This is a genomic window from Providencia sp. PROV076 (assembly GCF_028483405.1).
In the GTDB taxonomy this organism is placed as follows: domain Bacteria; phylum Pseudomonadota; class Gammaproteobacteria; order Enterobacterales; family Enterobacteriaceae; genus Providencia; species Providencia huaxiensis.
In genome coordinates, this window is the sequence record NZ_JAMPRR010000038.1 from 1 (window position 1) to 43272 (window position 43272).

Sequence of the window (43272 nt, forward strand, 5' to 3'; positions counted from 1 at the left end):
CATATTTGCAGGGGAAAAGCATATTTGCAGGGGGGAAACTCCAGCCCCTCCCCTACATGTTTGCAGGGGAAATTCACTGCCGTTCCGCTGCATGTTTGCAGGGGAATGCATATTTGCAAGGGGATAAACTCAGCCTACTACTGCATGTTTGCAGGGAAAAGCATATTTGCAGGGGGGATATAACTGCCGTTCCGCTGCATGTTTGCAGGGGAACAGCATATTTGCAAGGGGATATAACTGCCCCTCCGCTGCATGTTTGCAGGGGAACAGCATATTTGCAAGGGGATATAACTGCCCCTTCGCTGCATGTTTGCAAGGGAATAGCATCTTTGCAAGGGGATATAACTGCCCTTCCACGACATGTTTGCAAGGGAACAGCATGTTTGCAGGAGGAAATCACGGTTCCTCAATAACATGTTTGCAGGGGGACGCATACGCCCTGGAATATACTTAATCCAGGTCGGTATTTTTCAACAAATCTGGGTCACGCGAATTGATTGAGAAAAAAACTTGTCGCTTTCCTTTCGACACCCTATAGCCTTCAGTGTACTTGAGGTATTTGACGTCTTCTAATAACTTCATTGCCCTTCTAACCATTTCAAGTTGCTTATAAGGGTCTGAGCGCATATTTAAACGCTTCATCAACCTTTCAAATGAGACTATCTGCACCCTATTCTCACTGTTTGGCAACCCTTCAAGAAAAGCATAGATAGCCTTTGCCACTTCATTTCTTTTGATCGCAGGGAATACCTTCAGCTTCAGAACGCGCTTGTAGTCCATTTTGTACAAGTCACTTAATTTTGGATTGAATTCCAAAATAACTTCGTTTGCAGCTGTATCCACCCTGGAGAAATTCAACAAGTGAGTTGTAGCACTAATCAAATCATCGCCAGTATCTTTGTACACAGATATTGAAGTGGATGTAATTTTTCGAAGTGATTTAGCGACCCTTTCTTTCAGGATTTTGTTAATTTGCCTTGTGTTGTAATCACACATCTTTGCAAAATCACTGAAGGGAAGCACAACTTTATTGTCTACCATTGGATATTCACTGAGTGACTGAATTATTGAAAGCCAGATACGAAAGTCTGTATCCATATCTAATTTAGGCCCAGATATGGTGACTCTGTCATAACCTTCGCTATTAACAATCTCAAGGTTTCTCAGCTCTTCCGAAGCATCCATCACCCTGCTACCAACATTTTTCTTTTCCCTGCTACTAACGGGACTAAAAACACTAAGCCTAAGCAGTGAGATAGGTTGAATCGATCGCGTATCTGTTGATGATATGTAATCAATTTCGCCCGTCGTCTTGTTTTTTACTTCCACAGACAGGCCTAAATCATTAATATCCTTAGCCATAGTTATTCCTAAAATATTATTATTTGTTAACAGGCATTTTGAGCCTTTGCATATTTGCAGGGGGATGTATAACATGTTTGCAGGAGGAAATCAGCATATTTGCAAGGGAAAAATGCATGTTTGTAAGCTGATCTTGCATGTTTGCAAGGGGAAATAACATGTTTGCAAGGGAATTTAACTCTGCAACTGGTTGAAAATAAAATAAAATATCAACCTTAGATCACTTAGTTGTTTTTAGTTATTTAAGATCACAATAGATCCAATTATTAGATCACTCCTGTTAATAACGGGGATAACTTCCTTACCACCCTTCAATTTACTTTAAAAACTCTAAATGTATTTCCATTGGGAAAAATAATTTCAAATCCTACTTTTTCACTCCGCATCTCTATTAAAAACCGATGCCTTTCCGTCCCTAGAAATCAGTGGATTATTCAGTAATAACTCCTTTCCTTCATTCTTGCATAAATCAAAAACCACCTTTAATTGATTGATTTTAAAGATTAACTATAAGGATTTGGTTTCCTTTATTTGTCCACAGCCGGAAGTAACATATACATGTTTGCAGGGGAATGATTTGCATGTTTGCAAGGGAAAATATGCATGTTTGCAGGATGATCTTACATACTTGCAAGGAGAACTTACATATTTGCAGGAGGAAACAGCATGTTTGCGGGGGAAAAATGTTCTATAATACTTTGATAGTATTAATCAATCTCGCCCTTAGATCCCTTAGGTCTTTTTAGATCAGTTATTAGATCAAAAGATCCAATTATTAGATCATCCCTGTGAATAATGGGTATAACTATTTGAAAAGCGGACATCTGGAATGCAATCCGCTTAAAGTTTAAGTAGCCACACGGGATCGAATTTATTTAAAAAGCAATATTTTTTGCCAGACCAAAAACAAAATCATTAGTGAATGTAAAATCACGCCACACCAGGCAACCATCCGCATCACGAATTTCTACCTGAGTTGATGTCTTACTATAACGAATGATCTCAATAGTCTTTCCAGACAAACCACCAGCTCTGATCAATGCTTCTGTAACCTTCAGACCTTCTTGTTGACGAAGGTCATATGCATTGTCATCCGATTCAGTGGAACCCTGTTCAGCACGGGCAATTTGAGCCTCAGCAGAGCGAAACAGGTCAGCCAATTCTTTCCCTTTATTTCGCTCTACACCTGCAAAAACTTCTTCTAAATACGTCATATTTTACCCTTGTGACCAATTTGAAATGATCGTGCTTGTGAAACCAACGATCTCTTTTGAGATCACTTCTTCGGCTTGGAATACTTCGATGCAAATTTCTTTAGAGCCAGAAGCGAGTTCTACCCGACACAATGGAAACGTACCCATAATGTCCCGCTTAAGCTTCGCCAAAAGCTCGCTAAGTGATTTTCCAGGGATCTTTGGAGCTAAGTGAGCAGGAACTGAAACTTGCAGGCAAATCGCCTCAGGGGCGTTACAAGCGCTATCACACATCAAACTCATCGTGCCATAACCGACCAGTGAACGATGATAGAACACCGCTTCACGGGTAGCAGACTCGTGATTGGAGATCAGCGCATAACCATTTTTTTCCAATTCTAGATAGTCGCTATTAGCAATACGCTGAGAGTAGTCCTCACCCCAGGATGCATTATTACGGCCTTCAAAACGGGCATGGTGATAGTGAGACTTTAAAAAAGCATAATGCTCTTCACGGGAAGGCATGGGAATGTGTGAGTAATTCATCAGTGTTTATTCCTTTGCGTATCAGACTTTCAGTATCAAGCCTCCCATGCAGCTGACAAAGGGGTAAACACAACGGAAATCGAAAAACAAAGTTAGTTTGTGGAAATGGGTGGGTAATCCCACCCACTGAAATTACTGGCCGACGTTGGTTAACACTTCACGAATGCGATCAATGGTGGTTTGGGCTTTATCATCCCCCACTCCCGCCCCCCTATTGTGAATTTCGGCCGCAATATGACACACTTGGTCAATGACCATTTCAGGAACTGCCTTCACCACACTTTCCGGACGTGCTAATACGAGATTCATTTCGCAAACAGTGACACCAGCACGACGTGCCATAGCTTCACGTTCACCTGCCGCTACACGCAGATCGTCAATCGATTGCAGCATCGCTTCATTATCTGGCTTACACCCCAGTTCATCGGCAATCTCTTTAATGCATTGCGGAAGCACATCGTCTGAGAAGTGCTGAAGCCGGAACTGGATCAGCGCCAGCTGTTCATCCGGTGTTAAGCTCACGCCTGCCCCCCAGAATGAAAGGCGATTTTTCATGTCCACGAGTCGGGCATGGTTGGTCAGAATATTGGCGTTGCGGGTACCATCAACATCAGGCCCAGCATTCGTTTTTTCAGGTGTCGGATTCATGAAAACCTCATTTTCGGAATGGGTGAATTTCTCAACTACAGTTGCACTTCAACATGAGTTGCTGAAATGTCATGTCGGACATTTTCACTACTTTCTCAGGCACTTCAGCACCGAGACTCTTCAAGTGTGCTCTCAGTTCGTCCCGCTCCTTCATCGTTTCAATCAAGAGCCGAGACACCTGTGCTGACCACTCTGGCCGCATGTGGACTGGCGACTCCGGATAATTGTTCCAGTGCGCCATCATGGTTAAAGCCACGCGCAATGTGTCGCGTTCGAAAACCGAGAGTGACTTAACGCAGATCCCCGGAGGGAATTTTTCCGCCTTAATTAATTTAAGATAGTTAATTTGAGGCCGATTGTTTGCCAGGCTCATGATGCCTCCGTAAAAAAGCAGGTTTTGTGATAATAACGTCCACATCCATGCAACGATTGTCCTGACACATTTGCGCCTGACTTTTGTCGTAGAGCATCAACGCGACACGCTCGCCGGGCAGAGGCAGATCTTTTTCTGCCGGGATCTCACCCACTACATCAATACGGACGGTACTTTTGTTACTGTACAGGCTTAACCCGTCACGTTTTTCAATATCGACTCGGTATTCAGCGATGACAGAATCGGTTTTCTCCTGGCTGGGCATCAATTCGAACCCAGCGATCAGAGCGCCCCCTAACACCATAATCAACGCACCATCTAACAACACATCGGTCATATTCGTTTTCATCATTCATATCCTGTATGAATAGTAAACTTCAATACTGACTCAACTTGTACTGCCGACGAAATTAAGCGTTTCACGCTGCCTCCTGAACGAAGCGCTCCATTGTTCTCACCACGAGACGGAAGTGTTTGCTTAGCGCAACAGGGTCCCGCCCAGCCATTTTGGTGATGGGATCGGAGTCATGCTTCAGCATCAAGCCATCATCCAGTCGCCACAGCATCCGCAGATACTCCAGTTTCAGTTGATTGACGATCACTTCTCTCAGATGCTGAGAGAGCCCCTGGCAGCTTGTAATTGCATTACGACGAGTATGTTGATGGTAACGACGAAAAGCGCGCTCAGTGGACGTGCCGGACTTACTCAGCTTCAACGAGCACCAAGCACTGGTATGCCCGATCACGAAAACCGAAAGTGTGTTTTTGGCCCTATTTTTCTCTTGCTGCATGGATAGTTCATCCTCGCGCGTCAAAGATGCACGGATCCATTGACCGGTTGAGGTCTGATTCGCCAAGTGCCACTGCATGGTGAATGCCAGATTAGCCCACCAGCGTAGACGGATGATACTGGCGTTCACTTTGTTGGCGATCAGAAACTGATAGCGTTCCGTCGTTAGTACACGCAGGTCTTTACGAGACGCAATCCCATCCATTGTCTGATGGCCGTTTAAGCCCAGGCTGCGATAAGTTTGGCCGCGCTGCATCATGCGGTTGTACAGTGCTGACTTTCCTTTGCACAGGGAAACTGCACCGAAGCGCAGATAAAATTGAGCAGCACTGCCGGAGGTGTATTGCCCAGCCAATACCGCTTCACGCAGTCGAGGATATTCCTCCCAAATGATGAACTCAGCAGCATCCGCGTCGATGGTCACTTCACTGTCCTCGCTGAAGCTAACCACGCGACGTTTTCCGTTCGGCGTATTGATAATGCGGCTGGCACGCTCATCGTCGGCACCGTTAAAATAGGCCATTTCAGCGATGGGATCAGCCAGGCCATCCATACCGGAATCATTACCAAACTGCCCGACCTTGACCCACAATGCTTTGGGCATAGGGGTCTTTGGGGTGACAGGCATTTCAGGCTCATCTTCCAGTAAGTCGAGCTCACCTTTTGCCCAGACGCGGCGATAGATTTCCAGAGCATGAAACGGTTTTTCGTTAAAATGGTGGAATGACCACATGAAGTCTATATGGATTAACGCAACCTCACTGACAATGCGAAATTGAGGTGACGCCATGCGGCGGTTGTGGGCGGTGTTTTCCAGTTCGCCCGATCGAAGTTTATCGGCTACATCCTCAGCACGCAGCTGCTCAACGTAGTCCATACTGCAACAAACATGCAGCAGGCGCTCCAGGAAGCGCGGTGAATAGACATCAGGCTGAACCTTGATGAAGCCTCCAGCATACAAGGTGCGACCCACAGGATGCCTATCTTCCCACGCATTGCGACGCTTGGACAAAAATCGCTGAATACGGTTGAGCCCAGCCATGTAACCGTGGCGATCGTCATCAGAACGCAGAAGGTTTTCCATTGATTTATCGAGACCGACCGCCTGGCAAGCCCAACATCCAAACCGGCTCCCACAGGCTTCACTGGATTTTTTCTCAGAACCCGACCAAACACATTCCCCTGTTGCGGCCTTGTAGAGCTCAGCGGTGTCGTTGTTGCTGTCCAGGTAGCTCGGCAGCAGATACTTAGAAGCGCTTCCGGCGCTTAGCAGAAACTCCCACACGTCGCCCTGTAACCAATGCCTGATGGGGTACAATTCGCCGCCTTCTTTTGTGATCTTAACCTGACTCGCATTCCCGCCTTTTAAGGCGATGTTTTTGGCTCGGATAACGCCCTCTGCATCGCGGCTTCCCAGCAGCAAACAGACGCGTTTACCCACGGATTTTGGCAGGCTTTTCACGTATGCCGTTTTGGCGCGTTTGGCCGCAAAAATCTTCAAGTCGTTGGAGCACTGACGCACTGAGCTGTTGGTGAACGTGGGCAAGCCACGCCCCGTCAGTATCCGCCCCGTCCAGCTGGAGGTGAGCCCCGGTTTTGCGAGAACAATAGACAGCGGCAGGTTTTCTTGATCGATGAACTTTTCAAGCGCAGCCAGTTTCTGATCGGCGAGCCAGCGTATCTCAGGGTTTTCAATGCCAGTATCGGTATGCAAAAGGTAATGGTGTTGGCTAATAGGAATTCCCGCGCGAACAGCGCGCACCAACGCCATGAGGAATAAGTGCAGGACAATTTCGGAGTCTTTACCGCTACTCCAGGCGAGGGAGATCGTCCAATTATCAGCAAGGGCTTGGTAGATAGAAGCTGTGCCATTATGGATGAGATCAGCCATGCTGACTCCACGACTGGCATCACGATAGTTCAGGTCGGCATCTTCCTTCAGTGTTTGCCATACGGCCTGCCACTTATCCGCTTTTAAGACTGATATGGAAGGTAGTTCCGGATTTTTAAAGTTGAAGGAATGCTGCATAAATCACCTGTTATTTGTTTTGTTTACAGGATATTTTCTCATGAGGCAGACAGCTGACGAAGTAATGAGCGCTAAAAACAATTCTTTAGCTAGATAATTAAATTTATAATATTCTGTGATAAATTAGACTAAAACCTAAAAGGTTATCTCATGTGGCAAATTGAACTGGAAAGTATAATTAAGAAATTGGATTCAGATTACGAAATTGCGAAGGAGGAAACATTATGCTGTTCAGGGGCAGCTTATTGTGCTTTTGAAGCAAATACAGAAACCTTCAAATATGCAATTGGTTTTATAGAAAGATTTTTTTCGAATAGCAAATTCTTCACCTACATCCTAACATCCTATGAAAATCAAGAAATAATTAATCAGTATATTTCTAATGATGAAAGTAAAGACATTTCATTCGTAATTAAAGGGGCTGACATTTATAATAATTGTAACTGCCTACGCAGCCACCGAAATATTATTAGCCTTAGCTTTATCAATGAGCATAAAGAAAAAACAAAATGGAAATGCCATCATGGCGGCTCTTATGCATCTTGGTTGAGTGGTGCGCACGAAAGAATTGATGTAGCAACATATAACTTGCAACAAATAAAGTTAATTAAAAACAAACTTGAGTTATTTGATTTTATAGAAAAACGATATTACTATCCGAATGAAACATCAAGTGTTAATGATAATAAAATAACACAACATAAAGACAATTATAAGTATTACCATATTTTAGATAGTATTATAAAACAATTCAATAGGGATAAACCGAACGATCTAACAGAAAGAAATGTCGATATCGAATCAATTTCTCAGGAATACAATGCCAATGGAGTGAAGCTAAAACTGGTTGACGCACAGTTTGCCCGGTATAGCTTGTTATCTATTAATGAGTTTACTAACATAGAAAACGACGGTCCGTTTGGTGCTGTGTTTGACAGTCGAATAAATAAGAAATTGCAAATTAATACTTCTCCAAAGTTATTAAATATATTTAAAGAGTTGATCTCCTGTAACTTTTTAAAAAATCTAGCATTAAAGCCAATGGGTATCATTGACGTAGGTTTCGGATTGGAATCTATAGAACGAGGCGCCCCTCTTGGTGCATCAATAAAAATGCTACCTTCATTATCTTGTTTTTATGGTGTGATATATAATGATAAATTAATAGTTTCACACAACAAAGAAAAGCAAGAAATAACATTTGAAGAATTAAGGGATGATTACAATCTATTGGATGACGGCTGCGTTGTTACTCAAGTTATTCACATTAAATATTTTATAGTCAAGAATGTGGAGAATACTTCATTGAGCATCTAGATCATGAGTATATTTTATATGATTCATCTGAATATACATTAAAAGAGGAAAAACCTGAACAAAAAGGCAGTGTAGATAAAATAAAAACATTTAAAATTGACAACTCGAAAATTCCTTTTTTCTATAAGCATAAAGGTAATTACTTGCTACTCATAATTCTTGAGCTATATTTTATGAATAAAGAATTATTGCGAGAGTATTTTGAAGAAGTAAATAAGAACAAATAGATAAGTTTAAAAAAAGCCAGAATACCCTGGCTTTGGTAACATTCAATATTCTTCAAACTGTGGTCCGGTGTAGTTGTCAAATCGCGACCACTGGCCGTTGAAGGCCAAACGAACCGAGCCGATAGGCCCGTTACGCTGCTTACCCAGGATAATTTCGGCTACCCCTTTGTGCTCGCTATTCTCGTTGTAGACCTCGTCACGGTAGATGAACATGATGAGGTCCGCATCTTGCTCTATCGAACCCGACTCGCGCAGATCCGAGTTTACGGGTCGTTTATCTGCTCGTTGCTCCAGTGAGCGGTTAAGCTGCGATAAGGCCACCACGGGTACCTGTAGTTCCTTCGCAAGCGCCTTCAAAGAGCGGGATATTTCTGCTATTTCCTGTGTTCGGTTGTCTTTCAACGCCGGAACCCGCATCAACTGAAGGTAGTCCACCATGATCAGGCTCAAACCACCGTTTTCACGAAACACTCGCCGTGCCCGCGATCGCAATTCAGTCGGAGTTAGGCCGCTGCTGTCGTCGATATAGACGTTTCGTTTTTCCAGCAAAATGCCCATCGTGCTTGAAATACGAGCCCAATCTTCGTCATCCAGTTGGCCCGTCCTGATTTTGGTCTGGTCAACGCGGGACATGGAAGCCAGCATACGCATCATGATTTGTTCACCTGGCATCTCCAGGCTGAAAATCATCACAGGCTTGTCCTGTGTCATCGCTGCGTTCTCACAGATGTTCATCGCAAAGGTGGTTTTACCCATTGAAGGGCGCGCTGCGACGATGATCAGGTCGGACTTTTGGAGTCCGGCTGTCTTTTTGTTCAGATCGGTGTAACCCGTATCGACGCCTGTCACCCCGTCATGCGGTGTTTGGTACAGCTGCTCGATGCGCGTTACAGTTTTCTCCAGAATGGCATCAATGCCCATCGGCCCGCTGTCTTTATTAGTTCGAGCCTCTGCAATCTGGAACACACGGCTTTCGGCCAGGTCCAGTAATTCAGCACTATTCCGACCCTGGGGATCGTAACCCGCATCCGCAATATCATTGGCCGCAGTGATCATTTCCCTCACTACGGCACGCTCACGCACGATGTCGGCGTAGGCTGTGATGTTAGCGGCGCTTGGGGTATTTTTCGACAGTTCGGCCAGATAGGCAAAGCCACCGACCAAGTCAAGCTGGTTGTGTTGCTCCAGTGCTTCAGCAAGTGTGATCAGGTCAATCGGTCGGCTTGATTCCACCAGCCGTTGCATCATGGTAAAAATACTTTTGTGGGCACGGGTAAAGAAATCCCCTTCCACAACACGTTCGCTCACCAAATCCCAGCGTTCATTGTCCAGCATCAGACCGCCAAGAACGGATTGCTCCGCTTCAAGTGAATGGGGAGGCATTCGAAGACCAGCCAGACGCATATCTTGTTCAGTGGCGATCGTGGACGAACGTTGATTTTTCTCTTTCATCACCGGCCTCACAGCGTGTTTCGTTGCGCGATTTGGCGTTCACATTCAGCCGCCAAGGACGGGTAATGCTGTGCAATTGCAGAATACAGTTGCTGGCTCATGCAAGAGGCTTCACGTTCCTGCCCAGAGCTACGATACGCATTTTCTTTATCGTGATCGTAGTTGCTGAGCAGCTGTCGAACGTAATTCACTTTTATGCGAGCCAGAAACGCGTCGGTGTTTTTGCCTTTTCGGCGAATGGAATGGCCTTTCCCCAGCGCGCGCGGCTTACAGCCTCGGCTTTCATAGTGGGAGATAGCTAACGTTTCCAAGGAAGCGTCATCAATGACGCGGATGGTGATTTTAGGCAGGATAGGCAGTGCGTGATCCATAAAACCTCCGAGCTGCCGTGACGTTATTTTTTTATTGAACGGCACGGGCGGTGTAGTGAAGTGAGATAAAAAAGGCCGGAGAACCGGCCTAATCTTGCGAAGACAGCGCGTTGGTTTATGCCTCAGCGTCGCCCTCGCCTTCACCGTCATGAGCCTCAGTGGCTTCTTCATTGCCCTCGCCTTCACCGTCATGAGCCTCAGTGGCTTCTTCATTGCCTTCGTTTTCAGCCTCAGCAGCTTCTTTCGCCGCCTGTTCGGCTTCCTCTTCCAGCTTGGCCGCTTCTACATCGCTCAGCGCTGCCATCAGCTGGCGGGCAACTTCAGGGGACAGACGCAGCACCACTTCTTCCGGCACGGTCTCAGCGATTTCAATCTGGTTTTCGTGCTCAGCCGTTGGTGCGGGAGGGATCTGCGAGCGCAGCTGATCCAACGTCGGCAACAGGCTTTCGAAGGTTTTGCGCACGACTTTTGGTTTCACCTTGGCTTTCTTCGGCGAAGACACATAGCGCGCGGTGACGCGGTTTTTACCTGCTTGCTCGGCTTTAGCCAGAGAAGCCATCAGGATGTCGAAAGCGTCACGGTCGGTGCCTTGGCAATCAGTGATCACGTCAATCGCAACATCACCGGACACTTTATCGTCTCGTACCAATTTTTTAATGCGCTCTTCGGCTTTAGCCAGGATCAGGCTGCGACGAACGGTTACGCCGGACAGACCCAGACGACGAGCGATAGAGTCGATTTCGTGGCCCCAATCAACCAGACGGCGGAAACCTTCAGCGCGCTCAATCATCTTCAGGTGCTTGGTGTTGGCGCTTTCGATCATGTTGAAGACTTCTTCGTCCTTACCGCCTTCGAACTCTTCAATGATCAGCTTTTCAAATACTGCACCTTCAGCGATAGCGGCCATCAGGCCGGTGAAGCGGTGGTGACCGTCGATGATTTTCAGGCGAGTCACACCGTTCACAACAACCACTTTAACGCGGATAGCCGGGACGCTGCTCGGGTGGTTCAGGTAGGCGTTCTTGAACATCTCTGCGCGCTCTACATCAACCTCACGCAGGTTCAGGCCTTCTTCAACGTACAACCATGAGACGCTGACCGCGTACACGTTGTTTCGACCAACGTTCAGCTCTTCAAACAGCGCGCTGTTTGCAGCTGTTTTGCGCTCTTTGGATACGAAGTCGCTCAGACCACGCAGCGTGGATGGGGCCTTGTCCATCTGACGCATGATAGCGCCCAGATTGCCCATCAGCTCGTTGTCACGGGAAGCTTGGAAGATTTGTTGTACGTTGATAGTCATGATAGTTACTCCGCAAATTGTTATTGGTTGTTTACGTGTTTGTGCTTACTTCTGAATCCAGTTAAACACGGCGTGTACCGGTGACGAATAGCAAATGCGGAAAAAAATAGTCTTTTTTCGATTGTTTTTTTATCGATGGGAAATGGGCGTAAAAAAAGCCAGTATTGCTGGCCTTTGGTTGGAGAGTTCCGTTACTGTGAGTTGGCTTTCGCTTCCGTCATGATTTTGTTCATTGCAGCGGCAAGCTGCTCGCTTTCACCTTCGGTGTAATCCGGCCAAGGAACGAAAGGACGATTTGTTTTGTTCAGCAAAGAGAAACCTGTAGGGCACCGCCATTGCATTGGAGTCGTTTGACCTTCAGTGAAGTTAACCAACATCAGTTCTTGCTCGCAAGTGACATCTTTCACACCACCGATCTCAATCAGGCGGGTGCTCATTATCCCAAAATGTTCATCTGCAAACTTCAAGTGGTCATAGGCCGCAAATGTGCTGTAAAGGCCGACCCACAGAAGGATCTGGATATTAAGGATAGTGCCTATCTGTCCGAGAGTTTTTTCTTTCATGGCTTTGCGTAATAAAAGCGCGGCACCAAACAGCAAGTACAGGCCACCAGCCAGGAAAAGCCATACAGGTAAATTGGAGCCTGATTGGTCCACCTGTTCAGAGCCTGCATCCATCAATGATTTGATGAATGGAGCAAGGAGCAAGAAGAAAGCCGGAACATAGAATAGCCAAGTCAATTTTACTTGTCCGATAGCTGCTATACGTTTTTCCTTGTCAAGGCTCGCTTCTTCTAGCACAACTTTCATTGTTTTTGCGAAGGAAAATATCGCTGCGATCATAAATAGGACCGTCATTATTAAATACATTTACTCTCCAAAACTCAGGAATACATACTTTGAAGCAATGGTACAATGTTAATAATTAAAATAGTAATTAATTCAGTCGCAAATTGAGGGGCATTTTCAGGTAACGGTAAATGAACTGCCACCCTTCCCCGTGTGGTGTACGGTAATCCAGGCGCGGTAGATGCTGCTTTGCATCGTGTTGATTATAGTTTTTCGATGCAGTATTGAATTGGAAAAAATGCGCGAGCTCATGCGCTACCAGCGCCCGAAGATGGTCTAGTCGGTTAATGGAATAAAATGAGCCAATTTCCTTATCCTTGCAAACATGCGCGTACTCGTGAAAGTAGCATGCAAACATGCGCAGGCCGTATATTTCGACCAAATCCGTCTCGAAGATGAGTAACCAGTACTGAAAGGTTAGGTGCTAATATAGTACCTAACCTTTATTTTCAATGTGTTATGTGAATATTCGCGTGCTGATGGTAATTCAAGGGGCACCAATGGCACATGTACATTTCATGTATATTTCATGTAATTCTCGTGGTTATTATATTTGGCAAAAGTCATATGTAGGAAAGCTAATTCGATTTGACTTGAGAACTAGAGATCTACAAATCGCTCATAAACGTTCAAAAATTCTACTTAGTACTTTTCATCGATTAAAAAAAGAATGCACTGATTTTGATGAGATCAGAGCACATTTAATTAATGAACGAGATATGTTCATCGAAGAAGGGATTCATTTAGAGGCAAACTACATTTATTGGATTAATAGCGGGAATTTACCTAGTAGACAGCAGAATGATAGCCGCTTTCAAGCTAAAGGGCATAAAATTAGCCAAGTTGCTGATGAGTGGTACAACGAAATGAAATCTGAATGGAGGCCATTAACATTTAAAGGTAACAAGGCTGCGATTGATTATTTAATTAGCCTATATGGTGATAAAGATATTCAATCATTTAACAAACCAAAGGTAGCTAGTTTTAAAAAGGCTTTAAAGAATAAGTATAAGTCTGAATTCTCTAGCCAATCCATGTTTAAGAAAGTATCAGCTCTTTTTAGCTTTGCCGCTGATAAAAGGGATTATATTACTAAAAATCCTTTTAGTAATATGGGATATAAGAAGATTAAAAAAATTAACCCTAGAATCTCAGTATCCACTGAATCACACAAAAAAGTACTTGAACTTATAGAGCACAAATCTCATCTGTGGTGGCTTATACAGGTACTATATTACACAGGTATGAGAGTGACCGAATGTATACAGCTAACAGAGCAGGATTATGTATACATTGCGGATAAAGGACAAAAGATAGCTTGTATAAGTGTTAATGATAGGGATGGTAAGAGGATTAAAAATTCAAGTAGTATAAGAACTATACCAATTCATAAAAATTTACTTCAAAGCGGAATTATGGATGAGAAGCCTGTATTTCCATGGGCTGTTCATAATCCAGTATCTAATGCTGTAGCAAACCTATTTAAAAAAATAGATGAAAAGCATAGCCCACATGACTATCGATACGCTATGAGTGATAGGCTAAGAGATATATCAGACCTTCCCGACCATATAAGGTTTAGCATACTTGGTCACAGTAGTAGTAGTATGACTGATAGCGTATATAGAGGGAAAGAGCCTATTTTTCTGATGAAAGAAGCAATTGACCGAACTTAGCCATGTTGTTCCAACATAGCTAAGTTTTTACCATCAGCACGCGAATATTCACATAACACATTGAAAATAAAGGTTAGGTACTATATTAGCACCTAACCTTTCAGTACTGGTTACTCATCTTCGAGTACTATCAGTACTGGATCCTAATCCAAAAAAATTAGTTATTACAATGAATTACAATTCATACTCACATGCTAATGAGTTTAGTTTTACATGAATATTACATGATTATATCAGGCTCCAGTACTGATATGGTAGCGTTATGATAAGTACAAAACTGAAGTTCACTGTGTTCTCGCGACAAAGTTACTTGCCTTTAGTACTCGAATTATTTTGGGTCAGGGGGAATATACTGATTTTATGAATACTTAAAGTAATCCCTTACTGAAGTAAAAAATGATGAGCTTTTTATATCATTGAAGTAAAAGTTCAGTATACATAAATAGTAAATTTTGGTAATGAATTTTAAACAATATATTTAATATATCTATACTTTAACAAAGTGGAGTATATAATTCATCTTGCTATTGTTAAAGAATTAAATATCCACTTTGGAGATTAAATTAATTAGTATTAATGGGGGTTAATAAAACTGATGAAACTAATTCAGTGTTTAATAGAGGAAAAACAAATAAATAAACTGTATTTATTAGTGCAATCTATAAATCTATTCGAACATCTATAGTAGATAGTAATTTATTAATATGTATATCTACCGTATCTAAACACTTAACAGGTAGTACTGTATTATCAAGTAATATAGGTAACTCAGTACATCCGAGAATTAAATTTAACACATGCCTAGGAATTCATTTAAATTTTATCCATTATAAAACCCAATATATTTAACTCTATTAAAATACTTATCACTGTTAAAACATTAAGACATACTTTACTGAGTTCAAATAAAAAACCATATAGAAATATAATTATTAAAATTTAAATGCAAAATATTCGATATAATCCACAATGAAAAATTCATTTCTATTGATGCTATAAAATCAGCATATCAAAAAATTTCATCTTTAATATGGTTTAAAATAGATAAAAGTCAAAAGGTTATTGTAACACTTATCTTCTATTGATAAAATGGGAGTATTTTTACGTTAAATTAACTGAATATTAACACCAATGAATAGAGCAAAGTAAATTTAAAAGTTAACTTCTAAAAATATCATTTATTCATAACTAGTCAATCTTATTTTTTTTATAGCTTGTGATTCACTTTAAAATAATAAAAATAGTGAATATTATTAAACAAAAAAACACTAAAGATTAATTAAATTTCCTATGTTAGCAGGGCTAACATTATTAAAGATAGATAATTTCTTACTGATATTGCTAGTATGCAAATGCTAGATTTCAATAAGAGATAAAAATCAAATTTAATAAAAGAGGTTATTATGAAATATAATTTTGATGAGATTATTGATAGGAAAGATACAGATTCTCTAAATTATGATGGTTGGAGGCAGTACATATTTAAAGATGATAAGAACGCAAAATATAATTTTGATGATGATGAATTTATCCGTATGTGGGTTGCTGATATGGATTTTTCAACTCCTCCAGAAATATTGAATTCATTAAAAGAAAGATTGGACCGAAAAATACTAGGATACACTAAGGTCTATAATGATGAATATTATCAAATATTTGAAAACTGGTGTAAAAGAAAATATCAATGGGAGATAGATAGAAATGAAATAGTTATATCTCCTGGGATTATCCCTGCATTAAATAGAATAATTCCTTTAATCATAGATAGTAACGAGAAAATTTTAATACATACCCCATCATATGCACCATTTAAAAATGCTGGTGACTACAATTCAAGAGAAGTAATTTATTCTAATCTTAAATATGTAAATGGAAAATATGAGATTGATTTAGTCGATTTTGAAAAAAAAATAACAAATGTTGATCTAAATATAAGGTTATTCATTCTCTCTAATCCACAAAATCCTACAGGGCATATCTGGACTGAAGAGGAGTTAATCAGTATAGGAAAAATATGTTTTGATAATAATGTATGGATTATTTCTGATGAAATACATTGCGATTTGCTAAGAAAGGGAAAAAAGCATGTTCCTTTAGCTAAATTATTCCCTAATGAGGATAAAATAATAACTTGTATGGCACCAAGCAAAACTTTTAATTTAGCTGGAAATCTAATGTCTAACTTATTGATTAAAAATGAAAAAGTAAGACATGAATGGTTAAAATTATATGATGATTTTATATCTCCACTTAGTATTATAGCAACAAAATCAGCATATAAAGATTGTGATGATTGGCTAGAGCAATTAAAAGAATACTTAGATGATAATTTTAAATTAACTCATGAATTTTTTATGGAAAACTTCCCAAAATGTAATTTTATAATTCCAGACTCAACTTATTTAGCTTGGATAGATATAAATGAATACTTACCAAGCTATTTCAATAAAGATAAATTATCGCTATTTTTCGCTAATAAATCTGGCGTTTTACTGGAAGGTGGTAATATGTTTGTGGGGAATGGAGATGGATTCATAAGATTAAACTTAGCATGCCCTAGGGAAATATTAATTGAAGGATTAAATAGAATTAAGACCTCTTTATTATCACTATATTAAAGTGAGTGAAAATTATGAAAGATAATCATAAATCTAAAATACCATTTACTTCATACGACCTTGGTTGGGTTATTCTATGTATTGGAATGGCAATTGGTTCTGGTATAGTTCTAATGCCAATACAGATTGGCCTTAAAGGAGTGTGGGTATTTTTATTTTCTATATTACTCTCGTATCCTGCAATATATCTCTTACAAAACCTTTATCTAAGGACATTATCAGAAACAAAGGAGTGTGATAATTATACTGGAATCATAACTCAATATTTAGGAAAAAATTGGGGGATAGCTTTAGGCATTATATATTTTCTAATGTTATTAACAGGAATACTCGGTTATTCATTAGCAATAACGTATGATGGAGCATCTTATTTAAAAACATTTGGATTAACTAACAAAACACTATCAGATTCATTTTGGTTCCCATTAATAATATTATCATTATTAGTGTTCATTGCCTCCCAAGGAGAAAAAATATTATTTAAAATCTCAGGGCCAATGGTTATTATAAAATTTGGAATAATTTTGATTCTAGGTTTTTTCATGATACCACATTGGAATTTTGATAATATAAAAGCCATGCCTGATTTATTATCATTTACACGAGATGTTTTTTTAACTTTGCCTTTTACACTATATTCAATTTTATTTGTCCAAATTTTAAATCCAATGAATATAGCTTATAGGAAAGTAGAAAATAATAAAGAAATCGCAATTTACCGTGCGATAAGAACTAATAGAATTGCATATTTTGTGCTAGCGGTTGGTGTTCTTTTTTATGCGTTTTCATTCACATTTTCAATAAGCTATGAACAGGCAGTATCTGCATTTGAGCAAAATATTTCGGCACTAGCAATAGCAGCACAAGTAATACCAGGATCTACAGTCAAAGTAATGGCTACATTACTAAATATTTTTTCATTAATTACTGCATTTTTAGGTATATATTTAGGTATACACGAATCAATAAAAGGAATCATTGTAAATATAATATCTCGATTTATACCAAATAACAAAATAAGCAATAAATTATTAGATATTCTCATTGGTATTTTTGTTATCTTATCATTGTCAATATGGGTATCTACAAAATTCCCAGTTCTATTAGTATTCCAACTTGCGGGTCCACTGTATGGGATTGTAGCATGTTTAATACCAGTTTATTTAGTCTATAAAGTCGATTCATTACAGAAGTATAAAAAATACTCTTCAATATACATTGCTTTTTTTGGCTTACTTCTTTGTATATCTCCATTTTTGAAACTTTTTGAATGAAATAAGGATGTTTAAATTTCAGTAATAAAATAAAATTATAGACAACCTATTATCATTAGGTTGTCTGTAAAATGGCGACGTTATATTGGTAAACCTCTAAATGATTTAATTTCTCTAATACCAAAACTTGTATTCATTTCTTTTATATTTCCAATAGAACGAATCTTCTCCATTGATACATGATGAAAATCATCCATATCTTTGACCACTAATTGTAAAAGGTAGTCATATCTACCAGAAATATTATGGCAAGTAATAACATTATCTACTTTTAATATTTCTTTTTCAAAACGTTTCATTGACTCTTCTGAATGTAAATCTAATGTAATATTCATAAATGCATAAAAATTATATCCAATGCTTTTAGGTTCAATGACTGCTTGGTAGTGTTTAATGGCACTTTGCTCTAAAATTTTTAATCTTTTCCAACATGCGGGGGGAGATAAAAAGACTCGTTTGGCAATCTCTGCGTTATTCAAGCGGCCATCTTCTTGTAAAAGTTTAAGGATTTGTATATCAATTTTATCAAGTTTCATCTTACTGCCAACCTATAAATTTAGCTGAAATAGATTAATTATTATTAATTACAATTGAACTGTTTCATACACGAAAGGTGCTTTTTAAAAAAATCAATTATTATCAAAAGTATTAATACATGATATTTAAATAACTAAATTTTCTAAAATTATAATCTATATTTTTATCTAATAAAATAGATTTTTAACTCTTTGTTTATTAACTTTATTCTAGAGATTACTATAAGTAGTATAGTATTATCATTTAAGTACTCCCTAATGATACCCGCCTAATTCAACTAAAATAGTATCATTTAGTACTTGATCCTATCTATATGATTCAGTATCATTTGACTATACATAAGGGGAATTTTGATATCCTCACGTACAGGTCATCAGCTGTTAATGATTAAAAAAAGCCCGACATAATGGGGTCACTTCATAAGCAGGACTTTCTGGGGGAAGTAGGAAAAAGAAGGAGAGGTGTTATTTTTGTACTTTGACCGCTTCAGCCTTCATGGCTGCATCAATTTGTTCTCGCAGCTTAGTGGCGTGATGATCATCCTCTTCATCGGTTATGGTTTGGGCTGTGAACATAGCCTCACTTCCATAGCGAAGCGGTTTTCTAACCGCAACATGATGCGCCACCAGCCAATTCATGCGCCGGGCATCGTCTGCTAACGTGTAACAGCTACTTACAGGCTGAGCAAGCAATGCGGTGCGGTAGGCGTTCCAGCCTTTGCACTCAGCAATAGCTTCGATAACCTCTCTATCTTGGCTGGTAGTGTCGAGATCTGAATAATCGACAGCATCTGGCACTGCTGGCGCTGGTGGAACGGCGACATTGCATAGAGCAGCACGTAGACCGACCTTGATTTCTTCTAGTTCGTCGTTGCCGATACTGCCATCAGTCAGGGCGTGATGAAAGTCGAGCGCCATCCGTTCTGTTACTTGAACTGCCTGAGCCTCTCGGCTCGCCCGCCCTTTCCACCCTTCCCACATGGCCGCAGCCATCATAAACCAGACGTTGCCACAGCTGTCTTTTTTGTTGTCGAAGAACCAATTCACAAAGTCCATCGACATGGCGTTATCTTTGGCAAACTGCTCACGTTCGGTCATGCTATCGTTTCCTCTGACTGCCCGGCCAAAGCCAGGTGCTGTTGCAGTGCAGCCCGAACGATGTCAAACATGCTATTCAGGCGGATAAAGACTGGGTTCGGCACCGTCGGCCACGGCAGGTACCACGGTTCAGTGCTGAAGTATGGCACCTCACTGATCACTGAAGAATAGGCACAGACTGTGCTTTTGATATCGTCAGATCCGTCGATTTCCTCCCAGCACACACGGGCTTGGTCTTTGGATAACTCCCCTTCCCGGCGCAGGCGCAGCACTTCACTGAACATGAAACGCATATTCGCCTCATTGTCATTGTCGATTTCGCTGCTCACGTTACCGGCCATGCAATTGACCAGGTAATCATTGCCGCAGTCACAGAAAAACTGCTCAACGGAGCGGTCGCTCATTGCGAACCAGGAGCCTGTCCACGCCTTGCCCTCACACGTTATCGTGATTCGGCCACGCCCAGGCCCGTAGTTTTCAGTCACCACGCGGATCGGGTCAAAGTCCCGAAGCTCGCTGATCTCAAGGCTCATCACCTTGGTTTCAGTTACTTTCATCGTCATTACCTTTTGTATAAGTTGACTTTCATCAGCGCGCGGGTGGCTTAAGCCAACATCTACTGATCGGTTAGTTTTACCAGCAAATTCCACATCACAACTTCTTCATCAGTGGCCGGACAGCACCCACCGCCAGACTTCCATTGTTTGACCCAAATACCCGAACGGTCTTCAATGAAAAAATCCAGATCCTGGAGAATTGGATTTTCCGCTGGCTTCTCTTTTGCAATTGGCATGATTAACAACCCCAATAATTTTCAGAAAGATAGAACACGGTACTTTAACGCTTGAATTTTTGAGTCTAACACCGGGTTCACCTTCCGGGAATTACTGACATTGCTTTTAACTCTGCTTGATTTCAGTAGGCAGATCCGCCTCAGGTGAAGCACACATCGCCGCAGCATACTGACGGGTAGCGACATCAATGTCGTCTTCAGTCTTTTTCGCTGACTTCGGCCCGTTGTCTGGGTGGCGAAGGTGTTCACGGTAGATCGCAGGCCACTGCACTGCGAGCATCGCCCGCAGCTGTTCGTCGGTCGGTTTTTTCGGTACCAGCATAAACCCGACAGGAATATGCAGCGCTGGTGGAGCGGCAAACACCGGCACCGGGTTTGTAATGCGATCGGCACGGTCAGCCGGATAAATGAAGCCTTTGCCGTTTTCGGCATAACCCAATGGAGGCGCTTCCTTCAGTTCGGCCAGCTCTTCCAAAGCATCAGCATTATCCCGCAGCCGTTTCGTTTGCTCGGAATAGCCCATGTCTTCCCAGCGCAACGCCTCCAGACGAAATGCCGCAGCGCGCGTTTTTAACTGCTCTACTGTCATTGCCATTACGATTTCCTGTTTTGCTACGTCAATTAGAGGGTATGTGGCTTTTCAAACAGCTCACGGAACTGGTATGAACCATCGGTATGAATAGCCCGCATACGTTGGTACAGCGATTCGTTAGGGATGGAGTGCCGGCGCTCCACATACTGCGATCGGAAGAACTATACCGGTATTGATACTCCGCCACCGGCATAGGCGCTGTTGCCCTGTATAGTTCCGCCTCCACAGAGGCCTTTTCACGGCGCGCAGTGTCCAGGTCTGTCTGAAGCTGAATAACCCAGCGCGCGAGCTCACCGGTTTCATTCCGGAGGCGGCTCAGGTCTTGAATCTGGTATTTGTCAATTTTGCCCATTAGCAGGGAATCCCTTTTCAGTGAAGAAAGCCAGCCCTTCGGAGTACATCTGCTTCAGTTCAGCAGAACCCGGCTCAGCAGCGCACTCCGGCGACCATTTCGCCATGTCGGCCAGACCGACAACCAGCTTTTTAACGATCACACGCTGAATGTATTCCCGTCGCTCTTCCAACAACCAGGCAGAAGCTTCAGTCATGTAGAAATGCAGGGTCTTGGCGAAGCCCACTCGCTCTGTCGTTTCAGCCCGGCCAGCCAGATAGTCGCAGCGTGCGATCGCAATGCTCAGACCATCTTCAGTGAGTGCATAAGCACTATCCCCCTCGGAGTGGGTTACACCGGACTTCATCACGCAGTAAGCATCTTTATCGCGCAACACCCAAAATTTTCCATTCTCGTGAACGATGTCTTTTTCCTGCATGGGGTATTACTCCTGCTTTACAGCCGAATCGAAGTCAGTTGCCCGGAACGAACGGCAGGTATTGAAGATTGCCCAGCAATTGGGACAGTTAACTTTTGCGCCACGAGGTGCGGGTTTGGTTTCCATCGCCGTGTCGCTCAGGCCACCATCAAGGCCGCACAGAGTCGTATAGCCGCCACCCGTGCCCAAATCCCCCACGGGCAAGTGAACATGCTCTTCCCCGCCGTCTTCCAGCAAAGTCACAACAACCAGGCGGCTCATCGGGCATCTTCCACGACTTTGAAGTCGATCACCCAAACCATCGGATTGGCCTCCCAGCAGTCAACGCCGTGGATAACCGACCACTTACGGGCGAACACATCGGCCAGGCAGTCACCGCTGCGGGTATCCCTGATAGAACAGCCTTCCCTCAGCGCATCGGCATCACTGATGTCGCGAAGGGGCTCAATACGAACCGCCGTAATCTCCAGCGTAATTCGCGACTCAAACTGCGTCATTTGCTGCGCCGGAAACCAGCGTTTAACTTTATTGGCTGAGCCATCTTCAAGGTCTGCACGATAGACCAGTCGCACACCGCAATCGCCATAGGTTTCACGGACCCACAACCGATCGCCTACATGCCCGAAACGACAGAAAAACGTCGGCCCAAACTTGGGGGGCAAAACCTTATCCACCAGCGCGCGCTGGCGTTTGGTCAGGGATTCCGGGAAGGTATCGAGGCAGATTTCTTTGATCAGTTGGCGGGTTTGCACCTTCTGGCCGCTGTGGATTGCCCGTACCTGTTCGTCGGTGAAATTGATAGGAAACAGTTTCATGCCCTTTCCCCCTGCAAACATGCTGCTTTGGTTTCGGTATCATCCGTATGCTCATTAGGTACGAGCAAGCTGAATACCGCATGTGGACGAAGGCCAGTCTCGAAAAAGCTCAGTCGGCCGCGAATAGACACTGGCTTCAGCGTCTTGGCATCCGCCAGCGTGAAGCCTTTCGGCCCGAAGAACCACGGAGATTCGCTCTCTTCGACACAGCCTGTGATTGTGGCTACGCCGACAATCGCGCCGTAAGATAAATACTTTCTTTCAGGCAGCATCAGGGAATCGCCATATTTGGCGCGCAGGATCTCCCGCGCCTTTTCCATGTCGGCTTTGGATGCCAGTTGCGCACTGGCGTGAATGAGCACCGGTCCGCGCTGGTGGGTGTTCCAGCTGCGGTTTTCGATGTCCTTGTGGCCGTGAGTGATAAGCCATGCCCACGGCTGTCGGATAGATAATGCTTTCATGCTTTGGCATCCTTCGCTTCGGAGCGCTTAGCTGCACTCAAAATGGCTTCCACCACGGATTGTGCGATAACGGAGCTACCCAGACCGCCGACATATTTCACGATCTGTTCACGGAACGCCACAGCACCCGGAGCGCTGATCGTTTGGCTTATTTCAGCGCGCTGCGCCGCATCAATCACTTCATTAGCCCAATCGCGGTCGAACCCTGGCATTGCAGGCAAACGTGACACAACATCAGACGGCAGCGCGTCGATGTAATCGCGCATTGCAATGACAACTTCCAGCAGTTCGTTTTTCATGTCAGATCCTTATCGCGCTGATGGCGCATAAATTATTTATGGATTGTGTGGCGGTGTTGCTTGCCGTGAAACCAGTATTACCCCACCCGTTCAGCTGACGAAGTTATTGAAGGCGCCTATTTTATTGCTTACCGATCTGATTTTTGGCATGAGGCATGAGTGATGTATAGAATGGATATTTTGTGTTGGAAGGTTTGGCACTCACAACCTTCCATACACTTTAATTTGATAGTTGTCATTCGCTACAGTTGCGTTAATGAATTATAGTGAACGTCGTAACGGAATCTGTTATTACTCAGCTCAATTCATTTTTGCTAGAGGGGCTTATGGAATTAAATAAAAATGGCTATCCAACTGGCTTGCTAGTGCGGGCGGTTTGGGACTGTTGTGATGATCTTTATGAAAAACTTGGCCGCGCTCCTAGCCGTCAGGAATTTAACAATGAAATACGAAAACGTGAGCCCCATCGAACTGGTATTAGCACTCATTCTCGGCAATGGGGAGAATGGATTCGTTTTCATAACTTTTCAACTTATGTAGCAGACATTCCGGGGATTATTCCTGAAGAAATGCTTCATCCTCAATATCTTCGTGTTTGGTATGCTGTCACTCAGCTTAGTTCTGCTTCAGCAGTGGATATTGTCAAATGGATTCTTAATAGCAATGCTCCGTTAAAGGAATCTGAAGTTCGTATTCAATTAGATGCATTAACAGTTAACAGCAAGGCCAGATATAGATATCTTGGTAGCCGCAAAAATGCACGTTCTGATCAGGGCAGCCCATATGACTTATTATTCCGTACAGGAAAATTGAGAAATACAAGATATGAGCTATATGTTCAGGAGCTTCATGGAGTTTGGGATATTAGTGATGATGGCAAAACGCCAAAGCGCATTATTTCCCCTAGGCAATGTGATCGCTTAGTTGTGGAAGCTAGGGATGAATTATTTGCTGATTTATCTGAAGAAGAAGTTGATTCCCGATTAAAAGCTTTACGTGAAGTTGTTATTCGACAAGGCCAGCCAGCGTTCAGAAGAAAGCTGATTGAAGCTTATGAGGGTAAGTGCGCTGTGACAGGGTGTTCTATCCAAGTGTTATTAGAGGCTGCTCATATAATTCCCTATGAAGGCCTCTGGCACACCCAAGTCCAGCATGGATTGTTACTTAAAACAGACATTCATACTCTTTTTGACCGAGGCTTGCTTTGGATTGATTCCAAAATGTTAATTAGGTTATCTGATTTGTTAGCTGGAACAGAATATGCAGAACTTGATGGGCAAAAACTAAGATTACCAAGTGATAAACGACATTGGCCATTAGAAATTCACTTGGAAGAACATCGTCAATATTGTAATGAAGAATTAAATGAAAATTAATATCTTTTTTATTCCTTATTTACTGGAACTCCAATCAACCCCCGATGTTCTGTTATGAGGAAAGCAGAGCTATCGTACTATCTTTGGCAGCCTTATCGTGCCAAGTATGGCATATTCAAGAGGGGGAAACCTCTGAAAGGAGATATAACCAATGTTTCGTGTTGATGTAGAAAATAAGTCATTAATCAAACTAAAACCAACAAGCTTTTCGGAGCTTGGGCTAAAGGAACGCTTTGATATTCAGGAGTGGATCGAAAAAAGTCCAACTATTTTAGGCCAGGAACTCCTTGTTATTGGAAAAGAGGTCACCCTTACTTCCAACAAGCGTCTTGATTTGCTTTGCGTGAATAAATCGGCAGCACTTGTTATTGTAGAACTAAAAAGGGATGATTCAGGCTCGTCCGTTGAATGGCAGGCAATAAAATATGCATCGTATTGCTCAAGCCTTTTACCCAGTGAGATTTTTAAGCAATACGCGTCGTATTTAGGTAAATCAGAATTTGATGCAACAAAAGAAATTGAGCAATTTATCGATGCTGATATCACGTCACTTAACACTAAACAGCATATTATCTTGGCCTCAAAGGAGTTCAATTCGGAAGTCATCTCAGCAGTATTATGGTTGCGAGAATATGGTGTAGACATTCAATGCACTCGCTTGGCTCCATATGTTGATTCCAATGGGGAGCTATTTATTAAGCCTGAAACGATTATTCCGTTACCGGAGGCTAAAGATTATATTGAACGAAAAGAAGTTAAGCAAAGAGTCATTGCTTCAAGTCAAGATGATTGGACTGGTAGTTGGTTCGTGAATGTAGGTGAATGCGAATATAGAACTTGGGATGATAATAGAAAATTTGGATTCATTGGCGCAGGTCAAGGGAAAGTGTATTCATCTGCGCTTAAGCGACTTGCAGTTGGTGACAAAATTTATGCTTACATGAAGGGATGTGGTTATGTCGGTTTTGGAGAAGTAACCAAATCAGCAGTTATGATTCGCGATTTCATTACTGATTCAAATGTTCCTCTTCTCTCTGCCGGATTAAAAGCGCAATACCCAGACGAAAACGCTGACAATGAAGAGCTTTCAGAATGGGTTGTTGGTGTTCGCTGGATCAAACAACTTCCGAAAGAGCAGGCGAAAACGTTTTCAGGCGTCTTCGCGAACCAAAATGTCGTTTGTAAATTACGGCATGAGCAGACATTAAAATTTGTACAATCCCAACTTGGTCAGTAAGAACTGCTAAGTTGGGACTATAACTGCCTACTTTCACCTTTCAGTTCGCTGATCATCTGCTCAGCCAATACCGCCGCAGAGCGCGCCTGGTTAATCAGCGCCGTGCTCATGCTGTCGTCCACTAGCTGATTAGCGCGCTGGTACATGCGAGCAACAAAGCGCTCCAACCCAGCGATTTCAGCCCCAGCCAGCAAAGGTGCAACGCCTTCAGTCAGCTGGTTAAGCGCTTCGTGCATACCGTCCACAAAGCCTTCGCAGTAGTCGCCGCTTTTACCTGTGCGATCGCTCACGCAGTCCATATCATCGCCATCCAACATCCGGCGCATCGTTGCCTTCAGGTTGTTCATTGGCCGTTCCCTACATGTTCCGCCAGCACAAGGAGGCGACGACCGACGGCCTTGACAACTTCCTGGCTAGTTTCACGCGTCATTTCCTGCGCAATGTTACCGGCATGGTTTGCCGCTGCGATGGTGGCATCCTTCTTGATTTTCCGCAGGCCGCGTTCAATCGCCGGGTAGTCCGTGTTGTGGAGAGCGTCGTTTGCGATCATAGCCGCAGTACCGGCCGCGCCTTTGTCCGTCACGTCGATGTGCTCAAGAATGGCCGCATGAGCATCTTTCAGCATTTTACCTTCAGCCATCAGCTGTTCCACTTCAGACGTCGGGATGTAACCTTTCGTCGGGCTGTTTTCCAGTGCAGGCATCAGTGCATAGTCACAAACCTGAGTGATGTGACGGCCCACGCTGTCTTCCGGCCCCACTTCGCGCAGGTCGGTCTGACTGGCGCGTTGCACGACGATACCCCAAACAACCTGGTCTGTTTCTTCAGGCCAGCCGTCACAGGCCTCTCCCCGGTAGTAGTCGATATGCTCTTCAGCGGCTTTTCGGGCTTTGTCGGCGCTGTCGTGCTCATCGTAACCGCCGTCGGTACTGTAGGAGAAAAACTCCAAACCGTCGGTCACGCGCTTGAGCTCTTCCACCAGATGGATGTTCTCAGCGCGCATCTGCTCGCCTTCAGTCAATTTGCGCGCCAGATAATTCACCAGCGGCTCGTTGACCTTCATGTCGCGAGGAATGCATTTGCCGTCCAGCAGACCTTGGATCTCAATTGGTGTCATCTTTCTTCTCCTGATATACCAGTTTGCCAGTCAAAATGGCGTCGCGGATGGTGTTGAACTCCTTCGCCCAATACTGCGAATCGACGAAAATTTCCAACTTGTTGTAGTCGTGCTTTTTGCGTTGAATGAAGGCCTGCGCGGCTTCGCGCGTGAAGTGTGCGTTGACGTATTCCCACTCCCAGACGTAGCCGGTTACGGTATGCTCTGGTAACTCGCCGAGCACATCCCATTGCTGATCGACGCGAATAGCCAGAAAATCAGCTTGGTATTCGGCCTGGCATTTTTGGTTGAGCTCGTTTCGCTCGTCCGTATCCAGGTCATCCCAGTATTCTTGGGGGCTAAACCAGCGAGCATCATCTATGGCCACCAGCCGGTCTTCGATGTAGTCCATATCCAGCCCCGTGATCAGGCGTTTCTTTTGAACGACGAACAACGGGTCTGCGGTACAGTGCTCATCAACGCCTTTGCCGACGCAGTGATATTTCAGGCGGGAGACAAAATCAGCCCAGGTTTCCGCGTTTAATGGCGCACCGGTCGCGAGCGAGGGTTTCTGTTCAGTAGTCATTGTTTCGTTTTTCCATCCAAAGGGCGCTTATATTCCACAACCAGTATCGCCCCGCCCTCTCAGCCAACGAAGCTATTGCAGGTACAAAAAAAGGGGCTTTCGCCCCTGTCATTTGCAACATGACCAGAAATGTTTGGCGTGCTCTCCTGGCAATGTATATTGCTTCAGCGGCGAGACGAACTCAGTCAGCAGCGGATCCCTCATCCAGACGTTGAACAGCGTCGTTAACGTGAGCACTTCATTTTTAAAGCACTCACCTTCAGCCAGATCGCGCGCGCGGATGCGGGCTTCAGGCGACAGTGTTTGCCCCGCAATCTTCTCCAGAAAATTCACCAGTTCTAAAGGGATCCGGCCTAGCGATGATGGTGCAGGTGGCTCATTTAACAGGTGAGTGATGATTTTGAGCCAATCATCATTGTTAACGACCACCAGGGGGATATTGCCAGGACGGAAATACTCAACCGATACAGCCCCGCCGTCATAGGCCTTAACCGTTGCACAATCGGATAAGACAGCCCTGTTTTTGCCTATCACATAATACCCCTGGTGATCGCTGTGCGTGCAGGTGTGAATTATCCGCAGCCCCGCTTCCAGTATCTGTTCGCTGGTGGTTTTAGCTGGTGAGTGGCTCATTACTGCATATCCTTTTTTTCCTGCCGACGGTATAGCGCTGTAACGATGAACACAATCAGCGCGGCCATAATGAGTGGGTTTTTAAACGGTGGTTCAAAGGGACCGAAACCGATCACGATCGGCCCGCCAAGGGCACACGCCCACAGCGATAACCAATAGATGGTTTCAGGGAAGTTCTCTCGGACAGAAGGCCTGGAAAAAATGAGAACATGAGAAACCAGCGCAATCGCGACTCCCATCCACAGTGAGTTGATATCCAACGCTCCCAGAATTCCCGCGACGCCTGCACCAAACAGTGCGTATGCCAAAGCGGCATACTGAACCAGCATGGCAAGTTCCCGACGGTCGGCTTTTTGCTCTTCCGTTAATTTCATCTTTTTCTCCAGGGTTAATGAATGAGGGAAAACTTATCGCTAACCTGCGCCATGTAGCGGATCATCTCAATCCCTACCCACTCGCCGACGTAGGTGCTGACACCGTTACCGATCTGCTTATACGCGGAGGTATCGCATACCGGGAATTCAAACCAGTCTGGAACCCCTTGCAAACGTGCATATTCACGCACTGAATACGGACGCGCTCCCAGAGGGAAACGTTTATCAACGACTAATCGTGTCGATTTATCCTTTGCATAGTGAGCTACACACGTCGGCGCGATATCGTCTTTGGCCGGGTCGCTAATGATGGGTAAATCGCGATATCCGCCCTGTAGGCGTGTTTCTACCGACTTAGGGATACGAACATCCGGGTTATCCTCTAAAATCGCGCTGAGGGGGATTGGGCGCGTATTTTCCGGCGGGCGGATATCGAACGGGCGTCGTGTGCCAATGATGATCAGGCGGTGCCGACGCTGCGGTACCCACAGCTCAGATTTCACGGGGCAGAATACCTGAATGAAATAGCCCGCCAGCTTGGTCATGGCTTCCATAACGACCGGGAAAGCCTGCATGCCCGGCACGTTTTCAATGACATAGAACTCAGGCCGGGCGACAGCCAGGTGGCGCAGTGCGTGAAGGAATAGCTCATCACCCGTTCGCGTGCCGTGGATGTCGCCGATCGTCGAATACTTCGTACAGGGATAGGTAAACGACATGCCGTGGCAGCTATCCTGCTCCAGCACCATTTCCTGTGTGATATCGCAGTGTTTGATATGGTCGCCCAGGTTGTGGCGATAGGTCTTAACGGCATCTTCGTCCAGTTCGAAAGACTGGGCGATCTGAATACCGGCATTCTTCAGGCCGATATCCATCAGCCCGGCACCGCAAAAATAACTGTTCATCAGAACTGGTGACATTCGACTTTCCTCAGAGATGGTCGATGATTTCTATGGCTATGCTCAGCCATATTGCACAGAGAGAAAGTGACAACATCACGCGGTAACGTTTAGGAATGTCATTCTCGCTGTTGAATTGAAAAAGGGCCCAACCGAATATCACACTCATCAGCCCAAGAAGAAAATAACCCAGGGTAGCGTGCCCTTCTGGTGTTTTACCGATAGCCGATAAAATCTGGTTTAAATGGCCCATTAATGACAAATCGCCTTAAGGTCTAAGCAAAGTTAATCCAAAGAATTGTGGCAATTGCACCCAGCCCAGCAATTCCGCCCGCCACCATCAGACCCAATGATGGGCGAGGGATACAGCACGCTACGACGAAAAAGAGGATGAAAAAGGCCAACATAACAATGGCAAAGGGTGAAATGCCACTCGCTCCTGATACAAAGTCGTGTACAGTCATTATCGATACTCTTAGTGATTGGTTTGACGTTCAGCGGCATACAGGCGAGCCAGAATGCCATCCAGCGCGCCATCCAGCGCTTTGTAAAACGAATCTGTGCCAGCCATTTCGTCACGCATATCCAGCAGCGCTTCCAGCTCGGCATCGTCGATCGGCTGCACGGCATTGCTGGTGGCCGACACTACTTCGCCCGCATCAACAGGAACCCCGGCTTTAAACAGTACGTCGATAGCGTCCTGTCGGTACATCACCGGACGGCCGGAAGGCGGCGTCCAGTTGATAGGCTCCAGCATCACTTTCATTTCGACTTTTGCATCCACCAGCGCTTGTGTCAGCTCGGCGAGCAAGACAACGTCAGCCCCGCTTGGTGGTTGAAGCCCTAAGGCTGGAGGGATTGCGACGGTTTGATAGCTCACGGCATTCACCTTCTTACTTGGCTTCGCCAGGAGCCGAAAACAGTTCAGGCTCGCGCATCTCGATCATGACACACATCCGGGTATAACCAGAGATAGCATCGCCTTCTGGCTTTCCGTCAATCAGCGCCTTGATACAATCGGGGCGATAACCCGACCAGGACACCGCTTCGCCTGCATCAGGCTCCACCAGCACAACCGGCGCAGACTTGAAGCCCATATTGCGGAACAGCTCGCGATGAATTTCGATGCTGCCTTCTACGAACTCAACACCGTTTGCGGCCAGGCGCTCTTTGGTCATACGGCAAGGCTGGCAATTTGGGAGGCTGAAGATAATGACTTTCATGGTGACCCCTGTTATCGGTTAGTTTGTTTACCTGCAACCAGTATCCCCTCCCCCCAACGGCTGACGAAGCATTTGACATAAAAAAAGCACCTCGAAAGATGCTTTTATTTTGGTATTTTAAAACGCCAGGCCCGCATGATGTTTGGTGGAAAAATGGGGGGCGCTGCAACCGTGCTTTTACTGATAATTGGAAAGTGGTTGACCGATCATCCCAGTGACCTTCAACAGTTCTCCAGCGGTGACTGTGCGCAGCATTTCGGAGCGCCCGAACTTAACGTAATCCTCACGGGACATGGTTTTGTAATCCGGATGTGGCCTGTCGTTACAAAGCTGCCAATTCTGGTCAGCGCTATCGCGGCGAAGCACGAAGACATCGACCGACATGTGCAGGCCAGCGCCAAACATTGCCGTAGCAACAATTTTTGCCTGCGAACCATCATTGCGCTGAATAAGCTGTTCCGCTTTGGTGACCAGTTCTTGTTCTTTCATTTTTCGTTCCTCAGCTGGTGGTTGTCATAAACAGGGGGAACCCCCCTGCCCTATTGGTTATGGACGGTCTTCCAGTGCCAGGATCTGTTTATCAATCGCCTGAAGCTGTGCAGCGAAACGCTTTTCGATTTCGTTACGCAGTGCCTGATAGGCAAGTAGCTTGGTCGAATACAGCGGCAAGCCACCGTAGAATTCAGTTGGGTTACCGGCCGCGCCGTGTGAGTTAGGTTTTGACCAGGCCGGATAAATAGCAATGGTTTCACCTTTGAACGAACCGATCTTGGCAGCGTCGTAGGTAAAGCCAGTAGTTTTACCTGAAGCCGGGATAGCAATATCAGGCTGAACCTGATCAGTAACACGCAGAGCAGCAAGAAGAGTTTTCATGATGATTCCCTTATGTTGTTTGTTTTGTTTACCTGCAATCAGTATCATCCCACTCCACCCGCTGACGAATAGCTAAAACAAAAAAAGCACCAAAAAAGGTGCTTTCTATGCATAGTGGGATTTGCCTTACAACGACAGTTCGTTAATCCTGCCCTCCGGCCGTTTACCCAAGGTCGTCATCTCGCCGAATTCAAAGAGGCCGCAAATCTCTTCCCCGATCGGAGCCACCAGCACGCGCCAGCGACCTGTACCATTCTCACCCCAAAGCTTAACACCAGCAGCGTCCAGCTCTTCTTCTGTGGCGAAGAACTTTGCTCCTTCCAGTTTATCGACAGCGATCAGTAACTGGCTATCTACCGTAAAGCATATCCCGTGCTGGTTCATGAAGAACAAACGACGTTGTGCATCACGGGTAGAGATAATAGTTTCCCCGTTTGGTAGCGGGGTGGCTGAAGTGGTTTTCACACTAATCAACCGCCCTGCTTTCTCCAGTCCACCGATCAGGATACCTACGGCATTGGTCAAATCGCTGTAAGGCGGCAAACCCACCAGCTTTTGGAAAGCCATACGTTCATCGTGTGTTTTCAGCTCCGTAGTGCGAGTATGAATTTTACCATCGTCGTGATCGGCTGCGCCCTGCTCTGCCAGAATTTTTTGCAGCATCAGGTTGCCTGCTGTCCCAGGGTCATTCCACAGTTTCTCGCCCTTCAGTAGGTTTTCGGCAAACAGGCTGCTTGTGGAAAAAGGTGCGGGCACTTTGCCTACAAACTGAAATACCACAGTGATGACACTTTCATACTTTTCCATTACACACCTATTCATTCGTTTTGTTTACCGAATGATACCACTATCTGATCACACGGCGAAACGGCGGAAGCGAGTCGAGAATGTTCTGGCCGTACCGTGTGTTCTTGATGCGAGAGTCCAGTATCGTCACTGCACCTGTATCGGTCTCGGTTCGGATGAGTCGCCCCACAGCCTGGATAAGTTTGATACACGCCTGAGGAACGGTTATTTCTTCAAAGGTGTTACGCCCCGCCTTCTCCATCCACTCAGTCATCGTCTGACTAACCGGATCGCTCGGTACGCTAAATGGCAGCTTGGCAATAATCACGTTATCGCAGTAATCCCCAGGCAGGTCCACGCCTTCACTGAAAGAGGCCATGCCGAAGATAATGCTTGGCTCGCCACGATCAATACGCAGCTTATGACGGGAAACGATTTCCGTTTTCGGCATCGTGGTCTGCATGAGGATGTGCTCTTTGATGTCCTCCGGCATACCCTCACACACCTCTGTCATTTGCTTGCGGGATGAAAACAGCACCAGACATCCTTTACGCCGTAACATCAGCTTAGGCATCAACTCGATCAGCTCATCGGTATGCGCCTCGGCATTCTTTGGGGTACTGCGCATCCTGGGTACGAACAGAACACCGTTGTTCTCGTAGTCGAACGGGCTTCTCGCCAGCAACGTTGGCGTGTCCATTTTCAAACCCGCTTCATTCAGGTAGGCATTGAAGTTGCCCATTGTCCGCAAAGTCGCTGAAGTAATGATCACCCCATAGGCTTCGTTCCACAGCTCTCTATCCAATTGCTCACCAGCATGCACTGGGCTGCTATGAATAATGACCTCGGATTTATTGTCACGCTTGATGTTTACCCAGCGCGCTACCGGTACTGCAAACTCACCTTTCTTCGCCGGGGCAGCAAAACGACTCATCGCTTCAAGCAAGTTTTCTACACGGTTCTTTAAATCACCGATAGCCATTTTGTGGCGGGCATTATCCTCAGCGACAATTTTATCGCCTGCCTCATCAATGATGATTATCATTTTCTCAACCAAACTCTGCATTTGGTTTGCCAGGTACAGCCCGTTTTTAAACAGTGCGCGCACATCATTGGGTACGTCACCTTCAGGGAACCGATAGACGTCAATGTTACCGTGGTCGTTCCGGAAGTTGAGTGAAGATAAAAGAGTTCCGCGAACTGTCATCATCTCGGCAGCCGTGTCCGATGCCAGCGCCACCAGCTTGTAAACGTGGTCATTCATCTTCTCACCGTAAGGGGTCTGCATGTCCATCACCATGTCACTGACGTCACCCAACCAGCGCGCCGTGTTATCCAACGAGGCATTTGCGGCAAAGTGCTCAATGGCCTTACTTGTAAGGTGATGGCCTTCGTCGAAAACGTAGATGGTTTCTTTCGGCGGTGGCAGGATGACACCACCACCCAAAGACAGATCGCTCAAAACGATATCGTGGTTAGCTATCACCACATCGACTTCTTCCAGTCGGCTACGCGCGGCAAAGAAGGGGCAGTTTTTGTAATGCGGGCATTTAATCTTAGGGCACTGGCTGGCGACCGCATTAACTTTGTTCCAGGATTTGTCGGCAAGCTCCAGCGGATATGTATCACGCTCACCATTCCAGTCACCACTTGCGAATTCGTTACCCAGACTCGTCATGTCGTCGCGAACGTAACCATACGCATTATGCTCGGCATCGACGTGCGCATCGTAGCGCAGTCGGCAGAAGTAACGGCCACGACCTTTCGCCATAGCGTATGAAAATTTAAGACCGCCCTGGCTTTGGATTTCCGGCAGGTCTTTAACGACAACTTGCTCCTGAAGCGCCACGGTTGCTGTAGACAGAACGAGAGTCTTTCCCTTTTCCATCGCCAACGGGATCAGCGGCAGGCAGTACCCCAGCGTTTTACCGGTGCCGGTACCGGCTTCAACTACACCGACAATAGGCTTGTCGTTATCTTCGGGAATGTTGGTAATGATGGATGAGCAAAAGCGGATCATGTCTTGTTGACCAGCACGCGGCTTCAGTCCCTTGGATTCCAGGAAGTTGCTGTATGCTTTTGCCGTTTGTTCTTCGGCGGTCAATTTGGTTTTGCTGCTCATCGTTCTATCCCATAGATTTATTATTTACTGATTTAATTTTATCGCACCACCAGCGCTGACAAAGTGACATCCAAAATTAAACCGCCACAAAGGCGGTTTAGTTCACTTACTCCACAAACCAGAGCGAGGCAAGATAGGCGCACCCGGCAATCTTTTGTTCGTGCTTCGGGTCGAAGCTTTTCAGGATAACCACGATATGCGCCAGCGCCCATTTCAGTTCGACACCTTCCTTGGCTGCTGGTGGGCATTCAAGCCCGTGGTAAAACCAACGCTCAATGAATGCAATCCAGGGGTTCTTTCCCTGTTTGAATTCGTCAGGGATGAGATCCCATTTTGGCAGAAACTTTTCAATGTCCGGAGGCCCAAATGCCAGAATGACCTGTGTGATGTTCTCGTTCGGCGTCCACGTCTTCATGATTTTCCTTTCCAGCGTCAGGATTTGGTTTTCAGTGATTCGGCAATTTTGGTGAGCACCGCACGCAGCTGAGTTTCATCGGCGATGATAGCCGGGATGGCGTTCAGGCATTCCTGGGGCAGGTAGATATTACCGAAGAATACCAGCTGATCTTGAGTTGGTTGGAAGCTGCAAATCCACTCCCAATCGTTATTGGTTTCCCAAATACACAGCAACTCGGTACCGTCGTTATTTTCGGTCGTCAGTTCCAAACCGCGACGCTCGGCAAAGCTATGGGTTGTCTTTGAGATCTGCATTTTTAATCCACGAGTAAGGGCGGTATTGAGTTCTATTATCCAGCAGTTCTACAGTTGACGAAGGGGGATGGAGGTGTTTTTTGTTTTGGCGAACAAGGGGGTGGTTTTTATTGGTTTTTCTTCTGCTTTAGTTGATATTCTATCGTAACACGCTGTTTATTAAGCGATTTTAAACTTTGGTTTTTTTGGCGAAAAAAATGGTTTTTGCTACAGGAAATGAGGGGAGGGGAGGGCTGTAAAGAAAAAGCCACCGGGGTAGGTGGCTTAGAAAAGAACTTACTCACTGTCTTCCTGAAGACTTTTTGTTAGCTTCAGACGTATCAGACGCTCTATGTCTTCGACGACTTTTTGATTGAGCCTGTTAAACTCAAAGCGGACTTTCCGGCCGTTACCACTGTAACTGATTCGTGCATACTGATCCTTGTTCTCGAATGCGACAATATCAGATGTTTTCCATGCAGCGGCGGGCTTCGCTTTATCAGCCATGATTTCCAACATAGTGGCTACTTCTTCCAGGATATCTTTCTGCGTCTCCTGAATATTCTCAACAGGCTTGTCCTTACGGTTGTCTTGGACTTCCTGGCACAGCTCACCAATGTCGATCATTTCCTTCTTCGCCGAACCCTGCACCTTCGCTAAACGGCTATAGAAAGTATTCGGGATACCTTCGCAATCTGGGAACAGAGCGATCAGGCGAGGGTCGATTTGGGCAGCTTGAATCCGCTTACGGACAGACTCGGTACTAATGCCGATATGCTGCGCAAGTTCCTCATTGGTCGTGAAACCATTCTCTTCCATCAGTTTCAAATACTGCATACCAACTTCGCGATACGAGAATTTGCGAGAGCTTTGTGCGGCGCTGATGATAGAGAAGATATCTTCGTTTGAGATATCGTTTGGTAATACCCACAGCGGTAAATCAGCTGATAGCTTTTCACAGCAGTAGCGGCGTCGGCTACCTTCAATGAGTTGATAGATTCCATCTACGCGGACAGCGATACCTTCGGTATCCACCCCTCTTTCCCTGATCTGCTCAAGGATGTCACGCATGGAGTTCTCGTCGAGCGCTTCCTGGTTGCGTGGGTTGAGGGCGTGAACCACTGTTTGCTCAGATACTTTACTGCCAGGAACGACAACATGCTCGGCATCGACTTTACGGCCATCTTTTAAGGTGAATGTTCTCTTAGGTGCGCCTGCACCCCGCAGTGGTGGTAATCCGCTTTTTTGCTCAAAGCCGGTTCGCTTGCCTGCACCCAGATACATATCCTTGCTTGTGCCTCTTTCTACGTCGGTCATTTTTATTTCTCACTTTTCGCCGAAAAACTTTTGATTTCATTAATAAATTGCTGATACACAGAAGTGACTGACATTTCTGCCATGTCAAATTGTTTTGCAGGGCACAGGTCTTCTGACTTCTTGATATCCAAGACGGTGCGGCCTCGTTCGGCCGCAGCAACAAACGCTTCAGAGTGTTTGATGTTCGTAGTCATAAACTTGTCCTGCACAGTTCGCACCAGCTTATTCAGAGTGCGAACTTCGTGCTGGCTTTTATCATCGACATTAACAGCCAGCACCTTCATCCATTTGATGTTTTCACCCCTGGATGGAAGTTGTTGCAGACGAGCGCCGATCGTCAACATGTAGTTCGTCGTGGATGCAAAGTCATATTCACGCGGAGTGATAGGAACGAGAAGGGCGTCGGCGGCTTCGTTCGTAGACCAGATAATTGGTGAGTCCTGCGGTGGGGTGTCGATGAAGATTAGGTCGTAATGCTGTTTCAGCACAGGGATAACAACATCTCTAAAGCGCGTTAAAAGCGTATTGCGCTCTTCCTTGTTCAACCGCCAATAGGTATCAGTAAAACGGTCATCAGTAGGGAAGGCCGTGATGACGTCCATATTTGGCAGGTGAGTGCTAAACGGAATGTTGGCAATGATGTCCGCTTCTGAGTAACCGGCGTTGATGTACTGTGAGAAATCACCCTCAGGCTCGTATTCGGCTAACAGCACATCAGTGATAGTCAGATAGATATCATCTTCGCTGGTGGAGCGGATCAGGTTGTTACCGATAGACCCTTGGGGGTCAAGGTCAATGATGCAGCAACGCGCGTTCAGATTTAAATCCAAAGCTGACGCCAAGGCGATCGTCGCGGTCGTGGTACTTTTGCCTGTACCACCTTTGTGGTTTTCAACGACGATAACCCGAGACTCATACATGTCGGAGTAACGGGGCGCGCCCAACTCATTCATGATGGCCTGCACGTCAAATCGTGTGTAAAGGTGGTTTTTGTTTTGGAAGATAGGCTCACCAATAATTTTCTGATCTTGTAACTCGGTCAGAATTTTAGTGAACGTATTACGTGACTTGCCGAAGAAATCAGCGAGCATCGTTTTGTTCAGGCAATGGTTATAAATGAGTCTATCTAAGCCATCTACCTGCTCATCAGTGACCTTGATGGTATTGGCTTCGGTGATGGATTCTTTCAGAGAAATTTGCTCGGCTTTCATTCGCTGGCCGATGACCAGGATTTGATCAAGAATTGACATAAATAGCCCTCTAATTGTTTTTCATTATTATTAATGCAAATTGAGCGCAAGACAAGGTAAAAGTGCATTGTAATGCACAATTATTAAATATTCGCATCGTGAATGTCAGGGTGGGGGTTGGCGAACAAGGGGGTTGTTTTCACATTTAAAAGATAGGTCACCCCCTCCAATGCACTGGCATTACTGTGTTTGAGAGGGAATGTACGTTTGACGAATTATTGAGTCTGTAACGCAGCGACTTCCGCTCTTGTGGCAAGGCGCTGACTACCAAACAACCCCTTGATCAGAACAGGTTTCTCTTTTTTCCATCCCTTGATGGAGTTCAAGCCAAACGGCTTCGGCTTGTTGTGATTCCAGCTTGCGATAACACTGGTCTCATTGACCTCGACGATCAGGACAGGGTGTACAGACACGGTGGGAATATTCGTGCTCCCCAGTTTGTGGCGAGTGATAGACCATACGGTATCGCCCACCTTCAGTTTGCTAATGACCATAGCAGAGTTCCCGGCAGATAAAATGAAGCCGCCCGCAGGCGGCTGGTGGATGGACGTTAGGAGTTAACCCAGCTGGTGGTTTGCTCCAGCGCGAACTTAACGATGTCACATTGGTAAACGTGCCCCTCGTTAGCATCGTTCGCGATCTTAGCGCCGATAACTTCAGCCACTTCGTAATACCAGATGCCCGGCCCTTCTTTCCCGGTGAAGGTCTCATCGCACTCTTCAACGATGTCGATAGCCAGTTCACGGATCCAATCGGCACATTCGATTTCACCACCACCAGCAACGTTGAAGTCGATACGTTCCTGCGCGGTGTCATCATTCACGATGAGTGGGACGCGGGTTTCGTTGAAGCTGCTGAAGATGAACATCGCGACCAGAGTTGGGTTCAGAGACATGGTGTATCCTCGTTTGTGTTATCAGTTGTTGGACTTCCAGTATCCACCAGCACCAACCGGTGACGAAGGCAAAAGGATGAAAAAAACATATTTATTACCGCTGCATCACTTGAGGGTTACCGCAGTTCCGATATACAGCATGCCGCCGTTCAGGAGTGGTGTTGCTTTAACACCGTACACGGCATTCGCCTCGCCATTTGACGCCTCGGATGCAGCCGCACTTAATTCCTCCAATGCGACGCGAGCTTGCCTTGACGGTATCACTCCCCGCCTATTGGCTTCAAAATTAGCGATGACTTGAACCATCCCATGAATTTTTTGTATGGCATAAATATCAGGAATGAGATCGGTTGTAAGTATCAGCATTGTTCTACCTCACGCGACTTGATTCACTCGCTACGCAGCGGGTGGAACTTCTTTAACGACCAAGATCTCAACTTCAGCGCCCTGTTCCTTTTGCGTTAACTCGACACAGCGCAACGCCGCAGATTTTGCAGAGCACCACGAGTGCGCATACCAGTCACGCTCTCCAGTTCGGCAGGCAACAGCATGGGTAGCTTTCCACGTCAGTTCCGCTTCTTGCACTTTGCCATTTGGCAGTGTGCAGTAAAATTTGCGCAGCCCCTTTTTCATTTGTCACCGTCCTGTTGGGCAATACCCAGAGCTGCGATCTCTTTGCGAATATGGTCAAAGCCAGCCCCAGTATTCACATCATAATCACTGACTACCGCATTCAGCACCTGTACCTGTTCGGCTGGAGTAAGGGCGCGTTCCAGGGAAAGGTCAGAAGCAACATCCGCGACGTTTTCGAGCGTCAGTGTATCGATGGCAATCATCTGGCCTTCTTTGAAATTGCTCATCAGATAATTGATCAGGTACTCACGAGTGCCGAAATTCATACAAATTCCTCAGATTGGGAAATTAGCCCCCGTAACCGGAGGCGATACAATTACGCTCGACGGCAATATGCCTGTCTGAGTTTAAAGGCTTCTTCAGCAAGATTGAATGCCACGTTAGCCGCTTCGCTATCCCTCGGCCCCGATGGACGGTTATTGTCCCAAAGGGTAGATGCCACACCCGTAAGCGCGCTTGCCAAGAGTGAATCGAAAACAGCTTGTTCCTCGTCAGAGGTGATGATTATCTCATATCCCATTATTGCCTCGTTATTGGTATAGGGAAGGGGGAGTGACCGCCGGAGCGGTCAGTCGTCAGTCAATTAAGCTGCGAGGAACGTGATCTCATACGAACTCAGTTTATCGTCACGTTCCATGCCTTCAGTCAGCGCGATGATTTCTTGCCAGAGGGCTTTGGTCTTCTCACCGCCACCTTCAACCATGCCATCGACCTTCAGGTAGCGTTCTGGGTGGGTGACGGTCAATCTGCGCTTCACGGGATCCCAGCCACTGTAATGACTGATTTGAATATCGATATCCGCCAGCTTTTCCGGCGCGGTACGTTTGAGGTTAAGCACAGCATCGAAGGTAAAGACAATACGGTCGTTATTGTCTTCGGTGTCGTACCAGACCGTGTAACGAGGCTTCTGACGCACACCGCGACCGGAGCGACCCCAATTGGTCGTGTGCTGACGGATGGATAGCAGGGTACGTTTATGGGAAGTGATACCTGCGTAACGTAACAACTCAGCTAAAGTATGCATCGGTTTTCCTCGTGTTATTTGTTTTGTTTACTCATTAAATTCTCACACGACCCGAACTGCTGACGAAGTGAATCACGATAAAAAATACGCGCCCTTTCATCCCATTCCCCAGGAAAACCAGAGCCAAACTCTTGGCCGCAAAATTGGCAAGCAGACATACCCCGCTCGACGCGCGTTCGGGCAGGGTATCGAGTTTTGAAATGGCTAATCAGTGTAGGGATTTCACCAATAGGCCGTTATCGCGGGCATGTATTAGCAAAGCATTGTGCCGTGACTGTACATCTGCCAAGTCACTTACGCTGCCGTTAGTGATCAGCCAACCATTGGTGCCTGGGGTGCTGTATTGCACCATGCGCTTGCCACCCGCCTGAGTGTAACGGTGTGCGCGCACCTCTATACCCTGAGGAAACATACCTACCCCCTAACTTCGCTCAATGAGGAATTGCATAGCATCATCGTTGCTACGCAGAACAACGTCTTTGTGCTCCACCCACTTGAAAGCACCGTTACTGCATTGGACAGGATCCCTGACAATCAGCGAACCATCAGCGCCAATGACATACTCATACCCAGCTTCTGCAATTGCTAAGCGATAATTGGAAGCCACCAGCATTAACAGTGTGTCGAATACTCCAGAGGCCAAGGCTTTTTTAGCGGCTTGAATGCGTGCCGATGTTCCGGCGTTTGGTTCCAACTGCTGAATACGCGTTGCATCTTCCAGGAGCATTACGATCAGGCCCTTCAGTTCGTCAATCATGGAGGTAACTCTCAATGCAGGGTGCCCCGAAGAGCACCGAGGGTTTTATTCAGGCTTGAAGTCCGAAGGGACGACAACGCGGAAAAAATCGAAGTCCTGCACGGTGGCCTTACGCATGTCATCCGATGGGGTGATCAGCTGCGGCTCCATAGACAGGCACGCACCTAACTGCGGCTTGCTTGCCAGAACGCCTAAGATGTTCGGTTGCTCAGGAAAGGTATAACCAAATGTGTGGCCGTTCTTGACCCAGTATGTACCGTTGATTGCGCTCATCGCTTTTGTCCTTACGCTGGTGGATCTGTGGGTCAGATAATGGTTGATGGCACGCTCAACGAACGAGACCGGCAGACCACTGCCATGCGCCAGGCGCTGAGTGTTAGAACGAACCAGCTCACGCTCATAACCAAAGCTGCTGCTGTAGTGGTACCACAACGTGCGACCTTTCTTGAACAGGTCGGACTCGTTTGCTATGCGCATGAACTGAGCCGGAGTCTGGCTCGGGCGTTTTGGTTTTTGGTTGATAGCGTTCATAGTAATGACCTCGATAACTGTTATTCGTTTTGTTTACTGCCTCTAAAAACAGTATCACCCACGGGTAACCGCTGACGAAGCGAATCGAAGGAAAAAAAGATATTTTTTTGAGAGGGGAGGGCAAAACAGAATGGGGGAGATCCCCCCATAGTTTAGATGGCGTATTACCGTTCGGTAATGCTGGTGGCATTTTGCATTCCGGAAAGTTTCACCCAGGCCATAACTTGTTCTTTGTCCAACTGGCCGCTCAGGGTGATGTAAGCCGGAGCGGCAACCAGGAGCGAATTACCGATAGAGAAATGGACGTTCACATCAACGCGGGACGCCCAAGGTATAGCAAACCAGAACACGGCATCGAATGGGGAGTGGATATTGATGCCATGTATCAGCTTCACTTCCCAGCGAACACCATATTCACCTCTGATGCCACGATAGAGGTGACCACGATCGCAGGCCCAGTCATCACCATCTACGTCACGCCAGATAAGCAGTTTATCATCTACAGCCTTAACGCTAGCCCCATAACGGGATAACAGATTCAGGATGGCCGCTGGTTCCTTAGCGAGGATGCTTTCAAGAACCACTCGCGAATCACCACGAACCTGTGTCACCGTCACAGTATCGTTTTCACCGAACCAAACTTGATGACCACTTTCTGCCAGGTGAGCAATCAGATTTAACATTGTAACTCCATGTGTTAATTATTTTTGTGTTAATAGTTAACCATGACCTTTACCGCTGACGAAGTTAAAAGGACGACAAATTTGGAAGGTGTTAAAACGGGGATTAATTGCAAAGAGATTGGCAAACCACATCATGCTTAGGTCTGCCGATATGAATGGCGCAGCAGATCTCAGTTTTTGCAGTCGAGCTTTTTGACGAGCCAGCGCTGAACCGGGAGGGTCTCTAACTCCATTTCAATGGTACATCTCTGGTCTGCAATGATGGCTTCATAGGTTAACGTGTCTTTAGAAACCGTACCCTGGGAAATGAAAATCTTTGCATTTGCTAAATAATCAAATGCAACCTTGCGAGCGATGTGCTCGTTCTCTTCGTTCAGATGCAGTTTTGGCAACTCACCCTCAGCCGTAGTAGCTTGAGCCAATGTAGGTAACGCAAGGGTCAGCGACAATAAAATAAGCAATCTTTTCATTGGATATTAACCTGTTGGGATTATAATCTGCCGAAGCATATCATTTCTGATATACCTCGGTTCTGTTTTTTTGGGTTATCCGCCAGGGTAAAGCAACTCGAAACGTTGAAGGAAAGCAACGCGGGCTTCCTCCGCCGGGAGAAGTCGTAACCCCATCAAATCCGCTGGTGGATATTTAGCGGGATCCGGAAACGCCTGGGCACCATGTCGGCCGAACATACTCATTTCAGTTGCGAGCATACGCAAATCAGCCACTTTCACCTCCGGCGACTCCACCAGCGGCAAACCATACTTTGCTCGAATAGCGCGATCGACACGACCTTCGATTTCACGGTAGTCCGGCAAGCGCGCTTTAAGAGGGCTGCTCACATCACCGCAGTATGCTTCACTGGCATCATGCATCAAGGCTTCGAACGCAAGATGCGGTTT

Annotated in this window: 58 protein-coding genes and 1 pseudogene; 7 read left to right on the top strand and 52 right to left on the bottom strand. The window is 45.6% G+C overall.

The genetic code is table 11. The features are described from left to right. A partial coding sequence (locus tag PSF67_RS19895) for a polymer-forming cytoskeletal protein (protein WP_272677538.1) occupies positions 1-413 on the top strand: 413 nt, incomplete at its 5' end. Between the two features lie 37 nt (positions 414-450). Here PSF67_RS19895 and PSF67_RS19900 read toward each other — a convergent pair. From PSF67_RS19900 to PSF67_RS19930, 7 genes are all read right to left on the bottom strand, one after another. Continuing rightward, a complete protein-coding gene (locus tag PSF67_RS19900; protein ID WP_042847057.1) occupies positions 451-1362 on the bottom strand; it encodes a RepB family plasmid replication initiator protein in 912 nt (303 codons plus the stop codon). A gap of 875 nt (positions 1363-2237) precedes the next feature. Then, on the bottom strand, positions 2238-2576 hold the full coding sequence (locus PSF67_RS19905) for a hypothetical protein (RefSeq protein WP_191901268.1): 339 nt from the start codon (positions 2574-2576) through the stop codon (positions 2238-2240). Positions 2577-2579: 3 nt separating this feature from the next. After that, complete coding sequence (locus tag PSF67_RS19910; RefSeq protein ID WP_191901267.1) at positions 2580-3101, bottom strand: hypothetical protein; 522 nt, start codon at positions 3099-3101, stop codon at positions 2580-2582. Positions 3102-3233: 132 nt separating this feature from the next. Next, entirely contained in the window at positions 3234-3749 is a 516-nt protein-coding gene (locus PSF67_RS19915) for a hypothetical protein (protein WP_042847059.1), read from the bottom strand. A 31-nt stretch (positions 3750-3780) separates the two neighbouring features. After that, the gene (locus tag PSF67_RS19920) at positions 3781-4122 is read right to left on the bottom strand and encodes a hypothetical protein (protein ID WP_042847060.1); all 342 of its coding nucleotides are present in this window, start codon (positions 4120-4122) and stop codon (positions 3781-3783) included. After that, positions 4091-4474, bottom strand: coding sequence for a hypothetical protein (locus PSF67_RS19925; RefSeq protein ID WP_166268273.1), 384 nt, complete (start codon positions 4472-4474; stop codon positions 4091-4093). Before PSF67_RS19925 ends, PSF67_RS19920 begins: the two co-directional genes overlap by 32 nt. A gap of 67 nt (positions 4475-4541) precedes the next feature. Next, positions 4542-6941: a phosphoadenosine phosphosulfate reductase domain-containing protein gene (locus PSF67_RS19930; RefSeq protein ID WP_052219362.1), complete on the bottom strand. Its 2400-nt coding sequence runs from the start codon at positions 6939-6941 to the stop codon at positions 4542-4544. Between the two features lie 150 nt (positions 6942-7091). Between PSF67_RS19930 and PSF67_RS19935 the strand changes: the two genes are divergently transcribed. After that, positions 7092-8258 carry a hypothetical protein gene (locus tag PSF67_RS19935; RefSeq protein ID WP_237072376.1) on the top strand — a complete coding sequence of 389 codons (1167 nt, stop codon included), beginning with the start codon at positions 7092-7094 and terminating at the stop codon, positions 8256-8258. A 269-nt stretch (positions 8259-8527) separates the two neighbouring features. Here PSF67_RS19935 and dnaB read toward each other — a convergent pair whose 3' ends face one another. The 4 genes from dnaB to PSF67_RS19955 form a co-directional block, all read right to left on the bottom strand. Next, positions 8528-9937, bottom strand: coding sequence for a replicative DNA helicase (gene dnaB, locus PSF67_RS19940; protein WP_042847063.1), 1410 nt, complete (start codon positions 9935-9937; stop codon positions 8528-8530). Between the two features lie 8 nt (positions 9938-9945). Continuing rightward, complete coding sequence (locus PSF67_RS19945) at positions 9946-10308, bottom strand: hypothetical protein (protein ID WP_042847064.1); 363 nt, start codon at positions 10306-10308, stop codon at positions 9946-9948. Between the two features lie 115 nt (positions 10309-10423). Then, a complete protein-coding gene (locus PSF67_RS19950) occupies positions 10424-11608 on the bottom strand; it encodes a ParB/RepB/Spo0J family partition protein (RefSeq protein ID WP_237072375.1) in 1185 nt (394 codons plus the stop codon). Between the two features lie 191 nt (positions 11609-11799). Next, complete coding sequence (locus PSF67_RS19955) at positions 11800-12465, bottom strand: hypothetical protein (RefSeq protein ID WP_239979450.1); 666 nt, start codon at positions 12463-12465, stop codon at positions 11800-11802. Between the two features lie 491 nt (positions 12466-12956). Here PSF67_RS19955 and PSF67_RS19960 point away from each other — a divergent pair, with 491 nt between their 5' ends. From PSF67_RS19960 to PSF67_RS19970, 3 genes are all read left to right on the top strand, one after another. Next, positions 12957-14132 carry a tyrosine-type recombinase/integrase gene (locus PSF67_RS19960; RefSeq protein ID WP_237072374.1) on the top strand — a complete coding sequence of 392 codons (1176 nt, stop codon included), beginning with the start codon at positions 12957-12959 and terminating at the stop codon, positions 14130-14132. A 1403-nt stretch (positions 14133-15535) separates the two neighbouring features. Beyond that, positions 15536-16750, top strand: a complete 1215-nt coding sequence (locus PSF67_RS19965) for a MalY/PatB family protein (protein ID WP_237072373.1) — start codon at positions 15536-15538, stop codon at positions 16748-16750. A 14-nt stretch (positions 16751-16764) separates the two neighbouring features. After that, a complete protein-coding gene (locus tag PSF67_RS19970) occupies positions 16765-18024 on the top strand; it encodes an amino acid permease (RefSeq protein WP_263057244.1) in 1260 nt (419 codons plus the stop codon). A gap of 80 nt (positions 18025-18104) precedes the next feature. Here PSF67_RS19970 and PSF67_RS19975 read toward each other — a convergent pair whose 3' ends face one another. The 10 genes from PSF67_RS19975 to PSF67_RS20020 form a co-directional block, all read right to left on the bottom strand. Continuing rightward, entirely contained in the window at positions 18105-18560 is a 456-nt protein-coding gene (locus PSF67_RS19975) for an Lrp/AsnC family transcriptional regulator (RefSeq protein ID WP_237072372.1), read from the bottom strand. 465 nt (positions 18561-19025) lie between these two features. Further along, the gene (locus PSF67_RS19980; RefSeq protein ID WP_052219367.1) at positions 19026-19658 is read right to left on the bottom strand and encodes a hypothetical protein; all 633 of its coding nucleotides are present in this window, start codon (positions 19656-19658) and stop codon (positions 19026-19028) included. Then, positions 19655-20215: a hypothetical protein gene (locus PSF67_RS19985; RefSeq protein ID WP_052219368.1), complete on the bottom strand. Its 561-nt coding sequence runs from the start codon at positions 20213-20215 to the stop codon at positions 19655-19657. Before PSF67_RS19985 ends, PSF67_RS19980 begins: the two co-directional genes overlap by 4 nt. A gap of 59 nt (positions 20216-20274) precedes the next feature. Next, positions 20275-20451, bottom strand: coding sequence for a hypothetical protein (locus tag PSF67_RS19990; RefSeq protein WP_162762197.1), 177 nt, complete (start codon positions 20449-20451; stop codon positions 20275-20277). Between the two features lie 106 nt (positions 20452-20557). Beyond that, positions 20558-21046, bottom strand: a complete 489-nt coding sequence (locus PSF67_RS19995; protein WP_042847123.1) for a hypothetical protein — start codon at positions 21044-21046, stop codon at positions 20558-20560. A 335-nt stretch (positions 21047-21381) separates the two neighbouring features. Next, complete coding sequence (locus PSF67_RS20000; protein ID WP_042847127.1) at positions 21382-21813, bottom strand: hypothetical protein; 432 nt, start codon at positions 21811-21813, stop codon at positions 21382-21384. Between the two features lie 6 nt (positions 21814-21819). Continuing rightward, positions 21820-22074, bottom strand: a complete 255-nt coding sequence (locus tag PSF67_RS20005) for a hypothetical protein (RefSeq protein ID WP_042847130.1) — start codon at positions 22072-22074, stop codon at positions 21820-21822. Next, the gene (locus PSF67_RS20010) at positions 22071-22628 is read right to left on the bottom strand and encodes a hypothetical protein (protein ID WP_042847132.1); all 558 of its coding nucleotides are present in this window, start codon (positions 22626-22628) and stop codon (positions 22071-22073) included. Before PSF67_RS20010 ends, PSF67_RS20005 begins: the two co-directional genes overlap by 4 nt. Then, on the bottom strand, positions 22625-23089 hold the full coding sequence (locus tag PSF67_RS20015) for an ASCH domain-containing protein (protein WP_052219369.1): 465 nt from the start codon (positions 23087-23089) through the stop codon (positions 22625-22627). Before PSF67_RS20015 ends, PSF67_RS20010 begins: the two co-directional genes overlap by 4 nt. Beyond that, positions 23086-23388 (bottom strand): hypothetical protein, encoded by a 303-nt coding sequence (locus PSF67_RS20020; protein WP_042847133.1) that lies wholly within the window; start codon positions 23386-23388, stop codon positions 23086-23088. Before PSF67_RS20020 ends, PSF67_RS20015 begins: the two co-directional genes overlap by 4 nt. A 326-nt stretch (positions 23389-23714) precedes the next feature. Between PSF67_RS20020 and PSF67_RS20025 the strand changes: the two genes are divergently transcribed. Together PSF67_RS20025 and PSF67_RS20030 are read left to right on the top strand one after the other, a co-directional pair. Further along, positions 23715-24764, top strand: coding sequence for an HNH endonuclease (locus PSF67_RS20025; RefSeq protein ID WP_052219370.1), 1050 nt, complete (start codon positions 23715-23717; stop codon positions 24762-24764). A gap of 151 nt (positions 24765-24915) precedes the next feature. Further along, positions 24916-26001 (top strand): hypothetical protein, encoded by a 1086-nt coding sequence (locus tag PSF67_RS20030; RefSeq protein ID WP_042847135.1) that lies wholly within the window; start codon positions 24916-24918, stop codon positions 25999-26001. Positions 26002-26018: 17 nt separating this feature from the next. On the opposite strand, the gene PSF67_RS20035 is transcribed toward PSF67_RS20030, so the two are convergent. The 31 genes and pseudogenes from PSF67_RS20035 to PSF67_RS20185 form a co-directional block, all read right to left on the bottom strand. After that, the gene (locus PSF67_RS20035) at positions 26019-26348 is read right to left on the bottom strand and encodes a hypothetical protein (protein ID WP_042847137.1); all 330 of its coding nucleotides are present in this window, start codon (positions 26346-26348) and stop codon (positions 26019-26021) included. After that, positions 26345-27118: a hypothetical protein gene (locus PSF67_RS20040; protein WP_213914251.1), complete on the bottom strand. Its 774-nt coding sequence runs from the start codon at positions 27116-27118 to the stop codon at positions 26345-26347. Before PSF67_RS20040 ends, PSF67_RS20035 begins: the two co-directional genes overlap by 4 nt. Continuing rightward, the gene (locus PSF67_RS20045; RefSeq protein ID WP_237072369.1) at positions 27105-27683 is read right to left on the bottom strand and encodes a hypothetical protein; all 579 of its coding nucleotides are present in this window, start codon (positions 27681-27683) and stop codon (positions 27105-27107) included. Before PSF67_RS20045 ends, PSF67_RS20040 begins: the two co-directional genes overlap by 14 nt. 108 nt (positions 27684-27791) lie before the next feature. Next, on the bottom strand, positions 27792-28316 hold the full coding sequence (locus PSF67_RS20050; RefSeq protein WP_042847142.1) for a hypothetical protein: 525 nt from the start codon (positions 28314-28316) through the stop codon (positions 27792-27794). Further along, a complete protein-coding gene (locus PSF67_RS20055; protein WP_042847144.1) occupies positions 28316-28690 on the bottom strand; it encodes a hypothetical protein in 375 nt (124 codons plus the stop codon). The genes PSF67_RS20050 and PSF67_RS20055 overlap by 1 nt, the downstream gene beginning before the upstream one ends. A 14-nt stretch (positions 28691-28704) precedes the next feature. Next, positions 28705-29610, bottom strand: a complete 906-nt coding sequence (locus tag PSF67_RS20060; RefSeq protein ID WP_080750912.1) for a DNA cytosine methyltransferase — start codon at positions 29608-29610, stop codon at positions 28705-28707. Between the two features lie 10 nt (positions 29611-29620). After that, on the bottom strand, positions 29621-29842 hold the full coding sequence (locus tag PSF67_RS20065; protein ID WP_042847145.1) for a hypothetical protein: 222 nt from the start codon (positions 29840-29842) through the stop codon (positions 29621-29623). A gap of 22 nt (positions 29843-29864) precedes the next feature. Continuing rightward, a complete protein-coding gene (locus PSF67_RS20070; RefSeq protein WP_042847147.1) occupies positions 29865-30053 on the bottom strand; it encodes a hypothetical protein in 189 nt (62 codons plus the stop codon). Between the two features lie 11 nt (positions 30054-30064). After that, the gene (locus tag PSF67_RS20075; protein ID WP_042847149.1) at positions 30065-30469 is read right to left on the bottom strand and encodes a hypothetical protein; all 405 of its coding nucleotides are present in this window, start codon (positions 30467-30469) and stop codon (positions 30065-30067) included. A gap of 13 nt (positions 30470-30482) precedes the next feature. Beyond that, positions 30483-30812, bottom strand: a complete 330-nt coding sequence (locus tag PSF67_RS20080) for a glutaredoxin domain-containing protein (RefSeq protein WP_052219372.1) — start codon at positions 30810-30812, stop codon at positions 30483-30485. Between the two features lie 177 nt (positions 30813-30989). Further along, positions 30990-31301, bottom strand: coding sequence for a hypothetical protein (locus tag PSF67_RS20085; protein WP_042847150.1), 312 nt, complete (start codon positions 31299-31301; stop codon positions 30990-30992). Between the two features lie 57 nt (positions 31302-31358). Further along, entirely contained in the window at positions 31359-31733 is a 375-nt protein-coding gene (locus PSF67_RS20090; RefSeq protein ID WP_042847151.1) for a hypothetical protein, read from the bottom strand. Between the two features lie 78 nt (positions 31734-31811). Then, positions 31812-32492 carry a hypothetical protein gene (locus tag PSF67_RS20095; RefSeq protein ID WP_052219373.1) on the bottom strand — a complete coding sequence of 227 codons (681 nt, stop codon included), beginning with the start codon at positions 32490-32492 and terminating at the stop codon, positions 31812-31814. Between the two features lie 40 nt (positions 32493-32532). Then, positions 32533-34593 carry an ATP-dependent DNA helicase DinG gene (dinG, locus tag PSF67_RS20100; RefSeq protein WP_072035186.1) on the bottom strand — a complete coding sequence of 687 codons (2061 nt, stop codon included), beginning with the start codon at positions 34591-34593 and terminating at the stop codon, positions 32533-32535. A 106-nt stretch (positions 34594-34699) separates the two neighbouring features. Continuing rightward, a complete protein-coding gene (locus tag PSF67_RS20105; protein WP_042847153.1) occupies positions 34700-35008 on the bottom strand; it encodes a hypothetical protein in 309 nt (102 codons plus the stop codon). A gap of 17 nt (positions 35009-35025) precedes the next feature. Further along, on the bottom strand, positions 35026-35304 hold the full coding sequence (locus tag PSF67_RS20110) for a hypothetical protein (protein ID WP_166268101.1): 279 nt from the start codon (positions 35302-35304) through the stop codon (positions 35026-35028). Between the two features lie 276 nt (positions 35305-35580). Further along, positions 35581-36600, bottom strand: coding sequence for a ParB family protein (locus tag PSF67_RS20115; RefSeq protein WP_042847158.1), 1020 nt, complete (start codon positions 36598-36600; stop codon positions 35581-35583). 2 nt (positions 36601-36602) lie between these two features. Then, entirely contained in the window at positions 36603-37850 is a 1248-nt protein-coding gene (locus PSF67_RS20120; RefSeq protein ID WP_042847160.1) for a ParA family protein, read from the bottom strand. Between the two features lie 215 nt (positions 37851-38065). Beyond that, complete coding sequence (locus PSF67_RS20125) at positions 38066-38344, bottom strand: hypothetical protein (RefSeq protein WP_042847162.1); 279 nt, start codon at positions 38342-38344, stop codon at positions 38066-38068. Positions 38345-38400: 56 nt separating this feature from the next. Further along, the gene (locus PSF67_RS20130) at positions 38401-38745 is read right to left on the bottom strand and encodes a hypothetical protein (protein WP_042847164.1); all 345 of its coding nucleotides are present in this window, start codon (positions 38743-38745) and stop codon (positions 38401-38403) included. Positions 38746-38850: 105 nt separating this feature from the next. Further along, positions 38851-39111 carry a hypothetical protein gene (locus PSF67_RS20135; RefSeq protein WP_042847166.1) on the bottom strand — a complete coding sequence of 87 codons (261 nt, stop codon included), beginning with the start codon at positions 39109-39111 and terminating at the stop codon, positions 38851-38853. Between the two features lie 30 nt (positions 39112-39141). Continuing rightward, a complete protein-coding gene (locus PSF67_RS20140; RefSeq protein ID WP_042847168.1) occupies positions 39142-39378 on the bottom strand; it encodes a hypothetical protein in 237 nt (78 codons plus the stop codon). Further along, positions 39375-39644: a hypothetical protein gene (locus PSF67_RS20145; protein ID WP_042847169.1), complete on the bottom strand. Its 270-nt coding sequence runs from the start codon at positions 39642-39644 to the stop codon at positions 39375-39377. Before PSF67_RS20145 ends, PSF67_RS20140 begins: the two co-directional genes overlap by 4 nt. A 50-nt stretch (positions 39645-39694) precedes the next feature. Next, the gene (locus PSF67_RS20150) at positions 39695-39898 is read right to left on the bottom strand and encodes a hypothetical protein (protein WP_042847172.1); all 204 of its coding nucleotides are present in this window, start codon (positions 39896-39898) and stop codon (positions 39695-39697) included. Positions 39899-39961: 63 nt separating this feature from the next. Beyond that, on the bottom strand, positions 39962-40402 hold the full coding sequence (locus tag PSF67_RS20155; protein ID WP_042847174.1) for a hypothetical protein: 441 nt from the start codon (positions 40400-40402) through the stop codon (positions 39962-39964). A 208-nt stretch (positions 40403-40610) separates the two neighbouring features. Then, positions 40611-40793, bottom strand: a complete 183-nt coding sequence (locus tag PSF67_RS20160; protein ID WP_162762199.1) for a hypothetical protein — start codon at positions 40791-40793, stop codon at positions 40611-40613. A 30-nt stretch (positions 40794-40823) separates the two neighbouring features. After that, complete coding sequence (locus PSF67_RS20165; RefSeq protein WP_162762190.1) at positions 40824-41129, bottom strand: hypothetical protein; 306 nt, start codon at positions 41127-41129, stop codon at positions 40824-40826. A gap of 75 nt (positions 41130-41204) precedes the next feature. Continuing rightward, entirely contained in the window at positions 41205-41690 is a 486-nt protein-coding gene (locus PSF67_RS20170) for a hypothetical protein (protein ID WP_237072366.1), read from the bottom strand. Between the two features lie 164 nt (positions 41691-41854). Beyond that, positions 41855-42373, bottom strand: coding sequence for a hypothetical protein (locus tag PSF67_RS20175; protein ID WP_042847185.1), 519 nt, complete (start codon positions 42371-42373; stop codon positions 41855-41857). A 170-nt stretch (positions 42374-42543) separates the two neighbouring features. After that, positions 42544-42843: a hypothetical protein gene (locus PSF67_RS20180; RefSeq protein WP_042847189.1), complete on the bottom strand. Its 300-nt coding sequence runs from the start codon at positions 42841-42843 to the stop codon at positions 42544-42546. Positions 42844-42918: 75 nt separating this feature from the next. Beyond that, a pseudogene (locus PSF67_RS20185) lies at positions 42919-43272 on the bottom strand (HD family hydrolase); the annotation flags it as partial.

What these genes read in the sequence shown, in the direction of transcription:
- PSF67_RS20030 (WP_042847135.1), top strand. Translation starts at nt 24,916, where the DNA reads ATGTTTCGTGTTGATGTAGAAAATAAGTCATTAATCAAACTAAAACCA.
- PSF67_RS20005 (WP_042847130.1), bottom strand. Translation starts at nt 22,074, where the DNA reads ATGAGCCGCCTGGTTGTTGTGACTTTGCTGGAAGACGGCGGGGAAGAG.
- PSF67_RS20180 (WP_042847189.1), bottom strand. Translation starts at nt 42,843, where the DNA reads ATGAAAAGATTGCTTATTTTATTGTCGCTGACCCTTGCGTTACCTACA.
- PSF67_RS19925 (WP_166268273.1), bottom strand. Translation starts at nt 4,474, where the DNA reads ATGATGAAAACGAATATGACCGATGTGTTGTTAGATGGTGCGTTGATT.
- PSF67_RS20110 (WP_166268101.1), bottom strand. Translation starts at nt 35,304, where the DNA reads ATGCAGATCTCAAAGACAACCCATAGCTTTGCCGAGCGTCGCGGTTTG.
- PSF67_RS20050 (WP_042847142.1), bottom strand. Translation starts at nt 28,316, where the DNA reads ATGAGCCACTCACCAGCTAAAACCACCAGCGAACAGATACTGGAAGCG.
- PSF67_RS19915 (WP_042847059.1), bottom strand. Translation starts at nt 3,749, where the DNA reads ATGAATCCGACACCTGAAAAAACGAATGCTGGGCCTGATGTTGATGGT.
- PSF67_RS20010 (WP_042847132.1), bottom strand. Translation starts at nt 22,628, where the DNA reads ATGAAACTGTTTCCTATCAATTTCACCGACGAACAGGTACGGGCAATC.
- PSF67_RS19955 (WP_239979450.1), bottom strand. Translation starts at nt 12,465, where the DNA reads ATGACGGTCCTATTTATGATCGCAGCGATATTTTCCTTCGCAAAAACA.
- PSF67_RS19980 (WP_052219367.1), bottom strand. Translation starts at nt 19,658, where the DNA reads ATGACCGAACGTGAGCAGTTTGCCAAAGATAACGCCATGTCGATGGAC.
- PSF67_RS19970 (WP_263057244.1), top strand. Translation starts at nt 16,765, where the DNA reads ATGAAAGATAATCATAAATCTAAAATACCATTTACTTCATACGACCTT.
- PSF67_RS20120 (WP_042847160.1), bottom strand. Translation starts at nt 37,850, where the DNA reads ATGTCAATTCTTGATCAAATCCTGGTCATCGGCCAGCGAATGAAAGCC.
- PSF67_RS20105 (WP_042847153.1), bottom strand. Translation starts at nt 35,008, where the DNA reads ATGAAGACGTGGACGCCGAACGAGAACATCACACAGGTCATTCTGGCA.
- PSF67_RS19910 (WP_191901267.1), bottom strand. Translation starts at nt 3,101, where the DNA reads ATGAATTACTCACACATTCCCATGCCTTCCCGTGAAGAGCATTATGCT.
- PSF67_RS19960 (WP_237072374.1), top strand. Translation starts at nt 12,957, where the DNA reads ATGGCACATGTACATTTCATGTATATTTCATGTAATTCTCGTGGTTAT.
- PSF67_RS19995 (WP_042847123.1), bottom strand. Translation starts at nt 21,046, where the DNA reads ATGGCAATGACAGTAGAGCAGTTAAAAACGCGCGCTGCGGCATTTCGT.
- PSF67_RS19905 (WP_191901268.1), bottom strand. Translation starts at nt 2,576, where the DNA reads ATGACGTATTTAGAAGAAGTTTTTGCAGGTGTAGAGCGAAATAAAGGG.
- PSF67_RS20135 (WP_042847166.1), bottom strand. Translation starts at nt 39,111, where the DNA reads ATGCTGATACTTACAACCGATCTCATTCCTGATATTTATGCCATACAA.
- PSF67_RS20045 (WP_237072369.1), bottom strand. Translation starts at nt 27,683, where the DNA reads ATGACTACTGAACAGAAACCCTCGCTCGCGACCGGTGCGCCATTAAAC.
- PSF67_RS20070 (WP_042847147.1), bottom strand. Translation starts at nt 30,053, where the DNA reads ATGACTGTACACGACTTTGTATCAGGAGCGAGTGGCATTTCACCCTTT.
- PSF67_RS20155 (WP_042847174.1), bottom strand. Translation starts at nt 40,402, where the DNA reads ATGCATACTTTAGCTGAGTTGTTACGTTACGCAGGTATCACTTCCCAT.
- PSF67_RS20040 (WP_213914251.1), bottom strand. Translation starts at nt 27,118, where the DNA reads ATGACACCAATTGAGATCCAAGGTCTGCTGGACGGCAAATGCATTCCT.
- PSF67_RS20140 (WP_042847168.1), bottom strand. Translation starts at nt 39,378, where the DNA reads ATGAAAAAGGGGCTGCGCAAATTTTACTGCACACTGCCAAATGGCAAA.
- PSF67_RS20165 (WP_162762190.1), bottom strand. Translation starts at nt 41,129, where the DNA reads ATGCTCCTGGAAGATGCAACGCGTATTCAGCAGTTGGAACCAAACGCC.
- PSF67_RS20170 (WP_237072366.1), bottom strand. Translation starts at nt 41,690, where the DNA reads ATGAACGCTATCAACCAAAAACCAAAACGCCCGAGCCAGACTCCGGCT.
- PSF67_RS20115 (WP_042847158.1), bottom strand. Translation starts at nt 36,600, where the DNA reads ATGACCGACGTAGAAAGAGGCACAAGCAAGGATATGTATCTGGGTGCA.
- PSF67_RS20025 (WP_052219370.1), top strand. Translation starts at nt 23,715, where the DNA reads ATGGAATTAAATAAAAATGGCTATCCAACTGGCTTGCTAGTGCGGGCG.
- PSF67_RS20035 (WP_042847137.1), bottom strand. Translation starts at nt 26,348, where the DNA reads ATGAACAACCTGAAGGCAACGATGCGCCGGATGTTGGATGGCGATGAT.
- PSF67_RS19930 (WP_052219362.1), bottom strand. Translation starts at nt 6,941, where the DNA reads ATGCAGCATTCCTTCAACTTTAAAAATCCGGAACTACCTTCCATATCA.
- PSF67_RS20095 (WP_052219373.1), bottom strand. Translation starts at nt 32,492, where the DNA reads ATGGAAAAGTATGAAAGTGTCATCACTGTGGTATTTCAGTTTGTAGGC.
- PSF67_RS19935 (WP_237072376.1), top strand. Translation starts at nt 7,092, where the DNA reads ATGTGGCAAATTGAACTGGAAAGTATAATTAAGAAATTGGATTCAGAT.
- dinG (WP_072035186.1), bottom strand. Translation starts at nt 34,593, where the DNA reads ATGAGCAGCAAAACCAAATTGACCGCCGAAGAACAAACGGCAAAAGCA.
- PSF67_RS19990 (WP_162762197.1), bottom strand. Translation starts at nt 20,451, where the DNA reads ATGCCAATTGCAAAAGAGAAGCCAGCGGAAAATCCAATTCTCCAGGAT.
- PSF67_RS20150 (WP_042847172.1), bottom strand. Translation starts at nt 39,898, where the DNA reads ATGGGATATGAGATAATCATCACCTCTGACGAGGAACAAGCTGTTTTC.
- PSF67_RS20055 (WP_042847144.1), bottom strand. Translation starts at nt 28,690, where the DNA reads ATGAAATTAACGGAAGAGCAAAAAGCCGACCGTCGGGAACTTGCCATG.
- PSF67_RS20015 (WP_052219369.1), bottom strand. Translation starts at nt 23,089, where the DNA reads ATGAAAGCATTATCTATCCGACAGCCGTGGGCATGGCTTATCACTCAC.
- PSF67_RS20000 (WP_042847127.1), bottom strand. Translation starts at nt 21,813, where the DNA reads ATGCAGGAAAAAGACATCGTTCACGAGAATGGAAAATTTTGGGTGTTG.
- PSF67_RS20175 (WP_042847185.1), bottom strand. Translation starts at nt 42,373, where the DNA reads ATGTTAAATCTGATTGCTCACCTGGCAGAAAGTGGTCATCAAGTTTGG.
- dnaB (WP_042847063.1), bottom strand. Translation starts at nt 9,937, where the DNA reads ATGAAAGAGAAAAATCAACGTTCGTCCACGATCGCCACTGAACAAGAT.
- PSF67_RS19985 (WP_052219368.1), bottom strand. Translation starts at nt 20,215, where the DNA reads ATGAAAGTAACTGAAACCAAGGTGATGAGCCTTGAGATCAGCGAGCTT.
- PSF67_RS19945 (WP_042847064.1), bottom strand. Translation starts at nt 10,308, where the DNA reads ATGGATCACGCACTGCCTATCCTGCCTAAAATCACCATCCGCGTCATT.
- PSF67_RS20060 (WP_080750912.1), bottom strand. Translation starts at nt 29,610, where the DNA reads ATGTCACCAGTTCTGATGAACAGTTATTTTTGCGGTGCCGGGCTGATG.
- PSF67_RS20145 (WP_042847169.1), bottom strand. Translation starts at nt 39,644, where the DNA reads ATGAATTTCGGCACTCGTGAGTACCTGATCAATTATCTGATGAGCAAT.
- PSF67_RS20065 (WP_042847145.1), bottom strand. Translation starts at nt 29,842, where the DNA reads ATGGGCCATTTAAACCAGATTTTATCGGCTATCGGTAAAACACCAGAA.
- PSF67_RS19900 (WP_042847057.1), bottom strand. Translation starts at nt 1,362, where the DNA reads ATGGCTAAGGATATTAATGATTTAGGCCTGTCTGTGGAAGTAAAAAAC.
- PSF67_RS19950 (WP_237072375.1), bottom strand. Translation starts at nt 11,608, where the DNA reads ATGACTATCAACGTACAACAAATCTTCCAAGCTTCCCGTGACAACGAG.
- PSF67_RS19965 (WP_237072373.1), top strand. Translation starts at nt 15,536, where the DNA reads ATGAAATATAATTTTGATGAGATTATTGATAGGAAAGATACAGATTCT.
- PSF67_RS20130 (WP_042847164.1), bottom strand. Translation starts at nt 38,745, where the DNA reads ATGTCTCTGAACCCAACTCTGGTCGCGATGTTCATCTTCAGCAGCTTC.
- PSF67_RS20090 (WP_042847151.1), bottom strand. Translation starts at nt 31,733, where the DNA reads ATGATACTGATTGCAGGTAAACAAAACAAACAACATAAGGGAATCATC.
- PSF67_RS20080 (WP_052219372.1), bottom strand. Translation starts at nt 30,812, where the DNA reads ATGAAAGTCATTATCTTCAGCCTCCCAAATTGCCAGCCTTGCCGTATG.
- PSF67_RS20020 (WP_042847133.1), bottom strand. Translation starts at nt 23,388, where the DNA reads ATGAAAAACGAACTGCTGGAAGTTGTCATTGCAATGCGCGATTACATC.
- PSF67_RS19975 (WP_237072372.1), bottom strand. Translation starts at nt 18,560, where the DNA reads ATGAAACTTGATAAAATTGATATACAAATCCTTAAACTTTTACAAGAA.
- PSF67_RS20085 (WP_042847150.1), bottom strand. Translation starts at nt 31,301, where the DNA reads ATGAAAGAACAAGAACTGGTCACCAAAGCGGAACAGCTTATTCAGCGC.
- PSF67_RS20125 (WP_042847162.1), bottom strand. Translation starts at nt 38,344, where the DNA reads ATGGTCATTAGCAAACTGAAGGTGGGCGATACCGTATGGTCTATCACT.
- PSF67_RS19920 (WP_042847060.1), bottom strand. Translation starts at nt 4,122, where the DNA reads ATGAGCCTGGCAAACAATCGGCCTCAAATTAACTATCTTAAATTAATT.